We start from the raw sequence: 57671 nt of genomic DNA on the forward strand, positions 1-57671 counted from the left end.
TACACCACGTGTCTTTACTAATGGTGCAAAGTCATTTGCAATATAACCACGAGCATATGCATCACGTAAGGATGTTTTAATTTTAAGCAGCACTTCATGTGTTGTCTTACGAGAGTGTGTTTTTGCATATTCATCAATTTTCTTCTGAACAACAATATCATTCAAATCTTTTAATTGGATATCCTGAAATAAATTTCGAATTATGCCTAACGTACGAACGTAATTCTGAAATGTCGTTTCTTTAACGTCATTGACCTTTACAAGATAAATCCAATTCTCGAAGAAATCTGCAAAAGTTGTTGTTCTGTAAGCAAGCTCTTTACCTTCTCCCTTCGCTAATTCCATTTCCAAAGCCCAAAGTTTCGCTTCCTTCTTTGTTGTAAAAGTTTTAGTTAGTCTCTTATGTTCTCCATATTTGTATAAAGAAACTTGTGCTCGGTATGACTTCCCTCTTTTTACAATACTAGCCATGCTATCAATCCCTTTCAAAAATAAAGTTGATAGATGCTAGTTGAATACATCTGTATTGTATTCTGAAACTAACATCTTATCAACTGTCGACATTTTAAACGGAGTGTTTTTCGATAAAGTGTATTAAAGACTTCATTGTGTAGCGCTCGCGCTTACCAATCATGAAACGATCAAGCTCATCATGTGGTCGGATATATTTATCAAAAGACTTTGGGTCAATACCTAAAAAATCTGATGCTTGTTCCCTTGTTAAAAGATATGGATAATCCTTTGTAGCCGTGTTAATGCTCATGTGGCATCATCTCCTTTATGCCGTGATTTATCTTAATAATTTATTCATTTCTTTTAGTGCTTGCTCAGCATCATATTTTACTTGTCCTAAAATATCTTCTGGTGTATAGTAGCTATTTTGGTAATCTGAATGATTATCCGTTTTATTAATCGTTCCTTTACCGTTCTGGAAAAAGTCTACTAGTTCGACAATGTGTTGTATATGTTCTTTTAATTTTGGAAAACTCATGTAAATATCATCCTTCCCATGGCTTACCTTCTAATTGGTAAAGTGCCTTGTATTTATTCAACCAAGATATATGGTCATCATTGGGTTCGAATTCTTCATAGTACTGTTTATATAAATAATCAATTAATTCTTTTGCTGTGTTGCCTCCCCATATTTGTTGAACTTTCCACAATGTGGGGAGTAGACCAGACCCCTTAATTAAATGGTCTATTGATTGTTGTAACAAATTGTTTCGTGGAGAAGGTGACTCAAAGTGAAAGTCCTTCTCATCTAATAGTTCAAGCATTAATCTAGTTATCTTATGGGGTCGATTAGAATGAACATAAAAGAACATGTAGCGATCGATTAGAGAACTAATAATGACATTTTTAAGCTGTTCATCTGTACTACATTCTTTAATTGCATCTGTTAATTGGTGGGCGTAATCACCTGAAAACTCTGCCTCAACCCGTGTCCAGTCATCCACTTCTTTAGCGATATGGCGCATGTGTTTCATGAAAGTTGTTCCTCTTTTTTATCATAAATGCGTAAATGCACTTTTGTATTTCTGCTTTTTGCCCCGATATACAATGTTTGTGCTTGAAAGTCTTTCGATACGTCCGACACTTTCGAGTTGTTTCTTTTGTAAGGTTTTTCTTTGTTGTCATCAATAACCTTTTGTAGATAACTTTTATTAGTACTTGCCATAGCGTATTTCAGTCCTTTTTTCTTCAATTGAGCGTTTTAATTTAGCGATATTAATGCCTTCATTAAAAAAGTCGCAACACATGTCAATTCGTGAAAGTCTAAAGGAATACTCATCATCATCAATCAACTTAAAAAAGGTGTGTAAATGCATCGGTTCGTTGAATTCTTCTTCATATCGCTTCCTATATTCATGCCATGCGTATGCACTAAATTTAACAATTACGCCCATTTTCGTGAATGCTTCATGATAGGCAATACAAAAGTAAAATGGTGCATTGATGAATGAATAACCAATTGTATAGCCTTCTGGCAGTTTAACGTCAGCTTCTCCAAAGTTGTCGAATAGCTTATGCAACTTAGATTTAATTAAGAATGTACTTATTAAGCTTTTTGCTATCCGGTCACGCCATTCGTCAAAATCAAACACGCCTGTTGTTTGCAATACGAGTGTAAATTGGTCAATATCTGGTTTAATCATGTTCTATTCACTCCTTTTGCTAAGAAAACTTTAGGTAAAGTTTTCTTAGTGTAAAAGCCTATAAGAATAGGCTTTGGTGTGGGTTTTGCTCCTGACTGGAGCTGGGGTGATTACCTGCACCCCAGCTCTCCTAAAGGTGTAAAGCACGGAGCGGAACCTTCCCCGCCTGAACGGCGGGTCCCCTTCCACTCTTTGTGCCGTCGCTCCTTAAGGAAAAGCTAGGTGCTTCCATTCAAAAAGCTAGCGTAAGGAATGGTCAACAAGCGTGGCTTGTCTGCACTTGCTAGCCCTGGATAGCTGTAAATCCCTTGACCAGCAGTAAATTGAACTGGAGGTATATCCACACCAGAAGAAAATAGAGTTCTGTAAGTTTGCTCATCACTATCGCCTAAAGCAATCTTCAAAACGAGCTGTTCTCTAATCGCTGTTGGCATCGTCTGTGCGTTCATTTGTTGTGTTGCGACCCATAGAATGCAACCTAGTTGACGACCCATGAAAGCAACGTCAGATAGTATGCTATCGACTTCATCACGTTCTTTTTTTGCTAATGTCTTCCATGACTCTCTCAATGCCCCAAACTCATCTATGAGCAGGATTAAAGCAGGTAAACCAGCATCCTTATACGTTTTATTACGATTTGATATGAAATAATCTTGTAATTCATCTTGTCGTTTTTTCATACGCTCATGAAATTGTTTAATCAATTCAATCGCATTTGTTTTGTCGGCTGTTCGCTCATCGCCAAGAGTACGTTTAGCCATTTGGTACACGTCAGTACGCTTTGGATCAATTATGAATAACTCATGACTGACCTTTTTTGATAATACTTGTTCAACTAGCATTTGAATAAAAAACGATTTACCACTACCTGTTTGGCCGACTAAACCCATATGATGAAACGGTACTGTTGCACGCTCATCTAGACGTAGGGCGTAATCGTCTGCTGTCTTATTTGACCATTCGATCAAGTCACTTGCTGATTTAATCTTTAGTTGTTTATGTGAATCAACTGAATAAAATTCGTAAATATACCAGTCACGATCTTTAGATAAGTACTTGCGCTCGCTTACATAACCTTTTAAAGCTGAATCAATCCGCATATCTTCAAGTTTCTTGTCGAACTTTATTGTATTATTAATAAAAACTTTTCCAGACTGTCTTGTTCGATTATCATCAAATGTTATCTTGATTTTTGGTAAAGTAACTAAACGATTGTCAAACTCCCTTTCATCTTCAAATCTCGCGTCTTTAATATGTCTTCTGATTCGCTTAGTCATCAAGTAATAATGTAGAGAAAAAAATAGACCAGACCAAAGTTTGTTGCGAATCGACCAATTAACAAACAAAGTAAATACCATCAGACCAACAGGAATCAAGAAGATTTTTGATTCGATTTGTGGAAGCTGTATTATCGTTATTTGTTCAACAATCAATGGATACAGTTTATAAAAGAAAAACCATAAGATAAGAAAAAATCCAATGAATAAAAATGAAATAAAACCACGTTGCATTCTATATGTTTTCTTCATGCAAACCACATCCTACTATCGTGGTTCCGCCCCTTGTCAGGGGCGGTCGCAGGTATAATAATGTATTTGTTGATAGGAAGGGAACTTACTACCCTTCATTCATTATTTTGGTGGAATAATGTCTACATCTTCTGCTTTGACGGAAAGTTCACTCATGAATGTTCCATACACAGAAGCTGTTGGATTCACAAATGTGATTTTACTGAACTTTTTATACTCTTTTGGAGGTTTAGGCACCTTTACAACAACTTGCTCGCCTGCATTAAGGTCAGGTGCTACATCCTCGCCTTTGTATTCTGTTCGGTCGGTTGCAATTACTGTTTTATACTTAGTGCCTACGACTTTAGGATTCTTTCCGTCCGCATCGTATTCAAGCCAGTCCTCATGTGACATCACTCGTACGTCCTTGTCTTTGAAAAATGCCTCACAGTCAAAGCGATTGAACTCTCGTAGTTTCTTCATCTGAAACTTTCATCCTCTCGATATCTTTTTGAAAGCATTGCGCAATTAACTTTCTAATTCAATTGTAAGGCATCTGATTTTCTATAACTAATGAAGAAAAATGCTATAATGGCTGATATAATAGCGTTATTTATTGTGAGGTGTGAATTTAAATGTGGATATTTACTAAAGAGGAAGAATTAAATTCTGAACAGATAAAAGAATTGAAGAATCAATGGTTCACTATGGAAGAGGCAATTGAGGAATTATCATTTGACGGAAAAAATTATTCAGAATCATCTTTTCGTAGAGATGCAGCTAAAGTTAATACTAATAAAGAGTTTGCTCAAATTGGAAAGCCTATGGTAAAAGAGGAGAAATTGGGAGGTAAAGGGCGACCAAGAAAAGTGTATAATCGTGCATTTGTTGAGGCACTTCGAACATTTGCAATAAGCGATTCTTATAAACAAGTCGAGGAGGAACCTATTGAATTCTTTATAAACAATGAATGGAAAGACATGATTAAAGGTAAATTCCAAAAAACATTGAAAGACTATAAAGTTGAACAAAAGTACATCAATATCATTGTTGAAGAACTTTTAAGTATAGTTAATGATGATATTATACAAAATTGCAATACCTTAGTTGGACAAAATAAATTATTGGTACATCAAAATAAAAAATTAGAAGATACCAAGGAATATTATATTTCTCTACACCGAGGTGTTGAAGAGAACGCAAATATATTAAATAACATTGCCAATCATATAAAAAACGATATTTCTGAATCCTCTTCAGCATTAAGTAGAAAAGAGGTTTATCACTTGGATCAAACACTTAAAGTAAATAACAAGTTAGATGAAATACTGAAATTATTGAAGGAAACTAAAAGCGATAGGCCTTAAAATAGATGTCTCTATTAATTATCCTTTTCAGCCCCCCTAATTATAATCTTCTAATTCGTCTGTAGGGCAGAGACGAATTATCGATTAAGTAAAGGGTCTTCGTTCTTCGGATGTTATGAGTCAGCCAAGTAGGATAAGGGTGCGTAATAAAGCAATTAACGCTTTTAACGCACCCTAATTCATTAGGCTTCCCCAAAAAATATACGAATCACTTGATAGCTTTGCTACTTACGCCACTTGACATTAATCGATGCGAAGATTGTCTCTCTGGTGACCAAAAAGGTCAAAAAACAATAGAGAGGTTGATCGAGATGGAGACCATTTTAGAAGTAGTTCGCATTGAACAAATTATTAGAGAGGCAGACGAGGGAGTCAATTACATTATTAAAAGCCCAGAAGACGGAGCAAAGATAGCGTCGCGCTTCATTGGTCGTGATGATCGTGAAGTGTTTTTTGTTATGTGTTTAAATACGAAAAATAATGTTGTTGCAGTTCACCGTTGTCATGTTGGTTCATTGAATGCCTCACTCGTTCATCCACGCGAGGTGTTTAAATCAGCAATACTTAATAACGCAGCAAGTGTCATTGTTGCCCATCAGCATCCAAGTGGTGATATTTTAAACATAGTATCCTAAACTAGAGTACTCTAAGTACTCTAAGTTTAGGTTTTTTTAATTTTACTGCTTTAACTATTGAATATATAAAGGTATTATTCATAGTAGTTAAAGTGTTTAAAGGTGGTGGAGAAATGAAAGTTCAAAAAGTAATTGTGGAGGAAAAACCATATCCGTTATTTACCATTCAAGTGAGTGCGTTTTTTGCTTTTAATGTAATTAACTTTTTGCGTTTGAATCCGTCAAAGGCTTAATATTAATCTGATAATCAATCTTAATGTCCATCTTCTCGAAAAGTTCAATCCATTTTTTTTCATCCATTGGTTTAGAGAATGGTTTTAATGTATGACTGCCTAGCTGTAATGGATCCACATTCAATTCTTGCATCTTTTTTACTAGTTCTTGTGTTTGTTTTTCAAAATTGGATTGGATATCTTTTTTCAAATCTTCTAAATCCTTTGGGTCAAATAATCGCTTTTCTCCCCGGTATTCTTCAATTCTTGAGTCTATCTTCACTGTATAGGTCATTGTAGACAAGCTTTTATTGATATCCACTTTCGTTTTAGACCTAACATGACCTAGAACAACTTTTAATTCTGGGATCGGTAAAACTGCTAAGTAGTGATTGTTGTGTAACAGCTGGAAGATACGATCATCAAAAGTTGTTATTGTTTCAACTATTTTATCATTTTGAAACAGGGCTGTACCTTCATAGCTGATAGCGTCATTTTCTATTTTGAATACAGGTAAGAAAGGATCTGAATAAGGAGTATATAACATTTTTTTAAATTCATATAGATTAACGACACTAAATTCTCCCTGATGTTCTTCCTCATAGTGCTTCAGCATTCGGTAAAAAGAGTAATCAAGATTGTCTTGTTTGTCCAATTGATTTTCCAAATATTCTTCAAAATTTCCTTTTACGATAACTAAATAGATTCTCAAAGAAATATCCGGATCAGTCAATAATACATTAATAATGGACATAATCCCTTCGTTTCTTCCGAGGTCTTCATTAATTATCAGCATTCGCATTTGCCCAGTTTTTGTTTCCTGGTAGAAGTTTATATTAAAATTCCTTAATCCCTCCTTTATTAAGCCTACTTCTTGCGTCATTACACTCTTTTTTTCTTTGCTTAGAGAAGGCAAAATCGTACTGATTTTTATTTTACCTTCATCCCCTTTACTAAGTGATAAAAATGTGACTGGAGTAAGCTCTTCAATAATATTATTTTCAGTAAAAGGGGCACATCCAGTTAACCATAATGCCATAAATATGATTGACAATTTTTTAGCCATCTTCTTTCGTAGTCTCATGTTTATTAACCCCCTTTATCTTCATCACTACGATAATAGTAATTGGAACCATGAAGTAACTTAAGCTTCCTGCTAAAATTTGAAGATTAAGTAAAATAACCTGCTTTTCATCTGACTTCCAAATCCATTCATTCACAAGAATCATTCCAATTAAAATAATGAATACACTGAATAAAAAGCCTACTCGACTGGATGGTCTCTTCACTTTCCCAGTAGCTATTTTAGATGCTCCATAAAACAACAGTAGAAAAATTGAAACCGCAAAGACGATGTTAAATAATTCCAAAGAAAGCATGACCATATCAATACGTTCAATTACTGGATTTTGAAAATAATGGGCCATAGTGACAATTGGAAATTGACTTTTGCTTAAATAATTGGAACCGAAATAGAATAAGGACGCCGTATATAAGAATACATACTCTATAACGGTTAGAGCATTGCCATAAGACAAATAGCGAAATGTCTTATTATTTGTTTTAAACCACGGTCCCAAAAATACCAGAAATTCAGGCCCTGAAAATGAAGATAAAATTAAAAATATTCCTTTCCAGGAATCCCCACTTAATTCCATTGGAATAATCGGATACAAATCACTGAGTTGAGCTATTGGAGGAAAGAAGAAAAAAGCAAAGAATAAGATCATCCAAAATGTACAAAAAAATGAAATCACGACAAACCGTATAGTTTTTTCAACGCCCTTCCATGCTACATACAAACAAGACAAAAGAATAAAAAAGATAAGCCAATTTGAATCTGTAGCTGGAAACATAAATACTTGAACCATTTCCGAGAAACCTAACATAATCACGAAAATTTTAAGCAGGATAAAGAACAACCCGATGAATGAGAGGAGACGTACAAGTTTTTTTCCGAATAATTGGACAAACCCGTTGTATCCTTCGCTAGAAATCCGGGTTAAAAACCATTTGGATATAAGAAGAATGTTTAGTTGAGACAATATGCCGACCGCTATAATCACCCAAATCATATATGGATGGATCAAAAACCTTGGCATAATCAAAAAAAAGTAAAGCATTTGGAGGCGATTTACCATCAACATGACATAGAACCCATTATAGGTTTCATTCTTATTAAATAATTGAAGGGCTTCCATCAGTTCATCTCCTAGTTTCAGTTCATCATCTCCTAGTTTGATATCTCTTCATCTTCAGCGGTTTAAGATGTTCTGGACGCTCCTTCATTTTGGTTAAAGGCCCTCGAATGAATAGATCAAGCCAATCTTTTCCGTAGAAAGGGGCAACAGGGGATAAATATGGCTGCTTGAGTGAAGACAAGCCATTAAGGTGGGCTAAAACGATAATCATTGCCAGAACAATTCCTACTATCCCAAGAAACGAAGAAAATACAAGAAGAATGAGTTGAATCAATGAATTCGCCTTTGTCACAAGGTAATTAGGAATAAGAAAGGATCCGATAGTTGAAATCCCTACCATGACAATTAACACCTAACTTGCCATACCAGCCTCAACTGCAGCTTGACCAATTACGATGCCCCCAATAACCCCAAGCGTTTGACCAGTCTTTGTTGGCATTCTTAAACTTGCTTCTTTTATAATTTCAATAAAAATCAACATGATAAATGCTTCCCAAAAAGGAGTGAACGGAAGCTTGCTCCTTGACTCCACCAAGACGAAAAGTGTTTGTAAAGGAATCATTTGATAGTGATGCGTTGTTAATGCCACGTAGAATGGGATCAATGTGATAGACAGAATAAAACTTACATATCGGATGATGCGCAAAAAACTGGCAACTACCCATCGATTAATATAATCCTCTGGTGATTGGAACAAATGAAAAATAGTAATTGGGGCAACGAGAGCAAAAGGTGTATTGTCTACTAGAATCGTAATTTTTCCTAATCCCAGAGAATTAGCAACATCATCAGGTCGGTCAGTTTGCTGAAACTGAGGAAAAATACTGTTTTGATGTTCCTCGATGAATGTCGCTACTTGAGAAGAATCAACGAAGAGATCATAATTAATTTCCGAAATCTTCTTTTTGGCGGTTGAAACAAATTCTGGATTGGTCAGCCCTTCTATGTACAATAAGACCACATTTGTCTCACTTAAAGAGCCAACGGTGAACTTCTCTGTTTTCAGATCATGTGTTGGAAGACGTCTACGAATGAGCGTAATATTTTGTTCTAGCTGTTCACTAAAGCTGTCTTTTGCTCCTAAAAGGATGGTTTCAGTATCGGATGTTTCAATTGCACGTCCAAGTGGATTTTCTAAAGGGATAGCGAACCAAAGGTTTGACGAAGAGTCAAATAACAAAACAGATCCTTTAAACAGCTGCTTTTTTGCCTCATTAAAAGTGGAAATGGAGTTTATTGTTGAGTGAACATTGCATTCCTGAATGGATTGTTTGGAACAGTTTGATAAAGGTTTTACAATGCTTTCATTTAATCTTTCTTGGTCAATCAGAGTTCTTACGTAAATAAGATTAACATTTTGATTTTCAGGAATGTTGATTTCCACAAACTCCGCATCATCCATTTGAACGAGGGCTTTTTTTAGAGCCTCTACTGATAATTCTGATTCTGCGTTTGATTGAGGAACAGGCTTATTTTCATCTGATTGTTTTTTCCAAAACATGTACATGCCTCACTTCTATATGTTAAAAAGCATTTTTGGAAGAACGGTAAAATTCGATATTAATACCATTGTTGGCTTTTTAAGTTTAAAATATACGAAAATAAATTAATACGATGCAGAGGCACACCCTTACCTTCTTAATAGGTGGGATTATATGTTAAAAAGGATATTGATTATTAATGGAATACTTATAGTGGGAATAGCATCATTTAGCATGTTAAATAAGCATTCAGAAGTTGATACTCCCGTTGCGAATAAGGATGAACCAGAACCGTTATCTACTAAAGAACGAGAATTACAATTTTCTACATTGATTACGGTAACTGAAAAAAATACGAGAAATTTGGGAATTTGGAATTTACAGTAAGTTTGAACTTGGAGATAGAATTGAAGGTAAAAGTTTAAGAGAATAAAGAATATTTTAATTCAGTAAAAAAGGATATTGAGTCCATTGCGAAAAAATGTAATTAAATCCGTTGTCGACATAGATATAAACACGTATTCGGAAATATAATACTGAGTATCAAAAACCCATTATCATTCAAACTTCAATAAAAGGTTCAGATAAAGATGCACATAGTTAGCAATGGAAATTGAAGAGACAGTGAATGAAACCCTACATTCTAAGGAACTAAATTCTGTATCTACTATTGACTCTTATGAAATTAAAGTATTAAAAGCCAAAAGGAAATTAGTAAATTAGTCAATATATTGGCACCCCTGTTCAACGGGTGCGTTAGAGAAACTTGATTTAAATGTGTTAAATACATGTAGTTAAAGTGAATGGTTTGATTTTATTATGTTTTGACACATTACTATTGATAATCGTTAACACCATCAATGGAAGATATTAACGTTACAAAGAGGTTAGTCGAAGCTGGAAAGTTACTAGGCATCGAAGTGCTTGATCACTTAGTAGTAAACAATAATAACAGTTTTACCAGCCTGAAAGAAAGAGGATATATCTAAAAGGGAGAAATAGCTCCCTTTTTTCTTCAAGATATATATTGTATTTAATGTAGGTTTTGGTAGTATGGCTATTAAAGGTAATGTATTATTGGAATATAGAATCATTGTACATTGAAGGATTTTATTCAGCAAGATTCTCAAAGCTTGTTCAACGGGGCGGTTTAGTTGAAAAAGGATTATTAATTATGAGTAACTCGAAGTATAAAGGCATTCCTTTGTGAAGAAGGAATGCTTTTAATTTTGCTAGAAATTGAAGGTATTAAATATAACAATAAATAAATAACAAAATATGATAAATGTTTATTGCAATTCGATAAAAAATGTATTAAGGTGTAATTATCAGTTAATAAGTGAGGTGCTTTTTAATGAAACGAGGTTCAACAATTTTCTTAAAGATTGCTGTTTTTCTTATTGGAGTTATCGTACTTTCTTTGTGTATTTTTTTCCTGCCGTGGTTGGCAAATGATACGGCAGAAATGTTTCCAGAGTTTGCTTTTTTACAGTATCCTGTTTTATTAGGTTTGTATGTAACTACTATCCCATTTTTTGTTGCTCTGTATCAGGCTATAAGACTTCTGAAATTAATTGATAATGAAGATGCCTTTTCGGAGTCATCTGTAAACTCTTTAAACCTAATTAAGTATTGTGCAATTACTATAAGTATCTTGTATGTAATAGGGTCCATCTTACTTATGTCACAAAGTGCTTTGCATCCAGGAATAGCAATTATCGGCTTTATAATAATTTTTGCCTCGGTTGTTATAGCAGTATTTGCTGGAGTTCTTCAAAAATTATTAAGAAATGCACTAGATATAAAGTCAGAGAATGATCTAACAGTTTGAGGTGAAAACAATGGCAATTATAATCAATATTGATGTGATGTTAGCAAAAAGGAAAATGAGTGTAACTGAGCTCTCAAATAGGGTTGGGATAACGATGGCTAATATCTCCATTCTAAAAAATGGAAAAGCGAAGGCTATTAGGTTCTCAACATTAGAAGCTATTTGCGAGGCTTTGGAATGCCAGCCTGGTGATATTCTTGAATACCAGAGTGAATCGACTTCAAACACCAAAGAACAGATTTAATTTTTTAGGGGGAGAGATATGGATATTTTAAAACGTATCTTACTAATAGGTAATTTAGCTTACTCCATGTCAACTTTAAGGAGTAGTTTATGAAATATTCTTTATTTAGATTTTTCGACGTTTTTGAGGCGGTTGCTATCTACCTATTCTGTTTTGCTTCAAACTTACTATTTATTTATGTACAAACTTTGAATTTAGAAGGTTCTTCTATTTTAAAGTCTTTTTTAGAAAGTATTGTAGATTATCAACTTATAATAAATATTTTTCTTACATTTATTATCATAGTATTTCACTATCAATTTTTAAATCGCAGGAAAACAGAAATATCCTGCCGAATACTTGTAGGAGATACAATGGTGAATATTATCATCCGGTATATCTTGAATAGTCTAGCTATTTTAGTGTTTAGTTTTTTACTCTCACTTTCATTGAACTTCTATTTAGGGCTGAATGTAACAAGCAATCTATACTTAGTTTTTATTTTTATTATATATATATTAATTAGTGCAGGTCAGGTGAAAAAAGAATGAGAATTTTACATTTTTTTATAACTAGAATATTTTTGAAAAGATGGATACTTGTTTTGGGTATGATAATATTACTTTTTTTAGCTAATTATCTTTCTTTTACTACTGCTCGTTCAATTATTTCAACTTATCAAGGTTATCAAGAAATAGAAACTTTGAATCAAGAAGGAACTTTTATTGCTAATCTAGACCCAAATAGTGAAGCTGATTTTGATAGAATTGAAATAGATGATACACAAAAAGTGTATGAATATTTAAACAACAATTATACTTATGCTCTACAAGCCGATGGTTTTGTCACTTCATTATATAATAAATATAAGATGGAAGTTTCTTTCAATTATATCAATGAAGAGGCTTATAAGATAAATCAATTTAGATTATCTCAAGGAAACCACTTAGACTTCAACTATAAATTTAATAAAGGAGAAATACCTGTTTTAGTAGGTGCAGGTCTGGCCACAACATATCCTGTAGGGTCAACTATTGAGATTACAGATCCTGTCACCAAACAATTAGTCAATTTAAAAGTTCAAGGGGTCTTGGAGAAGAATACTCATCGTTCTAATTTTTATGCTCCTAATTCAAAAAATTATTTCAATTTTTCAATCTTTCTACCTGTTAATGAAGAATTTATTCAAAGTGCGGGTCTTGACCTGCACGTTAATGGTCTGATGGACATTGCGCTTCTTGATTCGACAAAAGAGAAAGCAGCGGATTTAAATGAACTTATCCAGGAAAATCTAGGTTTAGAATTTAATTTTTTTAATCAACAAGAAAACTTCAATTACTTTGAAGATTATTATGTTAATTCATTAAAAATCATCTGTATTATCACGTTTATTTTGCTACTAATCATTGTTTGTCTAGCTACCTGGAATACTTTGATAAGCATTCGTTTAATGATAAAAGATTTTACAATCAATTTATTAGTCGGATTGAGTCATTCAAAACTAAGAGCAATTTTTTATAGTTATTTTGGAATATTGTTTTCTATTACTCTAGCCATACTATTTGTGATAACCGCTTTCAATAGATTCGGCTTTTGGTTAAGGAAAGAATCAACTTTTGCTACTTACGGAATATTTGGTTTAATAAGCATGGATTGGATTGCTTTACTAATTGTCCTGTTTATAGATTTGATTATTGGGTTTGCGATTGTTGAACTTACGATAAGAAAAATTAAAAGGATTCCGATCTCCGTGGGGGTATTACAATGAATAGTATAATTAAACTAAAAATCCGGAAAAAAACATTCAAAAAGAAAGGTTTTTCTATCTTAAATGACTTTGAATTGGAAGTTAAATCTGGGGAAAGACTTTCTATTATAGGGGAGTCTGGAGTTGGAAAAACTTCTTTGCTTAATATTATTGGTCTACTTGATACTCAATATCAAGGGAGCTATAAACTTTTTGATTCATCTGTTAAGGATTTATCACGAAATAAACTAGCTGAGTGGCGTAATCAAAAAATTGGTTTTGTTCTTCAGGAATCCGCACTAATTAATTCTTTGACCATAGAGGATAATATTAAATTGCCGCTTATGTATGCTAACATTGAAAAAGACCTAACTGTGCAAGATCGCTTTAAACGAATTGTTACTAAAATTGGGATTGAGCCCATTTTGAAAAAAAAACCACTTGAGTGTTCTGGTGGCCAACGATCTAGAGCTGTTTTTGCTAGGGCTGTAATTATGAAACCCCAAATAATTTTAGCAGATGAACCAACTGCGTCTTTAGATTCGAAAAATAAAGAAAAAATTATCAATCTACTTTTTGATATGAATAAAGAATTTAATACTACTATTATTACAGTGACTCATGATTTAGATGTAGCCAATCGTCATGAACGAATAATTACTCTCGAAAGGAATGAATAAAATGGGATTCTATATAATGCTCGTGTCATTCATACTTGGCATATTCTTCACTATTGTTGGTGTTGCTCGTAGGAAAAGGAATTTTTTATACAAGTCTTTCATAGTTCTAGGAATCATTCTCATTCTTTTTGCTGTTTATCTAGCAAGGCCACATTAAGAATCGTAGTTAGATACATAGATCACAAATGAGTTATATTTGGTAGCATAGGTAATAGTATATTATTAGAGAAAATGGCTTTAAATACTGGAGGATAATTATGAAAACTTATATATATATGGTGAGACATGGTGATTCACCAAAAGTCGGAAGTGAAAGAACAAGAGGGTTAACTATTAAAGGAAAAATAGATGCTCATCGAATAACTAATTTATTAAAAGAAGAAGGTATTAACACTGTTATCTCCAGTCCATACAAGCGTTCAATCCTAACACTTCAGGAATTAGCTGATCAATTAGGGCAAAAAGTTCTAATATTCTAGGACCTTAAAGAAAGAATATTTACCTTAGAGGATAGACGAATATCTGATAAGGAATTAATCCCGTTATTAAACAAGTCATTCTATGAATCAACCTATGCTTTACCTGGAGGGGAGTCTAATCAGGACTGCCAGACAAGAGCTATAAAAACCTTAAAAGAAATATTACATACTTATCAAGGACAGAAAGTAGTTGTAGGTACTCATGGAGCTGTAATGACTATAATGATGGGTTATTATGATAGTAAATATGATATAGAATTTTTACTCCACACATCAAAACCAGATGTATACAGAATGGAATTTAATGGAGAAGAGTTGGTGGAAGTTAGTAGAATGTGGGAGTATACATAGCGGCATATAGATAAGTAAAAGGGTTGGTAAAATAGGTGATCTGACAACCTGTTAGATTATGCTATTTGTGAAAAAACAAACTTAAACTATCGGGTGCTTTACTTTAATAAGCACCCATCATTTAAATGTACACATAGCAGTGGAATATTAACAAAATGTATTCAACTAACATTTATCGCGTTGGTTCAATTTGGTTCAAGTAATGTCAATTTCAATCCTTTTTAATACATCTTTATCCATATAACAATTCCCAAAACGTTGATATAAATGGATTAAGATGTATTCAATAGACTTAGAATTTATCTGTATATTTCTCAAAACGTTAATATCATTGTTATATCAATGTTTAAGGCACTTCTCATTTATTTGGGAAGTGCTTTTTTGTTTGCAATAAGTACAGAAACAGGTGTACTATTTACTGCTTCTAAAGGTAATAAGAAGACAATAACGATTAGTCGGCTTTTATAAAAAGTCAAAAGAGTTTTAACCTAATTGTATTTTCACAATAAAATCATATTGGAAAGATTCTCTAAATTAGGTATAATTAGATTGTTCACTAATAAAAAATCTCTACCTATTTTCGGATTGTATTGGCTTATTTATTATTCTATTATCTCAACCATATTCTCATTAAATATGGATTTTTTATGAATGAACAGTTAGTTAATTTCCACAGCTTAGGGATTAGATATGCATTTATTCCATTTCCAGAATTTTTAAATCTGTATTTCTTTCCAATGCTTTCTTATGGGATTATATTGCAGGTAAACTTGAAAAGAATAGGGTGAAACTAAAGTGAGAAAAATAATAATGATATTGATAACAATGATTATTCAATTATTATTTATCTTAGCAATAACTGTGTTATACCATTTCTCTTTTATTGATACGCTCTTTGTTGCATGTTTTTTAATACTATGCCTGACTTGGATTGTTTCCTATTTTGGTAATTACAATGGAAATAATCAGCAAGTCTCAGATAGGTATCAAGGTGGAACAGATTATAAAGTCAAAGTTTTTAGGTTAAGACTTAATCCGGTTTTAATAGGAATTTATTTATTTTCTACTCTTGGAATATTATTTAGTTTTTTATACTATATTCCTTATTTTATTTGATAACTTGATTTGGTTGTATTCTAATTAGAATAGGAATTCTAATTACTTTAGGAGTTACCAATGGTACGTTTAACCATTTGATATACGTCTGTATGCTTCGGATCAACAATGAATAAAAAACTAAACAATATTTAAGGAGATAAAAAATGAAGAGCCTTTTAATAGAGTCACATTGTATATTTCCAACAAAGGATATCATAAAAACTGCAAATTTTTATGAACAGAAATTAAGATTTAAGGCTGTTCATTATTTGAATGTGGATGAACCCCATATCTGTTTGTATCGTGATACAACAGAGATAATTCTAATCAAAACTAATGGACAAAAGACAATTCCGAATAGAGACTTATATGGTTATGGATACGATGCTTACTTTATTACAAAAAATCAAGAAGAGCTTCAAGAAGAAATGATCAGCTCAGGTGTAAAGATAGTCCGTTCCTTAAATGATACAGATTACAATAATAAAGAATTTGTAATTGAAGATATAGATGGCAGATGGATTGCTTTTGGGATTAAAGTTGGCTGAGGGGTGTGCTGAAATAACAAAACCAAGTAAATTAATATAATATTATCTAAAACAAGTTATAACTAAAGTGTACACGATTTTTAATTTATTAACAGATTATTGCCAAAATAATTGTGTTATGATACACTCACAATAATTATACAGGTGATATAAGTGAGATAACTTATGTTGGTGTCCTTAATGGTTAAAAACAGTAATGTTGCGCAGTGCCTCCAATCATATTGGGGGCACTTTCTTTATTTTTAAAGGAGAGTGGATAAAATGCTATTAAAAAATGAATGCGCAAGCTTGTTTGAAGATGTACATACTCATGTAAAAGAAAGTGCTAAAAAGCTGGGTTCCAGTGGTGGTGCTCTATTTATTATCCATAACGAAAAAATTGTAACAGAGTCTTATTTTGGTAAACAATCGAGTACGAAACATGCTCGGGATGTTAAAGCAGACACGCAATTTCATATTGCATCTGTAAGAAAGACTTATATTGGATTTGCAGCTGCTTATGCGATATATCATGGCTATTTTTCCATTGATGACTCGATTCAAAAATTTGTTGAAGATTCCCATGTATCCCCATCCCCGTCCCCATATGAGGGTGTAACCATTCGTCATTTATTAACCCATACACATGGACTTAAAATAGAGGATGGTAAATTAGTAAGTGAATATAAACCTGGTTCATCATGGGCATACAGAGGTCCAAGTATCGAATTGCTGGCAACGATTATCAAAAAAACAACAGGGAAATCCGTAACTGATATTGTAAAAGAGCAGGTGATTAATCCGGCCGGCTTCCAATCGACAGAATGGATTAAGATGAGCCAGCCTCATTCAAAAATTTCTGATACTATTCGAGATACTGATAACGTCTTTTGGACGGAGACGGATATGGTAGATGGTTCCGGAATGAATATGTATGTGTCTGCAAAAGAGCTGGCCTTATGGGGATACCTTCATTTAAAAGAAGGGAAATGGGGAGGAAAACAAATTATTCCTAAAGAAATTATTCAAATGGCAACATCCATTCAGACTCCGAATACCAATCTTCCTATTCATAAGAATGGATTTTTATGGTTTATAAAAGACACGAACCATCCTTTTAACCAAATAGGTGATAGTGTTCCTAAAGGTTCTTATCAATTACTTGGTTATACAAATGTAACGCTGCTCGTCATTCCTGAGGAAAATGTAGTTGCAGTAAGAATGTTCAACCGTTATGGTTCGTCGGAAGGATACGATTATCTCAACGATGTGAGGGCTTTTGGAGACACTGTTTATGAATGTTCTATAAAGACAAAGTAATAATCGTATACATAATCAAGTGGCCAAACCGCCGTATGATTTGGTTACTATCTTTCTTGATAGTTGATATTGAAAGGGAAAGGTATAATAATCCTTGAAACTAGCTGTATAGCATCAATAGTTACCTATAAGTAACCTGCGCTCCCAAAAGTGCGTTCTTCACAGGCCCGGGAATATTTGATACCATAAATATAAACTAATGAAGGAGGAATATGAAATGGCAAAACACATTGCAGCAATTGTTACAGATATGGTAGAAGAGATAGAATTAACAGGTCCTGTAAAAGCTTATAAGGATGCAGGTCATACAGTAGACGTCATTAGTGATGAAGCAGGTAAGATAATTAAAGGTAAAAATGGAGAGGAATTAAAAGCTGATAAAGGAATTGAAGAAGTAAGTGCTAGCGACTATGATGCGTTATTAGTTCCTGGCGGATTTTCTCCCGACTTACTTCGTATTAACCCGAAAAACGGTGACTTCGCAAGAGCATTTATGGAAGCTGATAAGCCCGTATTTGCAATTTGTCACGGTCCTCAGTTTTTAGTGGAAACGGATTTATTAAAAGGCAGGGAATTAACAAGCTTTGTTTCTGTCAGAAAAGACTTAAAAAATGCAGGAGCAAGTGTAAAAGATGAAGAAGTTGTTGTTGACAAGAATTTGGTTACAAGCCGTACTCCTGACGATTTGCCAGCCTTTAACAGAGAGGCACTAAAGCTATTAAATAATTAATTTAAAAATAACGGTCAGATCGAGAATCTGGCCGTTATGTTATTTTTCAATTAATTCTAACTGATAAGCCCTTCATTTTTTAGTTGCTCAATCCGCATTTTCCCCCAGTCATACATCATCTCAATGATAGGTAATAATGTATACCCCAGTTCTGTCATGGAATACTCTACCCTAGGCGGGCTCTCTGGATAAACTTTGCGGCTAATCACACCGTCCTCCATTAATTCTTTTAATTGATTGGAAAGCGTCTTATGAGAAATATTTTTAAAAAGCCGTTGCATGTCATTAAAACGATGAGGTCCCTCGACTCCCAAGTGCCATAAAATAACTACCTTCCATTTACCGCTGAAGATAGAAAGTGTCATTTCCTTCTCACAATGGTAATCCCCATTCTGCAATTTTACTTGTATTTCTTCTCGTAATGTATTGCACACAAGTGTCAACTCCTCTCCCTTATCAATTTAATACTTTTAGGATAATCCTGAATCAATTCAACGTTTCTGTCCAGTAATATGATTTTGAAGCTAAGTATACCGAAATTCATTTTCTGTTGTATTTATTATTGGTCACGAATCGCTGAAGAAAGAATACAATAATCAGAACCAATATGAGCGAGGATGGCTTACATATGAACAACCATTGGAAAGAAATACTTGGTAATTCTCTCTCAACAATTGGCACAATACAAGCAGCTATTGGCAGTACACCACAATTTCATTTAAATCAAAATCAAAGCTATCAATGGAGATTGATAGGAAATGTACTACAGGCATTGGGAAGCGCCTTATCAGCTGATGGGCAGGGTGGGCCTTCTCTGGAAAGACTTGGAGATAATATTCAAGCTATCGGTAATTCAACGGTTATTACCGGACTGCTGCTTTATGGCACATCTGATACAGAAACAGAACAAAAAATAATTATTTCAGGAAATTGGATTCAGGCATTAGGAAGCTTTACCGCACTTACAGATGAATTTTTTGATAATACAGAGGAGGGCAGAGCAGAGAATATCATTGGGAATTTGTTACAAGGTATTGGAAATGCTCTGCAGGCCTTAAGCGGTGTTCAAGTGCTGTATGGAAACAGCATAAATCAAGGACAGCTTGGAGTGGCGGGAAGCTGGATACAAACTGCCGGCTCGGTAATAACTCTGATTGGTGAATTTTTAGAGGAGTCTGAGGAAATACGTTTAGATATAGATGAATAAAATCATAAGGTATGGAAAATTCAAGGCATCTTTTTAAGCTGAGGCTGTCATTATTATATTGCAGAGAATCGTTTATCCCCAAGGCAGTATCCTTGAGGGATTTTTAATAGTAAATAGAAAAACGACATTCAAGCCAAGAGGGAATGCCGTTTAACTTATATTTTCTTTTCTAATAATATCATCTACAACATCTTCAACCGATACATTTCCAAGAGACTTCTCCAATGCTGTTTGAGCAGCTTCAAACACTGGTACAATAGCTGCTTGAATATTCCTTCCTACTGTACAATCGGGATTTGGATTGTCATGCACGGAAAATAACTCTTTTTCCTGTACAACATTTACGGCCTTATACACATCAAACAAGGTTATATCGGATAAATTCTTTGCGAGTTCAGCTCCTGCTATTCCAGGCTGGACTTTTACTAATCCGGCTCCTTTAAGCATCCCCATAATCTTCCTGATTACAGCAGGATTTGTATTTACGCTTCCTGCTAAAAATTCAGAGGTGCTTGCTCCATTTTTATTTATCTCAATAAGAGCTAATATGTGAATACCTACAGAAAATCGACTGCTAATGGACATGCTTCTCACCTTTCATATTATAAATCGCTGTATTCCAATCATACACCTGTAACCAATATTATTACAAGCGTATTCCTATTTTAATAGCCGTGAATAATGGATAGTATTAAAGTGTTGACAAAGACCTCGGTTGTAACTATGATGGTTACATGTAATTTGTTTGGTTACAAATGATATTTCTTAAAGGAGATAATAAAATGAAGATTGCTATTATTGGAGCAAGTGGTAAAGCAGGAAATTTTATTTTAAAAGAAGCGGTAAGTCGTGGACATGAAGTGACTGCCATCGTAAGAAATGCTTCAAAGCTTGAAGAGAAAAATGTTGCAGTTATAGAGAAAAGTATATTTGATCTAACATCTGAGGATTTGAAGGAGTTTGAAGCAGTTGTTAACGCCTTTGGTGCACCTCTTGGTGAAGAACAGGCTCATGTTGATGCTGGACATGCATTCATTGATGCATTAAAAGGAACGAATGCCAGAGCAATTATTGTAGGTGGAGCTGGAAGCCTTTATGTCGATGAAGACCAGACAGTTACGTTGGTGGAAACTCCTGATTTTCCAGATGCATTTGTCCCGACTGCTAAAGGACAGGGACGAAACTTACAGGAATTACAAAAGACTTCTGATATTACGTGGACATTTATCAGCCCTTCTGCAGTATTTGATGCGGAAGGAAAAAGAACCGGCTCTTATCAAACTGGAAAAGATAATCTTCTAGTTAATTCAAAAGGTGACAGCTACATCAGCTATGCAGACTATGCTATTGCGGTATTAGACGAAATTGAAAATTCAAAGCATATAAATGAGCGCTTTACAGTTGTCGGCGAAGCGGAATAAGTATTTGCGAATTTATAAAAATAACCTCAAAGGCTAAGGCACCTTTGAGGTTATTTTTATAACAGCAGTTATGATTTACCCGGTTCATCTCTTAATATCCGGTTTATATGGATAATTAAATAAATTTTTTCCTGCCGGCTTAAATCAATACTATATTTTTGTTTTATAAAATGCGTAATGCTTTCAATAATCTTATTCTCCAGCTGCATCGATTGACTTAATTGATCAAACAGTATGTCTGTATCTGTGTCTTTAAAAATTTGATTTTTTATGATTCTTTCAGCAAAAAACTTTAGATGTGTAATAAATCTTGTGTAGGAAAGACTTGCTTTATCGAAATTGGCACTGGATTTTCTTTGAACAATTGCTTCAATATGATCAATTAATCTGGTGATTTGCGTTTCTTCATTATAGGATTCTGAATTTAAACGTGCATTGACAAAATGCATCCCAATGGCAGAGGCTTCACTTTCAGGAAGCTTAATTTCCATTGTTTGATTAATCAGGTTTACTGCGAATTTACCAATTGAATATTCCTTTGGATAATATTTCACAATCTCGACATAGTTAAATTTCTCTCCAAGGTTTCCTTCATGAAATCGGCGGACAACAAAAGAGATATGATCGGACAGCGACAGGTATAAGTAATCCATTACTTCCATATCGTATTCTTTTGTTGCAAATTCAATGATTTCTTTCACAAGATTAAAATACGTATCATCCAGCTCACTTGCAAGCTGTATAAAGTTCTTCAAAATCGTTTTGTCTTTTAGGATAAATGTTTTCTCTATTTCAGAATCTTGGATGTTGCAGCCAATTGATTTCTTATATCCGATTCCCTTGCCCATTAAAATGTATTCATTTCCAGAATCATTGATTGCCAATACTAAGGAATTGTTCATCACTTTTACGATCTGCATGGCCACGTTCCTATTCCTTTGCTGATTAATTTAATCCATTATTTTTAATAACATCCTGATACCAGTAAAAACTATCCTTCTTAATTCGGCGTAATTCTTTGAGATCAAAATCTTCTCTGTCTATATAAACCAGACCATAGCGTTTCATAAAGCCTTGGCGGGAGCTTAGCAGGTCCATAACAGACCATGGGCAATACCCAAACAGCTCGACACCATCTGAAATGGCATCATTACAAGCAGCAATATGATCTCTCAGGTAGTCAATACGGTAGTCATCATGTATTTTACCATCTTCTGTTAACTGATCGCCAGTTCCTAAGCCATTTTCGGTGATAATCATTGGCAAACGGTACTTTTCATAGTAGTCGTTGAGTAGTAGTCTTAGTCCTGTCGGATCTACTTGAATTCCGTAATCTGTTACTTCGAGATTCGGGTTTTTCTCAATTTTAAAGTATCCATATAAGTCGAAATCAATATCATTTACTTTCGTTCCGAATGGATGAGCTTCATCTGCAGGAAGATAGCTGGCTACTAAAGTACGGTAATAGTTTACGGCAATATAATCCGGCTTCGAAGCTTTTAAAATTTCTTCATCCTCTGGTTTTGTTTCCGGATAAATATCACATTTCTTAAGATATTCTTTATAGTATCCCGGATACTCACCGAAACAATACATTTCCAGGGCATAATTTGTTTTAAAATTATCATTCATTCTGGCTGCCCATACATCTTCAGGACGATTCGAGCTTGGATATGTCATCGTAGAAGATACTGCCGGTCCAATTTGTACGTCTGGAAGCATTTCACGACAAGCATTAGTAGCGAGTGCATGTGCTAAAAACATATGATAATCCATTTGTGCTCTTACTTTTTCAGCCTGTTCACTTGGCACATCGTACATATTCATGCGGATATCAACACGAATCATAAGATTTTGTTCATTGTGCACCTGCCAATGCTTTACACGATCGCCGAAAGCTTCGAAGCAGGTTTTAGCAAACTTTTCAAAAGCGAAAGCACAATCACGGCTTTCCCAGCCATTGTACTTTTCAACAAGGGCAAATGGGAGGTCAAAATGATACAGCGTTACAAATGGAATAATATCATTCTCTAATAAGAAATCAATCACGTTATTATAGAAATCTATCCCCTTTTGATTCACTTCTCCGTCTCCATCTGGAATAATTCTCGCCCAGGAAATAGAGAAGCGGTAAGCTTTTAACCCAAGTTCCTTCATTAAAAGAATATCTTCTTTATAGTTATGGTAGAAATCACTGGCAACTCTGGTATCTGCTTGTACATCTGATTTTTGGAAAGCATTATAATCAGCTACCGTTTTACCTTTGCCATCCTCGTTCCATGCTCCTTCAACCTGAAAGGCGGAGGAGGAAGCTCCCCACCAGAAATCTTTGCTGAAATAGTTTGTCATTATCATCACTCCTATATATTTTTTAATAATTATTTATCAAGCAGTTCTATCCTAATTGCTTTCTACAATGGAAACACCTTGAAACTGCGAAGAATTGGTGACAACCATCGGGGTGGTGAGATCATATCCTTTTGCTTCTATTTCTTCTATATTAAATGAGACAATTTTCGTTCCTTTACTTATCTCATCACCAGCGTTTACATGGGCTTCAAAACCTTCACCATTTAATTCGACGGTATTAAAGCCTATATGAATTAATAATTCAGCACCATTTTCGAGCTGTAGCCCGATCGCGTGTAATGTTGGGTAGAGAACGGATACCTTACAGTCGGCTGGCGCTACTACCTCACCTGCAATCGGGTAAACCGCTGCTCCTTCTCCTAATGCGCCTGATGCGAAAACTTCATCCTTTACTTCAGACAATGGAATCAGCTTTCCTTGGACTGGTGAAGGAATAGTTACTTCTGTATCTGTTACTGTATTTGGAGTATCCTCATTGCTCTCATCAAAACCTTCATCTGTTGCATCCTCCTCTTCAGGAATATCTTTAAAACCAAATAACATCGTCATAGCTGCAGCTCCAAAGAAGGCAATCGCAATACCAATAATATAACATAGGAACGCTTTTGTACCTGCTTCAATATAGACGGGAATGGTTAAAAATCCCTGGTTGGCAAAGGCTGTACCATAGGATCCGCCCCAGCCCATCAGACCGCCGCCTATCGCTCCGCTGATAACCGCATAAATCATCGGCTTTTTCAAACGGAGGTTAACGCCGTAAATGGCGGGCTCGGTAATTCCGAAAAGGGCTGTTACGGTTGCTGTTGCAGATAACGTTTTTAATTTCTTATTTTTTGTTTTCAAAAAGACTCCCGCAGCAGCTCCCGCCTGTGAAAAGTTAGCAGCTCCTGCAAATGCCAATAGATTCTGCTGACCAGTTTGTGCTACATCATTAATTCCAATTGGCAGGATTGCTTTGTGAGCACCAAATATAACAAGAACACACCAGATTCCGCCAATAAAAGCACCTAATAATGTTGGGCTGATATCCATAATGATATAGTACAGCCAGTTTATGAAGTTACCTAAGTGAATTCCGATAGGACCGAAAATAATTAAGGTTGCTGGTACCATTACTAATAGAGTAAAAGTTGGCACCATAATAATTTTTAAAACTTCTGGTGTAATACGTTCGAAAAAGCGTTGTACATACGCCATGATAAATACTGCAATAATGATTGGGATAACTGTTGATGTGTAATTTGCTAATGTTACAGGAAGACCCAAAAAGGTAACAGCTGCATCTCCAGTCATTATTTCAACCAGATCAGGGTAACATAGAGTTGCTGCCAGCACCATTGCAATTAATTCATTTGCCTTAAATACCTTCGCCGCTACATAACCAATCATAATTGGGAAGAAGTAAAATAAAGCATTGGAAGTCGCATCCAGTATCTGATACGTATTATATTCTTTAATATCCACATTCCAGTAATAAGCGGCAATCATAACTGCAAGAGCCAGAATTCCTTTCAGCATTCCGGATGCAGCAATGGCCGGGATAATCGGAATAAATATGGATGTAAATGTATTTAAAATCCGGCTTCCGATAGACCCTTTACTCTCTTCTTTCTTTTCTTTCGTTTTGTTTAAATCACCTAAAAGAAGTTGAATTTGGTCATGTACTTCAGCCACTTTATTTCCAATAACAACCTGATACTGTCCGCTATTCTCTACGACCGAGATAACCTCGTCCATCTTTTCTAAATTTGCCTTGTTTGCTTTTTTTGTGTCGTATAAAGTAAAACGCAAACGTGTATAGCAGTGGGTTAATCCGGAAACATTTTCTTTTCCGCCCACATTGTTTAAAATGTCCTGCGCCACCTGTTGATAGTTCATGTCTTTTTCTCCCTCGCTATAAATTAATCCACTGGCCAACGGATAAAATGTAAAGAACACATATTGACACAAAAAAAGACCAAACGTACACATTTAACCTCATGGAAAAAAAGCATAGTTTTCCCCATGATTATTAAAGTGTACATTTGATCTTGCCTGCATTATCAGTAACACGTCAAATGTATTCCGGTATTTTGCTTTGCACATATGTTAACACGCTTTCTTTTTTGATGCAAGCGTTTTTTAAATCTTTTTTCTGTGAAGAAATAAGAAATAAATGACACTTGTGCAAATTTTAATCTTAGGATATGATACTGCATTAGAACTTTGAAAATGGAGATTGTACTGAAAAATCTTTGTTTTAAAGCGGCTGAAAAAGCAGGAAAACTACTGGTAATCCAATAAAAAACACGAGAAAAGGGGACCGGATATGCTCAGTGAACCTTGAATTTTCTTAACATTTATTTGGAAATATTTTACTGCAAAAAGAAGGAGTAATGAAAAAGATGAGTAATACACAGAAAAAGCAGGCATCATTGATTTTATGGATTGTTGTATGCTTCTGGTTCGCCCAATATGTTTACATTCCCTATCAAACTACGTATCTAATTTTGGCGAACATTTCCAGTAACCTGGTAGGAGCTATTATTGGTGCATACGGCATTTCCCAGCTTATGCTCCGGCTTCCCGCAGGTATTTTGGCAGATCTTAGCAGCAATCACAAGCTGTTTATCCTATTTGGTTCTTTATTTGCGGGCGGTGCCTCTTTAAGCAGGATTTTGCTGCCAGATGGTATCGGTTTTTTCCTCGGTAATATTTTATCCGGAACAGCAAGTGCGACCTGGATTTCTTTTATGATTCTCTATATGAGCTTTTTCTCCCAAAATGATCAGATACGGGCAACCAGCAGGATTATTATGGCTAATAATGCCGGTATGCTGCTTGGCTTTGTAACCAGTACGCTCCTCTATGATAAAGTCGGCATGATGATGATTTGTGCTTTTAGCTTAGCGGCAGGACTTATAGGCTTTGTACTCGCTTTCTTTCTTCGATCAACCAAACCATCTAATTACATGAATAAGGTTTCCTTCAAGGAATTAATCAAGGTGACAGCAAATAAAAATTTAGTTCTTTTTTCCTGTTTGGCATTAGTGCAGCAGGGTGTGCAAATGTCTACCACGATGTCTTTTACAAATCAGATTGTCCAGGAGCTTGGCGGTTCTAATCTGGTCATCGGTGTATCGTCTATTATTTATATGCTTTCAGCTGTCGTTTTTGCCAGGTTAGCTTCCACTAAATTCCTGGAAATGATATCTATTAAGCTATGGATTTGTTTTAGCTTTCTTTTCCTCGGCATTTACTGTGTATTAGTTCCCCAGACAGATTCAATCGTGATGGTTTGCCTCCTGCAGCTAATACCTGGTATAGGTACAGGGGTTTTGTTCTCACTGCTGACCTCCAGTGCCATGCAAACAATTCCTGAACAAAAGCGTTCTACAGCAATGGGCTTCTTTCAAGCAGTCTACGCGCTGGGTATGACTGTTTTTCCAATAATTAGCGGGAGTATTTATGAGCATTTATCCATGAAATATGCCTTTATTTTTTTAGCGGGAACGTGTTTCCTGGCAGGTACGGTTTCTTTTGTTCACTTTAGAAGGCAAGAAAAAAGTGGAAGGGGAGTAGATAAAAAAAGTGAGGTGTATCATCAAATTTAAGTGGCAGGGTAAACGATTAAGTACTTAGAATAGTTAATAAAATAAAAGTCTCACTACTTTTTTGTTAATGTTTGAGCAAGTAGTGAGACTACATTATTTTGGTTCTTTATACTAAAGGTTTATTCAAGTCCAATTTTGGTATTGCAATCCCGCGGCGTTGCTAACTTAAACTTTGTTTCTTGGACAAGTGAGGGACGAAAGAAACGAAACCTCCACTGATTGAGGTTTCACTTTATTTCGATAATCCTAAAATTAATTCTTTGTAGATATCAAAGAATGCAAAGTAGTAATCTTTGTAAACATATTCATCTGTTTTATGCGCCATTTTCGTTTCACCTGGTCCAAACATCATGAACGGGAAGTTATCATCTTTCCCCCGTAATAAATTTGATGCATCTGTCACCCCGGGTGAACCTTTAACTGAGATTTCTAAACCTAGATGTTTTTTACCAATCTCTTTAGCAAGGTTAACCATCTTAGAATGCTTTGAAGAGAAAACGCTAGGTAATGACATGGTTACTTCAACATCAATATGAGCGCCTTCTTTATTGAATTTATCAGCTGTTTTGTTGAATAAATCAATCACTTCATCGTTATCAAATTCCGGAATAGTACGCACATTTAATTCAGCTGCTGCCTTATCTGGAACGGAGTTTACTTGGTTTCCGGCATTAAAAATAGTTGTACTCATAACCAATTTGCCCAGGACCTCATTTTTACGGTCATCGCCATTCAATTTCTCGTCTAACTCTAATAGATATTTCATCAATGGATTAATCGCATTATAGCCTTGTTCAGGCATAGAACTGTGTGCTGCTTCACCAATAGATGTTATGTGCAAGTTAAGCGATCCTTTGTGAGAGTAAATAATTGTGTCATGAGAAGGTTCGGCTACCCATAGATAATTTACATCATCCATATAGCCTTCTTCGTATAATTTTTTAGAACCCGCACCGCCGACTTCTTCTCCAGTGGTTGCCATAAAACGGACAGTTCCATTCTTTAGTTTATTATTTTCTTTGAGTTCAATCATCACTAAAACAAGGTTTACTAAACCTGCTTTCATATCATCCGTTCCACGGCCGTATAATTTTCCGTCTCTTTCTATCAATGTGAACGGATCTGAAGTCCACTCGTTCTCATCACCAGGAGAAACGACATCCATATGACCGGAAACACCAATGACCGGACTTCCGCTGCCAATGTCAGCGACTAAGTTAACACGAGAGTCTGTTACTGGCACAATTTTAGATTCAATACCATATTCAGCGAATAAATCCTTTATGTAATTTGCTACTTCAATTTCATTTTCATTAACAGATTTAATTGCTATAATGTCAGATAAAATCTTTATCTTTTCATCCTCAGTAAAATGTTTCATGCTGCAACCCTCCCAAATTTCATTGTCTATTTTCAGTGAGAATATAACTATATATTCCCTAAAATGCTTTCGTATAAACGGGATGGGTTTAGAACAAGTGTGACCGAGAAGAAACAGATGCTTTGTTGAAAGTAATAGGAAGGTAAGCCTTCCTGGTTTATTGAAGGAAATATTCAACGTATCAGAAAAAATTCTGTCCTAAAAAGAAATTCATTTTTTTTCGTTTTATAATGTATCTATACAGCATCAAAACACACTCTGTACTAAAAACATATAAAATATCGTCCCGCCGGCAATAGACAGCAGCATACTCCGCCTCCAGCAATGTAGGATAATAATCAAACCAATGGCAAGAAGTTCTGGCAGGAAGCCTGCCAATGATGTGACAGTTACGTTCTTTAAAGAATAGACTACCAATAATCCAAATACAGCCGGAGGTAAGACATATCCTAAGTATTTAATGTATTTTGGTGTAGGCTTATCGGATTTAAATATCATAAAAGGCAGGAACCTGGTCAATAGAGTGCCTGCAACCACAGAAGCGACGATGATAATTTGCTGCGTTATTGTCATCATTAGGAAATCACCTCATGTTTTGTGATGAATTTTTTTATTAAAGTTAGAAAAATTAATATAATAAGCATGGCAGGAATAATAAAATGTTCTGTACCAAATAGGATTAAACATAAAACGGAAGCGGCTATACCTATTACAGAACTTATGTGATTACGCTCTTTCAGCCATTGGTCTAAAAAGATAACGACAAATAGTGCCGTCATAACAAATTCCAGACCTTCCGTATTAAACGTAATCATCGAGCCAAACAAGCTGCCGATTGTAGCACCACTGACCCAATAGATTTGGTTTAACAAGGTGACATAGAACATAAACCAGCCCTTATCGATATTAGAAGGTATGCGGGAGGTATTGTTAATCACAAATGACTCATCGCACATACCATAGATGAGATAAATCTTTTTCTTACCTGTTCCTTTATATTTATCTAACATAGAGATACCATAAAAAAGATGTCTGGCGTTTATCATTAAGGTTAATAGAAAAGCACTTAGCGGGTTAAATGCACCTAATAGTAAACTCCCAGCTACGAATTCCATCGAGCCGGCAAAAATGAGTATGCTCATTAAGATGGCATAGATTGGCTGAAACCCTAAGGAATGCATGTATACACCGTAGGCAATGCCTAAAAAAGCAAACCCGGCCAGTATCGGCAGCGTTTTTGGGAAGGCATACTTCAATGTTGATAGATGATTTTCTAAAGACATTTTTTATTCACTCGCTTTCAAGCAATGGAGACTATTTATTTTGCATAATAGATTAATACAAGAAGGTGAAGCACCTTGTCTCCAATATTTCTGTAGATATGAGTTTGATTCCCGTCAAAAATAATTGCTTCACCTTCATCAATTGTTTCAACAGTACCGTCAATATCCATTTCTAATTGTCCATCTTGTACAAATACATGCTCCTCAACACCTGGATTATGCGGAGATGATTTATGTTCATTTTCAGGATCCAGCTCAACCGTAAAAACTTCAAATTGCTTTTCCGGAGAAAAAGGTACAGCCGCATGTACTCTATAATGGTTTTTTTCTTCTGTAATCAGGTGCCTGTCTTGCTTTTTAATCACTCTGATAGGATTTGTCTGTTGACTGATCAGAGATGAAAAGGATACTTTTAGACCATTGGCGATTTTCCAGAGGGTTGTTACTGTCGGAACAGAGTCTCCTCTTTCTATTTGTGCAAGCATAGCTTTGCTTACTTCTGTTATTTTCGCTGTTTTATCTAAACTCAAGCCTCGTTCTTTCCGAATCGTTTGCAGGTTTTTACTGATATAATCCTCAATTTGTTTCATCTGTTTGCCCCCTTTCTTACACTATCCCAAGTATATTTAGTAAATATAACATACTTTTAAATGTTATAACATACAAAAATCAAAAAGAGTGAAAATGAGGCTGAAGGGTATTGAAGTAGCTGAGAAATCAGAAGAATTTAAGTCAAATCAAACAGTTGTTGAACTAATTGGTATTAATAAAGAGATGGAGTTTGCAATTATGTGCAGTGTAAAAGAATTACCCGTTTTTTAAATATTATTGACTAATAAAAAGCCATCTCAAATGAATGAGATGGCTAATGATTATATTTGATTAATGTATCCTGGGAAATTACTGTGATTGAATAATTTGGTCATTCACAAATGCTTGTATGAAAAACAATTCATTATCATTAGGCTCTCTTTTATTATCTGCTTTAAAATACTCTATAGCATCTTCGAGTGAGGCAGATTTTACAGCACGATTTGCTGTTGTTAACTCTTCCCAATATATATTCATTTCATTTAAATCACAGATTGATTCATGTCCAAGCAAGAACATTTCGGCATTGTATTTAGTAATGTCTTCAATCATAGTCAATAACAATGATTGTTTGTAATGAAATAAAGAATTGGTGGTTTTTCCATATGCGCAATCACCTAAAAAAATAATTTTTTCATCAGGAATATAAATGACTGTAGAGTCATCAGTATGAGTACTTTTAATCCTTTCAAGTAAACAAACTTTATTCCCTAGATCAATCGTTAGTGTATTTTCAAAGATTATGTCCGGAGATTTCAACTTAAAATTATCCCTGTCTGGCATATCGTTTTTTATAATCTCCATAAATAAATCACCCAACTCATTTATACCTTCATTTTTTTGAAGTGAATAATCATCAAAGGAGTAACTTTCCCATTCTTTTATTATTTCATTTGTTCGGCTATTAACGATAACAGCTGCATCAAATTCGTTCGTACCCAGAAAGTGATCCCAATGTCCATGGGTAATAACGACGTATTTAACCGGAGGTACATCGAGTTTTTCGATCTCTATTAAAAAGTCTTTGGCATGTTGAACAGAATTACCAGCATCTATGATTAAACTGTATTGTTCACCACACACCAATCCCAATGTTGGCCGCTCTTTATCATCCTGATTGGATAAATAATAAATTGTATCACTTAATTTATTTAACATGTTAGTTCTCCTCTATTCTCTATATTAATTTTATGAAAGAGAAAACCTACATGTTTATTCTATAGTTAATAAAATAATTTAAGATTTTCTCAGTTTATTTTTTTACCATTGGCCTGGTACCTCCTTCTTTTACTAAAGAAAATTATAACATGATTCAAAATATTTGTTAGGAGAATTCTCAATATTACTTAATTATTAAATACATTTCTCTTAAAAAGCTATACAAAAACTCTCCATTTATAATAGAACGAAGAGTTTTTGTATAACGTATTTACATGAAAAATTATCCTTTATAAGCCTGGCGATAAACGTCGGCCAATTCAGTTACTAGTGGTAATTTAGGGTTTGCCGTAGTACATTGATCCTCGAAAGCACGATCGGCAAGCTTATCTACCTGTGCCTCAAATTCTCTTTCATCAACACCATTTTCTGCAATACTCATCGGAATATGCAATTCTTCAGCAAGCTGATAGATTGCCCGCACTAAGCTTTCTACTCCCTGTTCAGTTGTGGCTGCTGGTAAACCTAGTACTCTTGCAATCTCTGCATAGCGTATGTCAGCGATAAAATGCTCGTATTTAGGAAATGACACGAATTTTGTCGGTTTCTTAGCATTATATCGAATAACATGCGGTAAAAGAATAGCATTGGCGCGACCATGTGCAATATGGAATGCTGCTCCCAATTTATGTGCCAGACTGTGGTTAATACCTAAAAATGCGTTGGCAAATGCCATGCCGGCAATGGTAGAGGCATTATGCATTTTTTCTCTTGCTAAAGCATTACTGCCATCACGATACGCTTGCGGCAGATATTCAAATACAAGCTGAATTGCTTTGATGGCAAGTCCGTCGGTATAATCATTTGCCATGTTAGAAACGTAAGCCTCGATTGCATGTGTCAGCACATCCATCCCTGTATCTGCTGTAACGGCTTTTGGTACGGTCATAACAAACTGCGGGTCAATAATCGCTACATCTGGCGTTAATTCATAATCTGCTAATGGATACTTTGTATTGGTTTCTTTATCGGTAATAACTGAGAAAGAAGTCACTTCAGATCCTGTTCCGGAAGTGGTAGGAATAGCGACAAATTGTGCCTGCTGACCCAGCTTCGGATATTTATAGACCCTTTTACGAATATCCATAAATTTTTGCTTTAAGCCATTAAATTCTGTATCCGGATGTTCATGAAACAGCCACATACCTTTAGCAGCATCCATTGCTGAACCGCCGCCGAGTGCAATAATAACATCCGGCTGGAAGGCATCTATTGCTGCTGCCCCGCGCATCACGGTGTCCTTTGATGGGTCTGCTTCTACATCTGAGAAGATTTCACAATGTACATAATCCGGGCGTCTGCGTAAATAATAGAGTACTTTGTCTACATAACCTAATTCAACCATCATTGGATCGGTTACGATAAAGGCTTTTGATATATTCGGCATCTTCGCCAGGTATTGAACAGCATTTTTTTCAAAATATATTTTAGGCGGTACCTTGAACCACTGCATATTCACATTCCTTCTCGCCATTTTTTTAACGTTTATTAAATTCATTGCTCCTACATTTGTGGAGACGGAGTTGCCGCCATATGATCCGCATCCAAGCGTCAATGAAGGCAGGTAAGCATTATAGATATCTCCAATTGCTCCATGAGAGGATGGGGCATTCAAGATTATTCGTCCTGCCTTCATTCTTTTGCCGAATGCCTCCTGTATAGATTGATTATCTGAATGAAGTACGGCTGAATGTCCCAATCCTCCAAATTCCAGCATTTCCTCAGCGCGCTTGAGACCTTCTTCGGTACTGTTTACTTTGTAAGCTGCCAGAACAGGGCTTAATTTCTCGCGGGAAAGTGGATGATTGGCTCCCACACCAGTTAATTCAGCGACAAGAATTTTTGTATCCTGAGGAACTTGAACATCAGCCATTTCGGCAATTTTCACAGCTTTCATGCCAACAATGGCAGGATTCACTGCACAGGTATTCTCATTGATGACCAGCTTTTCTACTTTTGCCTTTTCCTCCGGTTTTAGGAAATATACATTGTTATCTATCATTTCCTGTTTTACTTGATCATAGATTTCTCGATCGATGATAATGGCTTGCTCAGAGGCACAAATCATGCCATTATCAAATGATTTAGATAGAATCACATCATTTACTGCCCGCTTCACGTTCACTGATTTTTCGATATAGCAGGGAACATTGCCAGCTCCCACTCCTAACGCCGGTTTCCCCGAGCTGTATGCTGACTTCACCATACCAGAGCCGCCTGTTGCCAGGATTGTTGCTACACCATCATGCTTCATGAGTGCCTGTGTTGCTTCAATAGACGGCTTCTCAATCCACTGGATGCAATTTCTTGGTGCCCCGGCTTTTACAGCAGCTTCATGTACAATTCTTGCAGCCTCAGAACTGCATTTTTGTGCAGAAGGATGGAAGGCAAAGATAATAGGATTTCCCGTTTTAATAGATATAATTGACTTGAATAATGTGGTAGAAGTCGGGTTCGTTACAGGTGTTACGCCGGCAATCACACCAATTGGTTCGGCGATTTCCACCATACCTTCCTGCTCGTTCTCGCTGATGATACCAATCGTTTTATCATACTTGATATTATGATAGACATATTCGGTGGCAAAGATGTTTTTGATGATTTTATCCTCATACACACCGCGGCCAGTTTCCTCAACAGCTAATTTAGCGAGCTCCATATGCTGATCCAATCCTGCAAGCGCCATTTCTTTAACAATTTGGTCGATCTGCTTTTGGTTTAGCTTTCGCAGTTCTGTTAATGCCTTCTGGGCATTTTTAACCAGTTTATTAATACTTTCCTCAACGGTTATTGCTTGTTTTTTCTTCTCTTTTGTAATCATTGTAACCTCTCCTTATTATAAATTTGTGAAGTATTGAGCATGATATTCCAAAATAAATTTCTACAATGTTGACGGGTGGCGGGGGACTTTAAAGAAAGATATATCGTTTATGACACATGTATTGGGCTTGATAATAACGGTATAATGCTTCGTCCAGATATAATTTGGTATGTCGTGACCTTTTTCCATATACATGGCCTCGAAAACATCGCCGATTTGTTGTTCGAAAATTTCCTGTGAATACGATTCGGCATCCGTATTAAATTCTTTCCATTCATTTAGAATCATATATAATCACCCCTTTAATTATCTTGGCTATAGCATAGCATTATTTAACTATAAAAACTGTTACATATTTGTGAAATACTTCACAAACTTACTTTAAGCTTGATATATAGCACGATTAGAGCTGTTTGACAAAGAAATATTATTCTGAGATTGGAAATTATGGATGATTATCTTCAGGAAATCATTTAATGTTACATTTATCGACATTATTTCCCCGGAAATATTCTTTAAAGAGATATTCTTATTTCTCACACCCATTTAATTGTCGAAATTGGAAAACAAAAAATTCATCCTTAAAGCCTATTAAATTTATATAAGTAACCGTTAAAAAGAAAAACATGTATAATAGGATGCAAGTCGTATTGCCTACATAAATTGAATGATGAGGAGATGAACAAGTATGCAGGCTGTTTGGTTATACTCTAAAACAATTGTTCCTAAAGTTCCTGAAGCGATTATTAACAGGGATCGCTTATATGCATTACTGAAGAGAAACCCTCATCCAAGAGTTACTATTGTGCAAGCTGCAGCTGGTTACGGAAAAACAACAATATTAAGCCAGTGGGTTCATCAATTAGACGAGCCTGCAGCCTGGTTATCCATTGATATAATGGATAATGATCCGAGCCGCTTCTGGCAATATGTTTTGAAAGCTATCGCTCAGGCAACAAGGCAGCCAATCGATGAAAGACTGGAGCATCTATTTGATTTGCAGTATATGCCTCCTTTTGAACTGATTGTTGATTCGCTTCTGAATGAATTAATGATAATAGAATCCTCTTTGCATATTGTGTTGGATGACTATCATCACATTGAGCTTGATATCATTCATGAGATGATTTCGCGTCTTATTAATTATTTACCGGAGCATGTTCATCTATATATGGCCAGCAGAACGAAATTACCGCTCCCTGTTGCTTCGTGGCGCGTGAAAAATTGTGTGACAGAAATTGGTACCGAAGAACTGTCTTTCACTTATCAGGAAGTAGAAGCTTTCTATCAGAAAAAGCATATAATAATGGACAAAACAGATTTTTGTCGGAAAATTTTGAGTGAAACAGGCGGTTGGGCAGCCGGAGTTCAATTAGGCGGGATATCAGAGGAAAGAAGTGCAGGTTCTCTTGATAATTCCACGTCTTTTGTGACGGAGTATATGATGCAGGAGATATTTTCTACTTTGCCTGAAAGTACCCAGCAGTTTTTGTTACAAACATCGCTGTTGAAAGTGTTAGATCCTGAATTATGCAATGATTTGACAGAAAGTTCAAATAGCTACGAGCAATTAGCTGAGTTAGTTGATCAAGGTATCTTCACCATTCGTTTGTCACCGAAGAAACAGACCTTCCGTTATCATCAGCTGTTGGCGGAAGTGCTGGAACAAGAGCGGAATAACAGGTACACTGGCGAGGAGCTGGAGGCTCTCGTCAAAAAAGCCGGAGGTTTATTATATGCCAGAGGAGAGTTCAATACGGCTATTGATCTAGTGCTTGAGCAGCAGCTATATACATTAGCTGACCAATGGATTAATGAACAATTACTGGATATTTTTTATAGTGGTCAAATCAGGTTGCTGATTCAATGGGTGGATAGCCTGCGTGCAGCAGCGTGCACTGTCCATGTAGAAACACTGCTGATATATGCTATTTCACTGATGACTATTCAGGATATGGAAAAGGTAGATGTGGTCACTAAAGAATTAGATAACCGTCATGAACAGGATGGATGGAAAGACAAGGACGAGCATGCTGAGCTTGTGAGTATTCTTATTTCGCTAAAGGCATACGTTCATCTGGCTTTAGGGAACTTAGACACATTTATTGAATTAATTACAAAACAAGTAAATCGGGGACTGACCAATGGCAAATGGTACCATGCTCCCGTGCATTACAATCTATATCATGCTAAACTTACGCGTACTCCGCTTGGAACGAAGGGGAATTATTCCAGTATCAGTGATATACGGGCTTTTTTAGAGATTTTTCGGCAGACTGATTTTAAGGAACACCATGTCATGGGGTACAGCTATGGTTTGTTTGCGGAAATACTTTACGAAGCGGGTCAACTAGAAGAGGCCCTGCTGGAAATTAAAGATGGCCTTCATTATGCTCATCGCTTTAATGATCGCGGGTTATATGTGCCGCTATCCATTCTGAAAGGAAAAATATTCATGGTGCAAGGGCAATCGGCAGCAGCACATACTGTATGGGATCATACGCTAAACCAAGTGCCTGAATGGTATTGGCAACGGTCTATCCAGGCGATGAAGGCATTAGCTTATTTAAAAGAAAATAAAATAGAAGCAGCAGAGACTGAATTATTTAAGACAGATCGCCCAGAGCCTTTGCAGATAGAACTTGGTCAAGAATTGTGGCTATTAGTCTATTGCCGTCTATTAATGGCAAAGAGAGCATGGCAGGAGGCATTGAAAATTGGCTTGCAGGTACATGAATATGCTGCAAAAATAGATCAGATCGATTTAATGATTGAGGCTTCTACTTTAACAGCAATCTGCTATAAACAATTGAAGCAGGAGAGCCTTGCATATGTTGCTTTGCATACCGCTCTTATGTCCGGCTCCCAGTCCGGCTACAAACGTATATTTGTTGATGAACCCGGATTCGATCATTTACTGAAGGACTATCAGACATATAAAAGAATTAGGGGCTCCTTTCAGGAAGAAATCCCCCTGGATTATCTGGAGGAACTGGCTGCTATGGGCAAGCCTATGGAGTTCCTTGATGAGGGACTGGCTGCATTGACGTTGCGAGAAAGGGATGTCCTGCGTCTACTGGTAAGCGGTGTTTCCAACCGCGAAATGGCAAAGCTGCTATTCCTGTCAGAAGGTACGATACGGGTCTATCTGACGAGAATTTATAGCAAGCTTCAGGTGAAATCACGGGCGCAGGCGATATTACGTGCGAAAGAGTGGGATATTTAGCCTGGGTGAATGGGAGAGCTGGTTTTACAAAACGGGTGGATATAATGCTTAAGAATATTTTTCTTTTGTGTTGATTGGTGTTAGTGGATGGCGGAAACAGAGATATATTCGATAAGGAAAATGTGCATAGAGATTTTCCGGTTGAGTAGATAAAGAAAGCTTATTGCAGAAAATACGGATGTATAAGCTGTTAGGGTTAAATTATGAACTTTTATATATGAATACCAAATGAAAATAGGCCCTGATAAGAGAATGATACTAAATATATCGCTCTCTTATCAGGGCTGTTAAACGTGTTGAACTATAAATATTTTGACGCTTACTCAGGTATAAGTGTCATTTCCATTCCTTTGTACTTACAAAAAATTCGCTTTAAGAAAAATTTAAGAAATGCTTTAGAAATAGATAAGAAATATTGTGTAATTTTTTATCTGTAGAAAAGATAAAAAACAGCAGTGAATTTCAGAAAGGAAATGATGAAAATGACAAATAATCAAGCAGAGAAACAAAATATAACACTGATTTTAGGATTAGGTGCTTTAGCACTGATTAGACCACTAATGAAAATAACCGGATTAATTCATATCTTTGGCAGTGAAGCTGTTGGAAGCATAGCTATGACAATATTAATTTCTATAGCATGGATTCTGATTGTTATATGGAAAAAGGCTCAAAATCCAATCAAAACGTTAGTTCTGTCAGGCGTCAGCTATGCAGCTTTTGCTATTATACTAAGCGGTATCCTATCACCAATTCTTGATGGCACTTTACAGGGACCGCTAACAAATCCAATTGCGCTGGTCAGTGTTTTTATGACGAACATTATTTGGGGATTAATATTAGGTATTTTAGCTTCCGCGTTACCATATAAAAAGAAGCGAAGCTGATATTTACTATGAAAAGACGTTTTTCTAAAACGACAGAAAAGCGTCTTTTATAGATTCAGGATATTTCGTCAAGAATGATAAGAAAAGGCGGCTGTGCAGGGCTGTTCGGATTCTATTATAATGGTAAGTGAAGGAAGGTGCTTCAAGGTGTCTATCAAAAAACGGTTGATTTTATCCAATATAGCAATGATTATCGTCCCGGGAGCTTTACTATTGGTAACAGAGATAGTTTTAGGATACTTCCTGTTTGTCGTTTTTAACGGCAACCCAGAAGGTGAGGATCTAAAGGTTTTTGTCCAATTCCGATTTATCGCTATTACACTTATTTTAATATTGACCAATGGTTTACTGACTTATTTTATGTCCAGAAGTATTATCAAACCAATTTCTAAATTATCTACGGCAGCAAAGAAAATCAGTGAAGGCGATTTGGAATACAGTGTCCAGTCGGATAAAAAGGATGAATTAGGTGACCTTGCCAATACGTTTGAACAGATGCGTCTTAAGTTGAGAGAAGCAGATAGAGAGCAGAAACAATATGAACAGAATCGCCAGGAACTGATTGCCAGTATCTCTCATGATTTAAAAACCCCGTTAACCTCCATAAAAGGCTATGTGAAAGGAATTCAGGATGGTGTGGCGAACACCCCCGAAAAGCTGGACAGGTATATGGATACGATTTACAGAACAGCAAATGATATGGACGGACTTATTGATGAATTATTTTTATATTCAAAGCTCGATTTAAAAAGAGAAACCTTCCAATTTGAACAAGTAGATTTATATGCTTTTTTTGCTGATTTTATTGATGAATTAGCATTTAATCTGGAAAAGGAGCAGGGAACCGCTGCTTTATCAGCCAATAAAGAAAACAGCTACGTAGTGGAAGCAGACCGTGAAAAATTAAGAAGAGTAGTGATGAATATTATTCAGAACAGCTTAAAATATATGAACCAGGAACAGAAGGAAATCCAAGTAAATTTAACATCTGAATCTGACAGAATCGTTGTGGAAATGAAGGACAATGGAAATGGGATAAGGGAAGAAGACATTCCTTATATTTTCCAAAGCTTTTACCGGACAGATACTTCGAGGAACTCTGCTACAGGAGGCAGCGGACTTGGATTGTCGATTGTCAAAAAGATAATTCAAGAGCACGGTGGAATGGTTTGGGCCGAAAGTGAACCTGGCAAAGGAACGAGTATCTACTTTACACTAAAGAAGGTGATGTAAATGCAAAGTATATTGATTATTGAAGATGAGAAGGATATTGCTGAATTGGAACGGGATTATTTAGAGATAAATGGATTTCAAAGTGATATCGCTGCAACAGGAGAAGAAGGACTGAAGCAGGCAGCGGCAAATTCTTACAGCCTTATTTTATTAGATTTGATGCTGCCGGGGATAGATGGATTTGATTTATGTGAAAAGCTGCGGAGTACATTGGATGTACCTATATTGATGGTAACAGCCAGAAAGGAGGATATCGACAAGATTCGCGGATTAGGCAGGGGAGCAGATGACTATATTGTAAAGCCATTTAACCCGAATGAGCTGATTGCAAGAGTAAAAGCGCATATTGCCAGGTACGACCGTTTAACAAAACGGGACAGAAAATCAAATGAACTCCATCTGAAAAACCTGACAATTGATCATGATTCACGAAGAGTCTTTATAAATGGTCAGGAGAAGACATTTAGTGCAAAAGAGTATGATTTATTGTATTTTTTAGCGTCTAACCCGAATATTGTCTTTACAAAGGAACATTTATTTGAACAAATTTGGGGGTATGATGCAATCGGAGATAATACTACAGTTACGGTTCATATTAGAAAAATAAGGGAAAAGATTGAAGAAAATCCTTCTTTGCCGAAATTTATTGAAACGATTTGGGGTGTGGGGTACCGGTTTCAGGAGTAATGTGTGTATTTTGTTTTTCGAGTAACTTGAAATAGCTCTGCTGATGAGCTTGCTGCGACATCTATTTAAAAGTAAACTTTATTAATAGAATTTATACAATATAAAACCAAAGACGAATTGCCTGTTTTGCGATCCGTCTTTGGTTATGAAAAGATCTATTCATCATCTGGTTTATTCTCAACATCACCAGCAATATTTAAAAGCTCTTCTCTTGTTTTTTCAAGCAGCTCCTGCAGCTGTTTTTTCTTCTCTGGATTATCCATAACTTGGCGACCTGTTTTAAAAAAATCATGGAACAACCCCTGCATTTCAGATCTTAAGTTTTGCATTTCCTCGATATTTACATTTTCAAATTGATTCATTCGAGAAACAAAGTGATCTTCCTTTTGGTGCTGGTCTAAATAGGCAGTGCCTTCCTCCGTAATATGATATACCTTTTTTCTGCCTTCTTTAACGGCCTCCACAAGATCCTGATCCTCCAACATTTGAAGGGTAGGGTATACTGAGCCCGGGCTGGGCGAGTAAAACCCCTTAAATTTTTCTTCTAACACCTTGATAATGTCATAACCGTGTCTTGGCTGCTTTTGCAATATTTTTAACAAGACCATCTTAATATCTCCACGTTTGAAAAAGCGTTCGCCGCCACGACCTCCTCCCCTGGCATCGTGTCCTGCAAAGAAATGAGGACCGCCTCTCCTTTCAAAATGTTCATTTCCCATCCCGAATTTATTCCGTCTTAAGAAGTCCTTGTGAAATGTGTTATCTCCTGCGAAAGCATGGTGGTGATTAAAATGAGCCTGCTTTTGGAAAAAAGGGTGTTCATCTTGTTGAAACATAATAGATTCCTCCTGATTATTATTTTTTGCTTCGAAGTTAACGATATATCGTTAACGATAATAATAAGCGATATATCGTTAACTGTCAAGATAAAGTATTCAGGTTATGTATTTGGGGTTTACATCCAGATAAACATAATTCACAGTATGCTATACTGGAAGAAAAACAAGGCAGGTGCAGCATATGACAAAGAAGCTATTATTAACAGGATTTGAACCTTTTCTTGATTTCTCCATTAATCCAACAATGAAAATTGCAGAAGAATTAAATGAGGCAGCAATTGGAGATTACACGATTACTTCCCATATACTATCTGTAGATTTCCATAAGGCAGGAAAACAACTCCTGCAATTAATTGAAGAGACAAAGCCGGATGCAATTATCTCTCTTGGTCTTGCCGGCGGCAGATTCAAAATTAATCCCGAACGCATTGCTATTAATGTGAATGACGGACCAAAGGATAATCAGGGGCACAAACCGGATAATGAAGTCATCTGGGAGGATGGAGCAGACGGAATGTTCTCTACTTTACCAATCAGCAGAATGGTCCAACAGCTGAAAGCACAAGGACTTCCGGCGGAAATTTCCAACACGGCGGGGACTTACCTATGTAATCATGTGATGTATCAAGCATTGCATTATACGAAAACGAAAAATCTCGGTCTTCCAGCTGGTTTTATCCATATCCCTGCATCTCATGAGCTTGCGATTGAACATGGGAAGATACCGAGCTGGAGTCATGATGATTTGAAGAGAGCTATTACTATATGTATTGAGACCTTGTCTGAAGCATAGATAAGCAAATTCAATTAAATTGTGTTCTATCGCTGTAAACGATAAATCACTATAAGAAATGAGGAATAACCCTTGAAAAAAGCATTGATAAATATTGATTACACAGTTGATTTTGTAGCAGAGGACGGCGCTTTAACTTGTGGTAAGCCCGGACAGGATCTAGAAAATACCATTGTTTCGTTAACGGAGCAATTTATCAATGATGGTGATTACACAGTTTTTGCCGTTGACGTTCATGATAAAGATGATCCTTATCACCCAGAATCGAAGCTGTTTCCGCCTCATAATATCCGGGGCACAAACGGGAGAGATTTATATGGCCGGTTGCAGGAAATATATGAAATAAACAGTAATAAAGAAAACGTATATTACATGGATAAAACGAGATATTCCGCTTTTGCAGGAACAGATTTAGAAATAAAATTGAGGGAAAGAAATATTGAAGAAGTACACCTGTTAGGAGTATGCACCGATATTTGTGTGCTTCATACAGCAGTGGATGCCTATAATAAGGGGTTTCGTATTGTTGTGTACCAAGATGCAGTTGCCTCATTTAATCAGGCAGGGCATGATTGGGCACTGGGGCATTTTGAAGGTTCACTGGGAGCGGCAGTGGAAAAGTTTGAGAATAAATAAAATAGCCGTTACATTCTCGGAGAAATTGGAAAAGGTTTTTTCATAATCTCCCTAAATCCCATTAACAGAACAAACTATACTTTATAATTAAACAGTGATAATATTTTTAGCATAGATTCATATAATTGAGAATTTACTTAAATATGCAAAACATCAACGAAATTATGGAGAGGGGAAAAGTTATGTATTCCAATATTCTTAGACATCCTGGACCTACTCCAATTCCTAAAAAAGTGGAATTGGCGATGGCGCAAGATATGATTAGCCATCGTACAGAGGAATTTACCAAACTGTATCGGGAAACAACGGAACGTGTCAAAACCATTTTTGGAACGAAGCAGAATATTATGCTTCTTCCTTCAGGCGGGACGGCAGCATTAGAAGCAGCTGTAGCCAATACTGCCTCAGCTGGTGATGAAGTAGTTGTTGTTACAATAGGTGCTTTTGGAGACTATTTCGTTTCGATATGCGAGAAACATGGCCTGCATGTTCATAAACTTGAGAAGAACTGGGGCGAAGCTTGTACAAAAGAAGAGCTTGCAAACTTTTTAAAGCCCTTGTCCGGTATCAAATCTGTTTTTGCGACTTATAATGAAACTTCGACAGGAATTCTAAATCCAGTTGATCAACTGGCAGAGGCAGTACACGAGAATTCAGATGCTTTATTTATTGTTGATGGTGTGAGCTGTATCGGTGGCGCCCCTGCAGAGATGGACAAATGGGGAATCGATATTTTAGTAACAGGCTCTCAAAAAGCAATTATGCTTCCACCGGGCCTTGCCTTTGTAGCTGTAAGTGACAGGGCCTGGAAGGTGATAGAAATGAATGATACGACTGTCTATTATTTAAATCTGTTAAGCTATCGTGAGTGGGACGCAAAGTCAATGACACCTAATACACCTGCGATTTCATTGATTATGGGATTATCTGCGGTTTGTGATTTAATTGAGGAAGAAGGCGGATTTTCGAAAACAGTAGAACGTCATGAAGTCATGAAAAATATGGTTCGGGAAGCTATGAGAGCTCTTTCCATTGACTTGTTAACAAGTGATGAGCATGCCTCACCAACCTTAACGACAATCTGTGCTCCAAAGGGGTTGGATCTTTCCGACTTTTTAACACACTTAAAGAAAAAATATCATCTTGATTTTGCTGGTGGTCTTGGACAGCTTCAGGGTAAGGTTTTTAGATTTGGACATATGGGATATTGTTTCCCAAGCGATATACTTCAAGCAGTTTCCCTGATTGAAGCAGCCTTGCAGGACTTCTCTTATCAATTTGAGAGCGGTGCCGGGGTAAAGGCAGCTCAAGATGTGTTCTTATCCTCATTAAAAAAATAGCATATTAATTGCAAATGATAGAGTTGATGGCATCCCATAAGTTGAGTAAACTTGTGGAATGCCATATTTTATATCCAGCCTTAATCTGGACAGGCTTAATGGCTGGTATACCCAGTCCATTAACTACATAAAATTCACTAACTCTTTTAAATCCCTGATCATATAATCCCCAGATAAACTACTATCCGAATCGTCAGTTAAAATAATAGATTTAACTCCAGCATTTCGGGAACAATCAGCATCAATTTGCCGGTCCCCTACATAGAATACGGCATCTTTATTTAATTTGTATTTGTCGATAATATATTCTATCCCTTGCGCATGGGGTTTCCTTTCAAAGCCATATTCACTTGTGATAACCTCTTTGAAAAAATGGGTCAGATTGAGATTTTCAAGTACATGGGCAGTGGATTTTCCCTTGTGGGTGTAAATAAAGTTTTGAATATTATTTTCATATAAATAATCTAAAACATATGCTGCATGCGGTATACATTTTATTTCATCGGCTCTCTGATTATTAAGATTAGAAGCCATTGTTTTTAGTTGATTTTTATCATAAGCAGAGCTGTTAGCCATTAAATCAATAAATGCGTTAACGGATTTAGATTTAACATATTGATAGATTTCTTTTTGAGAGTATGAAAGATGACACTGATCAGCAACGATTGCCAAGTTATCTACAATAATTTCGTAAGAGTCAATGATTGTTCCATCTAAATCCCATATAAAGGTGTTTTTCATATTTTTTATTTCTCCTTCTCCTGCATTTCCCTGACATTATCCGAATGGAAAGGTGAACCTTCGACCTCATTCACCACACTAAATGGATTTCCATCTAAATCAAAAAAATCAAAGAATTTCATATCGCCAAAAAAATCTATTTCGGTAACTGCTGCTCCCTGACTTTTAAAGTGTCGGTGTGCAATCTCGATATCAGCCACCACAAAATTGTAGTAAGAATTTTTTTTATTTCTCTTCATATTAAATTCTGTGGGCTGCGGAATTTCTACTTTGACCAAGGCTAATTGTGTTGAACCAATAGGTAAATAAAATCCTGCTCCATCTTCCCAGCTGTCAATTTTCTTTGCTCCAAGATACTTCTCATACCATTCTGAAGATTTTTCAATATTAGTTACAGGGATAAAAATACTTCCAACTTTAAACATACATTATTCCTCCTTCTGATGAAATTCTTATGTATAACGTATATACTTATGTAAAAGTTACATCTAGTTTGAAAAAGGTGAAAAGAGATGATTTTTAAGGACTTAAAGCCTGAAATTAACAAGTTGTATAAATACTGTTTAAAATTATCAGCTTCCCCTTGGCGGGCGGAAGATCTGGTACAGGAAACAATGCTAAAGACTTTTCAGCTGAAAAAATTAGAACCTGAAAGAGAGTTTACATTCTCTTTTCTATGCACTGTAGCTAAAAACCTTTATATCGATGAACAAAGAAAAAATAGAAGAGAAAGCTATCTTAATGAGGATTTTCATGGTATCGAATATGATTTTATAGAATCCAGCAGTTTAATTGAAGCTTTACTTACTGCCTTACCTTTGAAGCAGGCTATGCTGATTACATTGAAGGATGTATTTGGGTATACCTCCAAAGAGATAGCAGCTATGTTAAGAGTAAGGGACGAATCGGTAAAAACAGCGCTTCACCGCTCCAGAAAAAAACTGAAATTAAACGCAGATATCGAGATGATTCAAAGCGTCTCTCTTCCAGATGATAAAATCATTCCTGCGTTATCTAAAGCAATAGCAGGGTCCCAGCCGATGCAAATATTCTTTTATTACCGGCAACTGGAGGCGCAGAATTTTCAAGTAAGAAGAACAGGTGCCGGACGTGCTGTATTTCACGTTATTGATCCTGATGGAAATATATTGGAATTACTTTCTTCATAAAATAATAGAATGAAGGGCCTCGTATGAGGGTGGGGGTTTTCATGCAGGAGGAGTTTTATGAATTCTGATAAGGAATTAATGAATCACCATATAAATGTATTATTTAAACATGATAGTAAAGATAGAATAACTGTTGTGAATGAACCACCATATGATCCCGCCCCAAAGGTTTTTATCGGGACCACCAAGGAAGGTTCTGTCGTAAAGTATGCAGACACATTGCCTGTTTCTTTTATAATAGAATTGGAAAAGATTTTGCAAAAAAGCTCTAGTATTGATCTGGCAGAAATCATCAAAATCTTTCAGCAGGGATATGAATTAAACCAGCTGTGGACTGGCCCGGCATACGTATTCCCTGATAAAATCAACAAATCATCTTATCCGCAAATTGTACAGATAACACATGAAAATAAAGATATCTTAAAATCACAATTTCCGTATACCTTCGAGGATTTCGAGTGTAAGCAGCCTTGTTTTGTAATAATGGAGGGTAACGTTATAGCCTCTATTTGCTGCAGTGCGAGACAAAGTGTAAAGGCAGATGAGGCCAGTCTATTTACAAAAGAAGCTTATCGCAGTAAAGGCTATGGAGCAGCTGTAACAAAAGCGTGGGCTCAGGAAGTGCAGAGGCAGGGCCGTATGGCATTATACAGTACATCATGGGATAATCTGGCATCTCAATCTGTGGCAGGCAGGCTGAATCTTTATTTATATGGAACGGATATTCATATAAGCTGATAATAGGCTTCTATACAAATACAAGCACAATGCCTCATCACGGACACTTTGATAAGACATTGATCTATAGCCCCATACCTAACTACTATAATACAAGCTGTAACGATCCAAAAGATCCAGCGGACCGATTTCCATTTTAAGCTGTACATTGTTTTTTAAATGCTCTTGAAGCTGTAAATTCCGCTCTTTTGAAAACTGATGGACATCCATAATAACGCGCTCATTCGCAAGCTCTTTATAATCTAAATCCGGTATAAAAGCCTTTATCTCTTCTATGACCTTCCCATTTTCTCTTGAACTGAATTTTAGAAACACAGCATCATCTGGAGCTTTTTCCCGGTAATCTCTTGTATAGATGAATTCGCCGCCTTTTAGAAAGAGAATACGATCTGCATATTTCTCAAGGTTTTCTAAAAGGTGAGAGGCAATAATAATAATTTTTCCTTCTTTCTTTTTTTCCTCCAGCAGCTTGGAAATAAGCTCTACATTATCGGGATCAAGTCCATTCATCACTTCGTCCATTAACATATAAGGCGTATTGGCTACAATCAGCATAGCAAAGCACAGCCTCTGCCGCATCCCTAAGGAATATTGGTAGGTTTTATCTTTAATGTAATGAGACATGTTCAACCTCTGTATGACCTGGCCTGGATCAATGGAGGAGTGGTGCCACATTTGACGGTAAATATTTAAATGATCAACACCATTCAAATGGTTATACAAATCACTTTGATCAGGCATCATTGTAATCAGCGAGTGGATATAAGCTTCTTTTTTCTTATTAGCATACCGATAGCTTTCCTTGAAGGTTACCTCTCCCTTTGTCGGTGTAACGTAATTCATTAATACATTAAGAAGAGTAGATTTACCGGTTCCATTAGGCGCAACCAGCCCTATTATTTCACCGGGCTGAAATGTGGTGGTAATCCCGTTCAGTACTTTTTTATCTCCAAATTGTACAACAATATTATTTAATTGAATCATTGTATACCTCCTAGCTTTTCATCAAATTGCTAATCTTTTAATTCTGCTTATAAACCAGATAAGTAAAATGATAAGCAGAGCTGCAGCAAGAAGCACGAGCTGTCCTTTTATTATGGTTACAGAATCTATTGCCAGGATATACTGTCTGTAGCCGCTGACGATATTCCCTATTTGTATATAGGAGGTCGGCAGATAGCTTAACCAGGCATCAATAATTGCTCCTCTTTGATAATAAGTTGCTTCAATAAAGAAAATGATACCGATGGTCAGGTTAATAAACTCATTTTTCAAGACAATACTCATCAATAATACAAGACTGATAATAATCGTAAACCACAGTAACATCATGACAAAGCTTTGTACTAAAAATAAACCCATGGATATGCTTTCGTATGTTCCCAGGTTTAAAAATTCAAAGTGATATCTCACCACCGGGAGAGACAGTGTTCCAAATCCTTCCCGGAAACCGATAATCAGAAATGAAGGAATTAAAACGACAAGTGATGTGAGACTGCCTAATAAGGCCACCACTCCTTTTAGCATCAGCCGTTTAAAGGGCGTGAGCGGAAATCCATTTACAATACTCAGATGATGCCTGTCCTTCATCACAATATCGGTACTTAAAAACAGACATACGATCAGAATAATATAAGGGAGACTGGACGCTAGGAGTCTCTGAAGCGTTTGAAGTGCTGTACGTTCTTCAAAAATCTGTATACTCACATCATAGGATGCATTTGCATACTCTCTGTATCTCTCAGCAGAAGACAGATAGGCATAATGTCCATCTGAATGGGAAAATCGATTTCCATACGTATAATAACCTGTAGTATAACGTAAGAAAGAGTCCTGACCAGATGGATAAATAATCTCATCAGAATACGAATACCAATGTTGTGTTGCTTCAGCATAGGTGTGTAAGTCTCCTGTTGCTAAAGCATCTAAGCGTGCTCCATCATATTCATTCCATTCTGGGAAAATCTGATAGGCGAATACCGTTAATGGGTGGGATCCTTCCCGGATTACAACATTATCAAGGAATTCTTGCCGGTCTTCATATCTTGCTTCGATTTCGTTTTTATTAATAGATTCAATCGGCTGATAATTCGGTGCCAGATAAAGTGCATAGTAAAGACTAGCCAATAATAATAAGATAAATAATATGATATTTTTCCGGTTGCTGAAAAAAACTTTCAACTCCCAATGGACATATCCAGTCATGACATCCTCCCTCCTTTATCATCCTTCAATCGGCTCTCCTTCGTTTGGCTCCGGTGAAACTGCCAATAGATGAAGAGAAATATAACGAGAAGGCTGAGGAGCAAAGTAAGAAATCCATTGGATAATGTGATTGCTGCATTACCTGTTATTTCTGCAACGCTTCCATCAGCGACAGTTTGGAAATTAAGATAATTAAAAGGTAAAAAACTCATCCATTTTCCCAAATCTGGCAGCAGATACACGATAAAAAAGACAAAAAAGTGCACAAAGATAATGATATACAGGTTTTTAAAGCAGTAATTTAATAAAATAGAAATGGCGATTGCCACAAGTGACAAGCATAATAAATAAAGGAAGGCGATACCTATATATTGCCAGACAGGTATTGCTGGATAATTCCCGTTAAATAAGGCTACAGGATAACTTAAATCCATATTGTAAATTATAGCAGCTGAAGTGATAGCAATGGTGAAGGTCAAAACTAAACAGAAAAAAATAAATAGAAAATAGCTTAATAGCTTTGCAAATAGTTTAGAAGCAGTAGAGAGAGGATAACCATTTACAAGAGATTTGTGATTTGTTTCATCCAACAGGATATCAGATGAGAATATGCCAACTAATAAGTACCAGCCATATCCTAGCGCAAATAGAAACAGGATAATATAAGTCGGGAAGTTAGAATTATCAACAAGCAGCCTTTCTTCCTGAGTCTGAATTTCTGTGAAAAGTGCAGCATCCAGCTGGTTTTGCCGATAGGCAGGGATAAATTGGGCAACCTCCTCAAAACCGTCCAGAGCATAAGCCTCATTCCGTACTTCTGTGAGGTCAATGGCACCTTGTATGTATGTGTCTTCATCTTCCATCACTAATCCCAGCGTTCTGTTAGCCAGATTACTCGATTGACTAATCAGATTCCGATAGAGCGGAGATGCTACATCAGAATCGGTTGCATCTACATTTCTAAACTGGTCTAAAGCGGAATTTAATGCAACAACTTCTGCAGCAGTACCTGGTTCAAGCTCTCTAAATTGACTGTTTTCCAAGTAAACGAAGGAACCGATGATGAAAAGAATTAAAATGAAAATAATAGATTTGAATTTCAGGTTCTTCCGTTCAACTAGAAAAATGGTCTTCATTAACCTGAACATGTCTATTCCCCTTTATCAACAATGTATGTCAGAAAAGTTCTAATTTTCCACATCTGTTTTATTGTAACATAAAAATGTAAGCGTTATTTTATCTTAGGGAGATTTAATGTATTATTAGAGCATATTAGGAGGTTTTTTAGGAGTTTTAACCGAACACAGAGAATAAAACCGTAAGAAAATAGTTATATTGTTAATAAAGAAATTTAAACTATTGCATTATAATTTCCTATGTGATATGCTAATTTTCAGTTATATAACTAAATATTACACGGATTATGATGGCGTGTTACTGATAATGCAGGCAAAACCAGAATAATTTATACTTTATCTCTTTTAGGGATAGGTGTAAGTTGTTTTGGTATTTTTTTTGCCTTTTATAAGTAATACAGGCATCTTATAAAGGAGCAAAGGAAGATGAACTACAAACAATTAGGTAAGGAAGTATTGGCCCGTGTTGGCGGTAAAGATAATGTAGCTATGCTTACACATTGTGCAACAAGGCTTCGATTTGAATTTCATGATTATTCTAAAGTGGAAAAAGAGCAAATCGAAAAGCTGCCGGGTGTTATTTCTGTAGTAAATAAAGGAGGACAATTTCAAATTATTGTGGGCAATGAAGTGCAGCAAGTTTATCGTGCCATTCACGAAGAAATTGGCCCAGAGGGAGATCAAAAAAATAATTCCAACAATAATAAAGAAAAGAAAAGTGTTATTTCCCGTTTGATTAGTGTTATTTCGACTACCTTCACCCCTTTTATTCCAGCTATTATTGGTGCGGGTATGATTAAAGCAGTTTTAGCAATATTGGTATTAGTTGGGCTGTTGACAGAGGAAAGCCAAACTTTCTTCATATTGAATACGGTTGCAGATGCGGCTTTCTTCTTTATGCCTGTATTACTGGCCTACGGTGCTTCTATTAAGTTTGGAACGTCACCAATTCTTTCAATGACGATTGCTGGAGTCTTGCTTCACCCGAATTGGGCAGGCGTACTGGAGGCTGGTGATACACTTCACTTTATTGGTGTACCAGTTCAATTAACAGATTATGCAGGATCTGTATTACCTATTATTATCACTGTATGGATTATGTCTTATGTGGAACGCTTTGCAGAATGGGTATCACCTTCCATTATCAAATTCTTTTTGAAGCCGATGTTAATTATGTTGATTACAGCGCCGCTAGCGCTTGTAGTCATTGGCCCAATTGGAACCTATTTAAATGATTTAGTAGCATTTGGAGCTGATACTATTAACAGTCATGCCAGCTGGCTAATTCCAATGTTAATGGGAACATTACAGCCGTTCCTGCTTATTACTGGAACTGCCTGGGCTATGACACCAATTGCTACAACACAGCTATCCAATAATGGCTACGAAACGATGAATGGACCTGGTATGCTTGCATCTAATATTGCACAGGGGGCGGCTACATTAGCGGTTGCTGTTAAATCAAAAAACAGAGAACTTAAACAGATGGCAGGCTCAGCTGGTTTTACCGCTCTAGTAGGTATTACAGAACCTTCTCTGTATGGGGTTACTCTAAAATTGAAAAAACCATTAATTGCTGCCATGATTGGTGGGGGATGTGCAGGGATATATGCAGGTCTTTCCGGGCTTGTACGCTACGCATTTGTTTCACCCGGGCTAGCAGGGATCCCAGCATTTATCGGTGAAAATCCAATGAATATCGTTCATGCTTTAATGACGATTGTTATTGCTTTTGTCGTTGCTTTTGCAGTTACTTGGATTCTTGGATTTGAGGATCCAGTTGATGAAACAATTACGACAGAAGTAAGTGAAACGAAAGAAAATCAAAAGGAAATAAATAAAGTAATTGCTACAACACAAACTTCTATCGCCAGCCCACTTTCCGGGATCGTAGTACCTTTGGAAGAGGTTAATGATGATGTGTTTTCAAGTGGATTGCTTGGAAAAGGTACAGCGATTGTTCCTGATCAGAATGAGGTAAGGGCTCCATTTTCAGGTGAGGTTGTTACACTGCTTCCTTCTAAACACGCAATAGGATTAAAGCGTGATGACGGCTTGGAATTACTAATCCATATTGGCATTGATACCGTTAATCTTAATGGAGAATTCTTTACTGTACATGTACAACAAGGTGATCGTATTGAGACTGGAGATTTGTTAGTTAACTTTGACCGTGAGGCAATTAAAGATAAAGGTTATGATATAGTTACACCTATTATTATTACGAATACTGATGAATTTCAGGACATGACAGTTGTTTCAGTGGAACAAATTGGTTATGGCCAAAAGCTTTTAGATAAGAAGTAAGGAGGATTTAATATGTTATATAATGAATTAAAGCCTTTCCCAAAGGATTTCCTTTGGGGGGCTTCTACTTCAGCCTATCAGGTAGAAGGAGCTTCTGAGGAAGATGGGAAAGGAAAATCTGTCATCGATATGATGGATCATCCGGAAGATACTGCTGGATTTACTGTTGCGAGTGATCATTACCATCGATTTAAAGAGGATATTCGGCTTTTTCATGAATTAGGGCTGAAGGGATACCGCTTTTCCATTGCATGGACTCGTATTTTTCCTGAAGGAACAGGAGAAATAAATGAAAAAGGCTTACAGCATTATGAGGAATTAATAGACGAACTGATAAAGTATGGGATAGAACCAATTGTTACTCTTTATCATTTCGATTTGCCATATGCATTGGAAGAAAAAGGCGGCTGGGGAAATCGTGAGGTTATTGATGCTTTTGTAGAGTATGCAAGGATATTATTTAATCGATTTGGAAAAAAAGTTAATTATTGGCTTACCATTAATGAACAGAACACATTGATTCTGCATCCAGGTGCAGTTGGGGTACCAAAAGGCGGAAAACTTCCAACGAAAACTTCTTTATATCAACAAAACCATCATATGCTGGTGGCTCAAGGAAAAGTAATGGAATTATGCCATGAGATGTGTCCACATTCACAGATTGGTCCAGCACTGAATATGACCTCGATGTACCAGGCTACAAGTAAACCGGAGGATGCTATTGCAGCGCACAATTGGGAAACAATTCGCGGCTGGAGCTTCCTTGACCTGGCAGTGCATGGAAAATACAATAATTTGTTGTGGAGTTATTTGGAAAATAGAGGTTGGCAGCCAGAGATTCTTGAAGGAGATTTAGAAGCTATTGGCAAGGGACATCCTGATTTTATTGCAATAAATTATTATTCCACTGCCACTATTTCTGAAAGTACGGGGGACGCCAGTGACGTAAGCCCGAGAGCTGGAGATCAGCAAATTATGCTTGGAGAACCAGGTGTATACCGGGCAGAGGAAAACCCTTATGTAGATAAAACTAAATATGGATGGGTAATCGATCCTGTGGGGTTACGGCTTACCCTGCGTAAAGTATATGAAAGATATAATTTACCGATAATGATTACCGAAAATGGCATTGGTGCGCCGGATGTACTCAATGATGATGGTTCAGTGCGCGATGATTATCGGATTGATTTTATCCAGGCACATCTGAAACAAATTCAATGGGCGTTAACAGACGGTGTAGAAGTGTTTGGATATTTCCCATGGGCAGCATTGGATGTAGTCAGTACGCATCAAGGCTATGCTAAACGATATGGTTTTATTTATGTAAATAGAGGAGAATTCGATGTGAAGGATTTGAAACGCATCAAGAAAGACAGCTTTTATTGGTATCAAAAGGTGATTGAGTCCAACGGCAAGGACGGATTAGATAAGAATAATTAAACTTCACAAGTATAGTTGGTGATCTGATGAAGGTGGACAAAGTATTGAATAACAACCTTGTGTTTTCTAAGAATGAAGAAGACCATATTGTTATTGTGATGGGGAGAGGACTGGGCTTTAAATACAAAAAAGGTGACCTTATTGATGAGGAAACCATTGAAAAGGTTTTTGTCCCTAATGATCAACATGCAAGGCAAGAATATGTGCGTATATTAGAGAGTGCTCCGAAACAGCATTTTGAAGCAATTAATGATGCTTTAGGTCATCTGAAAGATCATTGGAAAGGTGAACTGGATGATCGTTATTTTCTTATATTATTTGACCATATTGCATTTGCCATTGAACGCGCAGAAAAAGGACTGGTCTTCCAGAACAAACTTTTAAATGAGGTTCGTAATCATTATCCTGAAGAGTTTGAAGCAGCACTTACGGTGGTTAAAGAGATTAACAGCAGATTGGCTGTCCATTTGCCGGAGGAAGAAGCGGGAAATATCGCTTTTCACCTTGTAAATGCTAAAACTAAAGATCAAAATTTTGAAAAGACGATGTTACGGATGAAGATGGTAAAGGATATGCTGAACTTAATTCAATATAAGTTAAATATCCAGCTGGACATTCATTCTATGCGCTACAACCGATTTGTCACACATCTTGAATACTTCATCCAGCGTATATTAGAGAATAAACAGCTAGATAATAAAGATCTTTTCTTATATGAGCAATTTATAGAAAAATATCCAGAAGAGTATAAAGCTACGCAAGCGATTGCTGAATATAGTAAGAATGTAGCTGGGTATGAGGTCACTGATGAAGAAAAACTTTATTTTATGATACATTTAGCACGTTTTACCAATCAACAGTAGAAATAAAGAAACAGAAACGGATATTTTAAGCCGGTTCTGTTTTTTTGTCGTCAATATGAATACTGATTTTGCGAAAAAAATTTAGAAATTGCTGTGTGATGAAGGGCTTTTGGATTTTTGGAACTTTCCAGACAATAAAAAATCTGTTGTTTATTTTTGTTGTACTTACAACAAAAATAAATTAAAATTTATATATAATAAAAAAGCCGGGGGTGAAAGAATGGCAGAAATCCTGCGCGAAATAGGGATGATTGCGAGAGCACTTGACTCTATCAGCAATATCGAATTTAAAGAATATGATCTTACAAAAGGCCAATATCTATATTTGGTCCGTATCTGTGAAAACCCGGGTATTATTCAAGAAAAGCTTGCTGAAATGATAAAAGTAGACAGAACCACAGCTGCACGAGCTATCAAAAAGCTGGAGGAAAACAATTTTATTCAAAAGACAGCTGATGCAGATAACAGAAAGATAAAGAGGCTGCTGCCAACGGAAAAAGGAGAGTACATCTACCCAATGATTAAAAAGGAAAATGATTACTCCAATCAGGTAGCCTTAAAAGGGCTGACAGAAAAAGAAGCAGAAAAGCTTGTATATTTACTTGAAAAGGTCCGGAAAAATATTGAGGTGGACTGGGAGTTTGTGAAGAAAGGAAATAAGCGGCAGTATTAAATGGAACGAAGGGAAGACAAAAACATGGTGATAAAGATAGAAGCTTGCAATCAAAACGATTTGCAGATGCTGCAAGAAATCAGTATAGAAACATTTATGGAAACATTTCAAGAGCAGAATACACCGGAGAATATGCAAGCTTATTTGGAAAGTGCATATACATTGGGTAAGCTCCGAAAGGAAATGATGAAGGAAAATTCATTTTTCTTTTTCATTTACTATAATAACCAGCTGGCTGGATATATGAAGGTGAATACAGATGACGCCCAGTCAGAGGAAATGGACGCGGATGCGCTTGAAATAGAACGAATTTATATTCGAGGCGGCTTTCAGCGGAAGGGATTGGGAAAATATTTGATGAACAAAGCAATTGAAATAGCAGAGAATAAAAAGAAGCAGAAAGTATGGCTGGGTGTTTGGGAATATAATGAGCAGGCACTGGTCTTTTACAGGAAAAATGGTTTTGTACAGACCGGATCGCATTCCTTTTTTATGGGGGATGATGAGCAGACAGATTATATTATGACGAAAACACTGTAGATATCCATAAAGGAGAGTAGCTATGTATATACCTAAGTGTTTTAAAGTCACGGATACGAAAGAAATTTGGGGATTTGTCAAGCAGTATTCCTTTGCAACACTGGTTACGACAGAGAATAATGCACCTGTTGCAACACATCTGCCGGTAACAATAACCAGAAAAGATGATGATTATATCATTACAGGCCATGTAGCCTACGCAAACCCGCAATGGAAAACATTGGAGAATGTAGAGAATGCACTGGTGATATTTCAAGGACCGCATGCGTATATTTCCCCGACCTGGTATTCGCATGAGAATGTTCCAACCTGGAATTATCAGGCTGTCCATATGTATGGAGTTCCACGAATACTGGAGAAGGATGAACTTAGGGAGTCGCTAAAAATTCTTTCAGATAAGTATGAAAAGCATAGAGACCCTTCTTTTTCAGTAGAGAAGTTTACACCCAAGCTGTTAGAGGCACAGCTGAAAGCAATTGTTGGATTTGAAGTTAGAGTGACAGAAGTTCAGGCGGCCTACAAATTAAGTCAAAATCGAAAAGAAGCTGATTATAAAAGTGTTATGAATCATTTGCAGGAGGAAGGGGATCCTGATTCCCGTCAAGTCGCAGAGCAGATGAAAAAGAATATGCCATTGCCATGAGATAGCAGTTCAAATTATGAGAGGAAAGAGGTTGGATGAAGCCATTTTTAAATTTATGAATTATTGAAACTGGACAGTATTAATACTATCGCTGGAAGGTAGAGCAGTTCGCTCCACTATATATTAATGTGTCCGGTTTCAATCCATTTGAATGCGCTGTATACCTTTGATATAAATTCTCTAATAATGAATCAACTGTCTTCTGTGTTTTCAAGAGGGTGTCTGCTCATTTTGTACCCTTGCAGTATAAAACATATAAGTGTTAGCACAAGCAGTGCACCTACAGGATACAAAACGGCAGTACTATCAATGAATGTACTGGAACCTGGATCAATTACAAACCCAAGCAGCTTCGTAAAGAAAATACCAAAAGTTAAGCCGAATACTACCCCATAACAAACAAAGATGAATGCCTGCCAAACAATAACGCACATCATACCGTTCTGTGTTAAGCCTGATAGACGTGTAATCCGGTAGCTGGTTTGCTGCGTTAATATGTCGTTCATCAGTGTTTGCAAGATGCCGAATGCTGCACTTGCGATTAAAATAATCAATGTTCCGATAACCAGGACATATCGCTGCTGAAACATCTGGTCACCTTCTTTTAGCTCTGCTGTTTTTGTAGTGAAATGTAATGCAGGTATTTTACTGATAATGGGCTGCAAAACGTCCACATCGTCGGTATCAACAAAAATTTCACTTACATTCAAAACATCGGCTATTTCTTCGGACCAATCGACAACAATACTGTTAAATGGAAATAAGGATGATTCATTAGAAATTGCACTGACAATAAGTGGATCATAGCCTGAGTAATTATAAAGATCAGTTATTGGCAGCTCGTCTCCCACTTTAATATGATGCTCTTCTGCAAAGCTTTCTTCCACAATTGCCCCCAGTTAAGGGATATTGCTTATCTTGATGGGAAAGATTTGTTGCGCGTATATCTGTATCAATGATTTTATCAGGTAATTGAAGGCTGAAGCTTGCAATTCCACATTTAACTATTGTTTAATGAGAGATTTTTTTATCCTCTTTTTTAGATGTATACATTAGAATTCCCATTACAGTAATATTAACGGCAATAAGTATAATACCGGAAATGATTAAATAGGATTCACCTTCTAGAATGCTGCCACCAGTA

General features: G+C 36.3%; 57 protein-coding genes and 3 pseudogenes (2 of these 60 cut by a window edge). 31 read left to right on the top strand and 29 right to left on the bottom strand.

From position 1 onward, the window contains the following. The 7 genes from MKY30_RS07030 to MKY30_RS07060 all read right to left on the bottom strand — a co-directional run. On the bottom strand, positions 1-471 hold the beginning of the coding sequence (locus tag MKY30_RS07030) for a tyrosine-type recombinase/integrase (RefSeq protein WP_144519943.1). The gene continues 570 nt to the left of window position 1, outside the view; only the first 471 of its 1041 coding nucleotides appear in the window; the start codon lies at positions 469-471; its stop codon lies beyond the left edge, outside the window. A 94-nt stretch (positions 472-565) separates the two neighbouring features. Next, a complete protein-coding gene (locus MKY30_RS07035) occupies positions 566-763 on the bottom strand; it encodes a helix-turn-helix domain-containing protein (RefSeq protein ID WP_144519941.1) in 198 nt (65 codons plus the stop codon). 27 nt (positions 764-790) lie between these two features. Further along, the gene (locus MKY30_RS07040) at positions 791-991 is read right to left on the bottom strand and encodes a hypothetical protein (RefSeq protein ID WP_144519938.1); all 201 of its coding nucleotides are present in this window, start codon (positions 989-991) and stop codon (positions 791-793) included. A gap of 7 nt (positions 992-998) precedes the next feature. Beyond that, positions 999-1487 (bottom strand): hypothetical protein, encoded by a 489-nt coding sequence (locus tag MKY30_RS07045; protein ID WP_144519935.1) that lies wholly within the window; start codon positions 1485-1487, stop codon positions 999-1001. Between the two features lie 177 nt (positions 1488-1664). Then, on the bottom strand, positions 1665-2156 hold the full coding sequence (locus tag MKY30_RS07050) for a hypothetical protein (protein WP_341083247.1): 492 nt from the start codon (positions 2154-2156) through the stop codon (positions 1665-1667). A 218-nt stretch (positions 2157-2374) separates the two neighbouring features. Then, on the bottom strand, positions 2375-3685 hold the full coding sequence (locus MKY30_RS07055) for an FtsK/SpoIIIE domain-containing protein (RefSeq protein ID WP_341083249.1): 1311 nt from the start codon (positions 3683-3685) through the stop codon (positions 2375-2377). A 102-nt stretch (positions 3686-3787) separates the two neighbouring features. Then, on the bottom strand, positions 3788-4147 hold the full coding sequence (locus tag MKY30_RS07060; protein WP_341083250.1) for a hypothetical protein: 360 nt from the start codon (positions 4145-4147) through the stop codon (positions 3788-3790). A gap of 152 nt (positions 4148-4299) precedes the next feature. On the opposite strand from MKY30_RS07060, the gene MKY30_RS07065 reads away from it, so the two are divergent. Then, the gene (locus MKY30_RS07065) at positions 4300-5031 is read left to right on the top strand and encodes a hypothetical protein (protein ID WP_341083251.1); all 732 of its coding nucleotides are present in this window, start codon (positions 4300-4302) and stop codon (positions 5029-5031) included. Between the two features lie 311 nt (positions 5032-5342). After that, positions 5343-5648: pseudogene (locus tag MKY30_RS07070) on the top strand (JAB domain-containing protein); the annotation flags it as partial. Between the two features lie 216 nt (positions 5649-5864). Here MKY30_RS07070 and MKY30_RS07075 read toward each other — a convergent pair. From MKY30_RS07075 to MKY30_RS07085, 3 genes and pseudogenes are all read right to left on the bottom strand, one after another. Beyond that, positions 5865-6944 carry a Ger(x)C family spore germination protein gene (locus MKY30_RS07075; protein WP_341083252.1) on the bottom strand — a complete coding sequence of 360 codons (1080 nt, stop codon included), beginning with the start codon at positions 6942-6944 and terminating at the stop codon, positions 5865-5867. Beyond that, positions 6937-8079, bottom strand: a complete 1143-nt coding sequence (locus tag MKY30_RS07080) for a GerAB/ArcD/ProY family transporter (protein ID WP_341083253.1) — start codon at positions 8077-8079, stop codon at positions 6937-6939. Before MKY30_RS07080 ends, MKY30_RS07075 begins: the two co-directional genes overlap by 8 nt. A gap of 25 nt (positions 8080-8104) precedes the next feature. Further along, positions 8105-9580, bottom strand: a pseudogene (locus tag MKY30_RS07085) (spore germination protein). Positions 9581-9734: 154 nt separating this feature from the next. Here MKY30_RS07085 and MKY30_RS07090 point away from each other — a divergent pair. The 10 genes and pseudogenes from MKY30_RS07090 to MKY30_RS07135 all read left to right on the top strand — a co-directional run bounded on the left by MKY30_RS07090 (position 9735) and on the right by MKY30_RS07135 (position 18546). After that, positions 9735-9947 carry a hypothetical protein gene (locus MKY30_RS07090; RefSeq protein ID WP_341083254.1) on the top strand — a complete coding sequence of 71 codons (213 nt, stop codon included), beginning with the start codon at positions 9735-9737 and terminating at the stop codon, positions 9945-9947. Between the two features lie 473 nt (positions 9948-10420). Next, the gene (locus MKY30_RS07095) at positions 10421-10549 is read left to right on the top strand and encodes a JAB domain-containing protein (protein ID WP_341083255.1); all 129 of its coding nucleotides are present in this window, start codon (positions 10421-10423) and stop codon (positions 10547-10549) included. Positions 10550-10914: 365 nt separating this feature from the next. Then, complete coding sequence (locus MKY30_RS07100; RefSeq protein WP_341083256.1) at positions 10915-11391, top strand: DUF2975 domain-containing protein; 477 nt, start codon at positions 10915-10917, stop codon at positions 11389-11391. Between the two features lie 10 nt (positions 11392-11401). Continuing rightward, complete coding sequence (locus MKY30_RS07105; protein WP_303447973.1) at positions 11402-11635, top strand: helix-turn-helix domain-containing protein; 234 nt, start codon at positions 11402-11404, stop codon at positions 11633-11635. A 526-nt stretch (positions 11636-12161) separates the two neighbouring features. Further along, positions 12162-13382: a peptide ABC transporter permease gene (locus MKY30_RS07110; RefSeq protein WP_341083260.1), complete on the top strand. Its 1221-nt coding sequence runs from the start codon at positions 12162-12164 to the stop codon at positions 13380-13382. Continuing rightward, the gene (locus MKY30_RS07115; RefSeq protein WP_341083261.1) at positions 13379-14041 is read left to right on the top strand and encodes an ABC transporter ATP-binding protein; all 663 of its coding nucleotides are present in this window, start codon (positions 13379-13381) and stop codon (positions 14039-14041) included. The genes MKY30_RS07110 and MKY30_RS07115 overlap by 4 nt, the downstream gene beginning before the upstream one ends. A gap of 257 nt (positions 14042-14298) precedes the next feature. Next, positions 14299-14871 (top strand): annotated as a pseudogene (locus tag MKY30_RS07120) (histidine phosphatase family protein). Between the two features lie 1262 nt (positions 14872-16133). After that, positions 16134-16517: a VOC family protein gene (locus MKY30_RS07125; RefSeq protein WP_341083262.1), complete on the top strand. Its 384-nt coding sequence runs from the start codon at positions 16134-16136 to the stop codon at positions 16515-16517. A 261-nt stretch (positions 16518-16778) separates the two neighbouring features. After that, a complete protein-coding gene (locus MKY30_RS07130; RefSeq protein WP_341083263.1) occupies positions 16779-17816 on the top strand; it encodes a serine hydrolase domain-containing protein in 1038 nt (345 codons plus the stop codon). Positions 17817-18033: 217 nt separating this feature from the next. Beyond that, entirely contained in the window at positions 18034-18546 is a 513-nt protein-coding gene (locus MKY30_RS07135; protein ID WP_339284026.1) for a type 1 glutamine amidotransferase domain-containing protein, read from the top strand. A 56-nt stretch (positions 18547-18602) separates the two neighbouring features. Here MKY30_RS07135 and MKY30_RS07140 read toward each other — a convergent pair whose 3' ends face one another. Further along, positions 18603-18980: a winged helix-turn-helix transcriptional regulator gene (locus MKY30_RS07140; protein ID WP_147211516.1), complete on the bottom strand. Its 378-nt coding sequence runs from the start codon at positions 18978-18980 to the stop codon at positions 18603-18605. Between the two features lie 194 nt (positions 18981-19174). On the opposite strand from MKY30_RS07140, the gene MKY30_RS07145 reads away from it, so the two are divergent. Further along, complete coding sequence (locus tag MKY30_RS07145; protein ID WP_341083265.1) at positions 19175-19753, top strand: DUF6944 family repetitive protein; 579 nt, start codon at positions 19175-19177, stop codon at positions 19751-19753. A gap of 150 nt (positions 19754-19903) precedes the next feature. Here MKY30_RS07145 and MKY30_RS07150 read toward each other — a convergent pair whose 3' ends face one another. Next, positions 19904-20338, bottom strand: coding sequence for an Rrf2 family transcriptional regulator (locus MKY30_RS07150; RefSeq protein ID WP_341083266.1), 435 nt, complete (start codon positions 20336-20338; stop codon positions 19904-19906). Positions 20339-20535: 197 nt separating this feature from the next. Here MKY30_RS07150 and MKY30_RS07155 point away from each other — a divergent pair, with 197 nt between their 5' ends. Further along, positions 20536-21174, top strand: coding sequence for an NAD(P)-dependent oxidoreductase (locus MKY30_RS07155; protein ID WP_147211513.1), 639 nt, complete (start codon positions 20536-20538; stop codon positions 21172-21174). A 68-nt stretch (positions 21175-21242) separates the two neighbouring features. Here the strand turns inward: MKY30_RS07155 and MKY30_RS07160 are convergent, their stop codons facing one another. Genes MKY30_RS07160 through MKY30_RS07170 form a run of 3 tightly spaced genes read right to left on the bottom strand, consistent with a single transcriptional unit; the run spans position 21243 to position 25422 of the window. Continuing rightward, positions 21243-22094 (bottom strand): PRD domain-containing protein, encoded by an 852-nt coding sequence (locus MKY30_RS07160; protein ID WP_341083267.1) that lies wholly within the window; start codon positions 22092-22094, stop codon positions 21243-21245. Positions 22095-22119: 25 nt separating this feature from the next. After that, positions 22120-23523, bottom strand: a complete 1404-nt coding sequence (locus MKY30_RS07165; RefSeq protein ID WP_156988012.1) for a family 1 glycosylhydrolase — start codon at positions 23521-23523, stop codon at positions 22120-22122. 51 nt (positions 23524-23574) lie between these two features. After that, the gene (locus tag MKY30_RS07170; protein ID WP_339284031.1) at positions 23575-25422 is read right to left on the bottom strand and encodes a beta-glucoside-specific PTS transporter subunit IIABC; all 1848 of its coding nucleotides are present in this window, start codon (positions 25420-25422) and stop codon (positions 23575-23577) included. Positions 25423-25928: 506 nt separating this feature from the next. On the opposite strand from MKY30_RS07170, the gene MKY30_RS07175 reads away from it, so the two are divergent. Further along, positions 25929-27137, top strand: a complete 1209-nt coding sequence (locus MKY30_RS07175; RefSeq protein ID WP_341083269.1) for an MFS transporter — start codon at positions 25929-25931, stop codon at positions 27135-27137. Between the two features lie 232 nt (positions 27138-27369). Here MKY30_RS07175 and MKY30_RS07180 read toward each other — a convergent pair whose 3' ends face one another. From MKY30_RS07180 to MKY30_RS07195, 4 genes are all read right to left on the bottom strand, one after another. After that, positions 27370-28518, bottom strand: a complete 1149-nt coding sequence (locus tag MKY30_RS07180; RefSeq protein ID WP_339284034.1) for an ArgE/DapE family deacylase — start codon at positions 28516-28518, stop codon at positions 27370-27372. Between the two features lie 246 nt (positions 28519-28764). Next, entirely contained in the window at positions 28765-29091 is a 327-nt protein-coding gene (locus MKY30_RS07185) for a branched-chain amino acid transporter permease (protein WP_147211563.1), read from the bottom strand. A 2-nt stretch (positions 29092-29093) separates the two neighbouring features. Then, positions 29094-29801, bottom strand: coding sequence for an AzlC family ABC transporter permease (locus MKY30_RS07190; RefSeq protein ID WP_147211508.1), 708 nt, complete (start codon positions 29799-29801; stop codon positions 29094-29096). Positions 29802-29836: 35 nt separating this feature from the next. Then, positions 29837-30391 (bottom strand): helix-turn-helix domain-containing protein, encoded by a 555-nt coding sequence (locus tag MKY30_RS07195; protein ID WP_147211507.1) that lies wholly within the window; start codon positions 30389-30391, stop codon positions 29837-29839. 94 nt (positions 30392-30485) lie between these two features. Between MKY30_RS07195 and MKY30_RS07200 the strand changes: the two genes are divergently transcribed. Continuing rightward, complete coding sequence (locus MKY30_RS07200) at positions 30486-30623, top strand: hypothetical protein (RefSeq protein ID WP_156988018.1); 138 nt, start codon at positions 30486-30488, stop codon at positions 30621-30623. Between the two features lie 78 nt (positions 30624-30701). Here MKY30_RS07200 and MKY30_RS07205 read toward each other — a convergent pair whose 3' ends face one another. After that, positions 30702-31550 (bottom strand): MBL fold metallo-hydrolase, encoded by an 849-nt coding sequence (locus tag MKY30_RS07205; protein WP_156988021.1) that lies wholly within the window; start codon positions 31548-31550, stop codon positions 30702-30704. A gap of 283 nt (positions 31551-31833) precedes the next feature. Continuing rightward, the gene (gene adhE / locus MKY30_RS07210) at positions 31834-34431 is read right to left on the bottom strand and encodes a bifunctional acetaldehyde-CoA/alcohol dehydrogenase (protein WP_341083270.1); all 2598 of its coding nucleotides are present in this window, start codon (positions 34429-34431) and stop codon (positions 31834-31836) included. Between the two features lie 688 nt (positions 34432-35119). Here adhE and MKY30_RS07215 point away from each other — a divergent pair. The 4 genes from MKY30_RS07215 to MKY30_RS07230 all read left to right on the top strand — a co-directional run bounded on the left by MKY30_RS07215 (position 35120) and on the right by MKY30_RS07230 (position 40464). Continuing rightward, complete coding sequence (locus MKY30_RS07215) at positions 35120-37657, top strand: LuxR C-terminal-related transcriptional regulator (RefSeq protein WP_341083271.1); 2538 nt, start codon at positions 35120-35122, stop codon at positions 37655-37657. Between the two features lie 482 nt (positions 37658-38139). Beyond that, entirely contained in the window at positions 38140-38544 is a 405-nt protein-coding gene (locus MKY30_RS07220; RefSeq protein ID WP_147211503.1) for a hypothetical protein, read from the top strand. A gap of 147 nt (positions 38545-38691) precedes the next feature. Continuing rightward, positions 38692-39777 carry a sensor histidine kinase gene (locus MKY30_RS07225; protein ID WP_147211502.1) on the top strand — a complete coding sequence of 362 codons (1086 nt, stop codon included), beginning with the start codon at positions 38692-38694 and terminating at the stop codon, positions 39775-39777. Next, positions 39778-40464, top strand: coding sequence for a response regulator transcription factor (locus MKY30_RS07230; RefSeq protein WP_339284041.1), 687 nt, complete (start codon positions 39778-39780; stop codon positions 40462-40464). A gap of 155 nt (positions 40465-40619) precedes the next feature. On the opposite strand, the gene MKY30_RS07235 is transcribed toward MKY30_RS07230, so the two are convergent. Beyond that, the gene (locus tag MKY30_RS07235) at positions 40620-41300 is read right to left on the bottom strand and encodes a helix-turn-helix transcriptional regulator (RefSeq protein ID WP_156988030.1); all 681 of its coding nucleotides are present in this window, start codon (positions 41298-41300) and stop codon (positions 40620-40622) included. A gap of 184 nt (positions 41301-41484) precedes the next feature. Here MKY30_RS07235 and MKY30_RS07240 point away from each other — a divergent pair, with 184 nt between their 5' ends. The 3 genes from MKY30_RS07240 (at position 41485) to MKY30_RS07250 (ending at position 44072) form a co-directional block, all read left to right on the top strand. Next, positions 41485-42096: a pyroglutamyl-peptidase I gene (locus tag MKY30_RS07240; protein ID WP_339284043.1), complete on the top strand. Its 612-nt coding sequence runs from the start codon at positions 41485-41487 to the stop codon at positions 42094-42096. Positions 42097-42168: 72 nt separating this feature from the next. Beyond that, positions 42169-42732 (top strand): cysteine hydrolase family protein, encoded by a 564-nt coding sequence (locus MKY30_RS07245; protein ID WP_147211498.1) that lies wholly within the window; start codon positions 42169-42171, stop codon positions 42730-42732. 182 nt (positions 42733-42914) lie between these two features. Then, positions 42915-44072: a pyridoxal-phosphate-dependent aminotransferase family protein gene (locus MKY30_RS07250; RefSeq protein ID WP_147211497.1), complete on the top strand. Its 1158-nt coding sequence runs from the start codon at positions 42915-42917 to the stop codon at positions 44070-44072. 123 nt (positions 44073-44195) lie between these two features. On the opposite strand, the gene MKY30_RS07255 is transcribed toward MKY30_RS07250, so the two are convergent. Further along, positions 44196-44813, bottom strand: a complete 618-nt coding sequence (locus MKY30_RS07255; protein ID WP_339284046.1) for an HAD-IA family hydrolase — start codon at positions 44811-44813, stop codon at positions 44196-44198. Positions 44814-44818: 5 nt separating this feature from the next. Beyond that, positions 44819-45238, bottom strand: coding sequence for a VOC family protein (locus tag MKY30_RS07260; protein ID WP_147211495.1), 420 nt, complete (start codon positions 45236-45238; stop codon positions 44819-44821). Between the two features lie 87 nt (positions 45239-45325). On the opposite strand from MKY30_RS07260, the gene MKY30_RS07265 reads away from it, so the two are divergent. Both MKY30_RS07265 and MKY30_RS07270 read left to right on the top strand, forming a co-directional pair. Then, positions 45326-45982, top strand: a complete 657-nt coding sequence (locus tag MKY30_RS07265) for an RNA polymerase sigma factor (protein ID WP_341083274.1) — start codon at positions 45326-45328, stop codon at positions 45980-45982. A gap of 57 nt (positions 45983-46039) precedes the next feature. After that, positions 46040-46720, top strand: coding sequence for a GNAT family N-acetyltransferase (locus MKY30_RS07270; RefSeq protein ID WP_156988034.1), 681 nt, complete (start codon positions 46040-46042; stop codon positions 46718-46720). 78 nt (positions 46721-46798) lie between these two features. On the opposite strand, the gene MKY30_RS07275 is transcribed toward MKY30_RS07270, so the two are convergent. From MKY30_RS07275 to MKY30_RS07285, 3 genes are read right to left on the bottom strand one after another with little or no spacing between them, the layout of a single operon-like run. Next, on the bottom strand, positions 46799-47704 hold the full coding sequence (locus MKY30_RS07275) for an ATP-binding cassette domain-containing protein (RefSeq protein WP_339284049.1): 906 nt from the start codon (positions 47702-47704) through the stop codon (positions 46799-46801). 21 nt (positions 47705-47725) lie between these two features. Continuing rightward, on the bottom strand, positions 47726-48925 hold the full coding sequence (locus tag MKY30_RS07280; protein ID WP_339284051.1) for an ABC transporter permease: 1200 nt from the start codon (positions 48923-48925) through the stop codon (positions 47726-47728). Next, on the bottom strand, positions 48922-50073 hold the full coding sequence (locus tag MKY30_RS07285; RefSeq protein ID WP_156988036.1) for a hypothetical protein: 1152 nt from the start codon (positions 50071-50073) through the stop codon (positions 48922-48924). The genes MKY30_RS07280 and MKY30_RS07285 overlap by 4 nt, the downstream gene beginning before the upstream one ends. 414 nt (positions 50074-50487) lie before the next feature. Between MKY30_RS07285 and MKY30_RS07290 the strand changes: the two genes are divergently transcribed. The 6 genes from MKY30_RS07290 to MKY30_RS07315 all read left to right on the top strand — a co-directional run bounded on the left by MKY30_RS07290 (position 50488) and on the right by MKY30_RS07315 (position 56527). Next, positions 50488-52368, top strand: coding sequence for a beta-glucoside-specific PTS transporter subunit IIABC (locus tag MKY30_RS07290; RefSeq protein WP_341083276.1), 1881 nt, complete (start codon positions 50488-50490; stop codon positions 52366-52368). 12 nt (positions 52369-52380) lie between these two features. Further along, positions 52381-53808: a glycoside hydrolase family 1 protein gene (locus tag MKY30_RS07295; RefSeq protein WP_147211488.1), complete on the top strand. Its 1428-nt coding sequence runs from the start codon at positions 52381-52383 to the stop codon at positions 53806-53808. A gap of 26 nt (positions 53809-53834) precedes the next feature. Next, positions 53835-54671: a BglG family transcription antiterminator gene (locus MKY30_RS07300; protein WP_147211487.1), complete on the top strand. Its 837-nt coding sequence runs from the start codon at positions 53835-53837 to the stop codon at positions 54669-54671. 220 nt (positions 54672-54891) lie between these two features. Further along, entirely contained in the window at positions 54892-55344 is a 453-nt protein-coding gene (locus MKY30_RS07305; protein WP_147211486.1) for a MarR family winged helix-turn-helix transcriptional regulator, read from the top strand. 24 nt (positions 55345-55368) lie between these two features. Continuing rightward, the gene (locus MKY30_RS07310; protein ID WP_341083278.1) at positions 55369-55884 is read left to right on the top strand and encodes a GNAT family N-acetyltransferase; all 516 of its coding nucleotides are present in this window, start codon (positions 55369-55371) and stop codon (positions 55882-55884) included. 22 nt (positions 55885-55906) lie between these two features. Continuing rightward, complete coding sequence (locus MKY30_RS07315) at positions 55907-56527, top strand: FMN-binding negative transcriptional regulator (RefSeq protein WP_341083280.1); 621 nt, start codon at positions 55907-55909, stop codon at positions 56525-56527. 191 nt (positions 56528-56718) lie between these two features. Here MKY30_RS07315 and MKY30_RS07320 read toward each other — a convergent pair whose 3' ends face one another. After that, positions 56719-57414 carry an ABC transporter permease gene (locus MKY30_RS07320; protein ID WP_339284064.1) on the bottom strand — a complete coding sequence of 232 codons (696 nt, stop codon included), beginning with the start codon at positions 57412-57414 and terminating at the stop codon, positions 56719-56721. 124 nt (positions 57415-57538) lie between these two features. Beyond that, on the bottom strand, positions 57539-57671 hold the end of the coding sequence (locus MKY30_RS07325) for a hypothetical protein (protein ID WP_341083283.1). 650 nt of this gene lie beyond the right edge of the window; only the last 133 of its 783 coding nucleotides appear in the window; the start codon falls outside the window, past its right edge; the stop codon is at positions 57539-57541.

The organism is Oceanobacillus sp. FSL W8-0428, assembly GCF_038004405.1.
GTDB classification, from domain to species: Bacteria; Bacillota; Bacilli; order Bacillales; family Amphibacillaceae; genus Oceanobacillus; species Oceanobacillus sojae.

What these genes read in the sequence shown, in the direction of transcription:
- MKY30_RS07055 (WP_341083249.1), bottom strand. Translation starts at nt 3,685, where the DNA reads ATGAAGAAAACATATAGAATGCAACGTGGTTTTATTTCATTTTTATTC.
- MKY30_RS07295 (WP_147211488.1), top strand. Translation starts at nt 52,381, where the DNA reads ATGTTATATAATGAATTAAAGCCTTTCCCAAAGGATTTCCTTTGGGGG.
- MKY30_RS07150 (WP_341083266.1), bottom strand. Translation starts at nt 20,338, where the DNA reads ATGTCCATTAGCAGTCGATTTTCTGTAGGTATTCACATATTAGCTCTT.
- MKY30_RS07255 (WP_339284046.1), bottom strand. Translation starts at nt 44,813, where the DNA reads ATGAAAAACACCTTTATATGGGATTTAGATGGAACAATCATTGACTCT.
- MKY30_RS07035 (WP_144519941.1), bottom strand. Translation starts at nt 763, where the DNA reads ATGAGCATTAACACGGCTACAAAGGATTATCCATATCTTTTAACAAGG.
- MKY30_RS07100 (WP_341083256.1), top strand. Translation starts at nt 10,915, where the DNA reads ATGAAACGAGGTTCAACAATTTTCTTAAAGATTGCTGTTTTTCTTATT.
- MKY30_RS07290 (WP_341083276.1), top strand. Translation starts at nt 50,488, where the DNA reads ATGAACTACAAACAATTAGGTAAGGAAGTATTGGCCCGTGTTGGCGGT.
- MKY30_RS07145 (WP_341083265.1), top strand. Translation starts at nt 19,175, where the DNA reads ATGAACAACCATTGGAAAGAAATACTTGGTAATTCTCTCTCAACAATT.
- MKY30_RS07270 (WP_156988034.1), top strand. Translation starts at nt 46,040, where the DNA reads ATGAATTCTGATAAGGAATTAATGAATCACCATATAAATGTATTATTT.
- MKY30_RS07095 (WP_341083255.1), top strand. Translation starts at nt 10,421, where the DNA reads ATGGAAGATATTAACGTTACAAAGAGGTTAGTCGAAGCTGGAAAGTTA.
- MKY30_RS07215 (WP_341083271.1), top strand. Translation starts at nt 35,120, where the DNA reads ATGCAGGCTGTTTGGTTATACTCTAAAACAATTGTTCCTAAAGTTCCT.
- MKY30_RS07090 (WP_341083254.1), top strand. Translation starts at nt 9,735, where the DNA reads ATGTTAAAAAGGATATTGATTATTAATGGAATACTTATAGTGGGAATA.
- MKY30_RS07280 (WP_339284051.1), bottom strand. Translation starts at nt 48,925, where the DNA reads ATGACTGGATATGTCCATTGGGAGTTGAAAGTTTTTTTCAGCAACCGG.
- MKY30_RS07040 (WP_144519938.1), bottom strand. Translation starts at nt 991, where the DNA reads ATGAGTTTTCCAAAATTAAAAGAACATATACAACACATTGTCGAACTA.
- MKY30_RS07300 (WP_147211487.1), top strand. Translation starts at nt 53,835, where the DNA reads ATGAAGGTGGACAAAGTATTGAATAACAACCTTGTGTTTTCTAAGAAT.
- MKY30_RS07190 (WP_147211508.1), bottom strand. Translation starts at nt 29,801, where the DNA reads ATGTCTTTAGAAAATCATCTATCAACATTGAAGTATGCCTTCCCAAAA.
- MKY30_RS07195 (WP_147211507.1), bottom strand. Translation starts at nt 30,391, where the DNA reads ATGAAACAAATTGAGGATTATATCAGTAAAAACCTGCAAACGATTCGG.
- MKY30_RS07155 (WP_147211513.1), top strand. Translation starts at nt 20,536, where the DNA reads ATGAAGATTGCTATTATTGGAGCAAGTGGTAAAGCAGGAAATTTTATT.
- MKY30_RS07205 (WP_156988021.1), bottom strand. Translation starts at nt 31,550, where the DNA reads ATGTTAAATAAATTAAGTGATACAATTTATTATTTATCCAATCAGGAT.
- MKY30_RS07275 (WP_339284049.1), bottom strand. Translation starts at nt 47,704, where the DNA reads ATGATTCAATTAAATAATATTGTTGTACAATTTGGAGATAAAAAAGTA.
- MKY30_RS07185 (WP_147211563.1), bottom strand. Translation starts at nt 29,091, where the DNA reads ATGACAATAACGCAGCAAATTATCATCGTCGCTTCTGTGGTTGCAGGC.
- MKY30_RS07050 (WP_341083247.1), bottom strand. Translation starts at nt 2,156, where the DNA reads ATGATTAAACCAGATATTGACCAATTTACACTCGTATTGCAAACAACA.
- MKY30_RS07315 (WP_341083280.1), top strand. Translation starts at nt 55,907, where the DNA reads ATGTATATACCTAAGTGTTTTAAAGTCACGGATACGAAAGAAATTTGG.
- MKY30_RS07045 (WP_144519935.1), bottom strand. Translation starts at nt 1,487, where the DNA reads ATGAAACACATGCGCCATATCGCTAAAGAAGTGGATGACTGGACACGG.
- MKY30_RS07240 (WP_339284043.1), top strand. Translation starts at nt 41,485, where the DNA reads ATGACAAAGAAGCTATTATTAACAGGATTTGAACCTTTTCTTGATTTC.
- MKY30_RS07130 (WP_341083263.1), top strand. Translation starts at nt 16,779, where the DNA reads ATGCTATTAAAAAATGAATGCGCAAGCTTGTTTGAAGATGTACATACT.
- MKY30_RS07220 (WP_147211503.1), top strand. Translation starts at nt 38,140, where the DNA reads ATGACAAATAATCAAGCAGAGAAACAAAATATAACACTGATTTTAGGA.
- MKY30_RS07160 (WP_341083267.1), bottom strand. Translation starts at nt 22,094, where the DNA reads ATGCAGATCGTAAAAGTGATGAACAATTCCTTAGTATTGGCAATCAAT.
- MKY30_RS07285 (WP_156988036.1), bottom strand. Translation starts at nt 50,073, where the DNA reads ATGTTCAGGTTAATGAAGACCATTTTTCTAGTTGAACGGAAGAACCTG.
- adhE (WP_341083270.1), bottom strand. Translation starts at nt 34,431, where the DNA reads ATGATTACAAAAGAGAAGAAAAAACAAGCAATAACCGTTGAGGAAAGT.
- MKY30_RS07230 (WP_339284041.1), top strand. Translation starts at nt 39,778, where the DNA reads ATGCAAAGTATATTGATTATTGAAGATGAGAAGGATATTGCTGAATTG.
- MKY30_RS07065 (WP_341083251.1), top strand. Translation starts at nt 4,300, where the DNA reads ATGTGGATATTTACTAAAGAGGAAGAATTAAATTCTGAACAGATAAAA.
- MKY30_RS07235 (WP_156988030.1), bottom strand. Translation starts at nt 41,300, where the DNA reads ATGTTTCAACAAGATGAACACCCTTTTTTCCAAAAGCAGGCTCATTTT.
- MKY30_RS07060 (WP_341083250.1), bottom strand. Translation starts at nt 4,147, where the DNA reads ATGAAGAAACTACGAGAGTTCAATCGCTTTGACTGTGAGGCATTTTTC.
- MKY30_RS07170 (WP_339284031.1), bottom strand. Translation starts at nt 25,422, where the DNA reads ATGAACTATCAACAGGTGGCGCAGGACATTTTAAACAATGTGGGCGGA.
- MKY30_RS07110 (WP_341083260.1), top strand. Translation starts at nt 12,162, where the DNA reads ATGAGAATTTTACATTTTTTTATAACTAGAATATTTTTGAAAAGATGG.
- MKY30_RS07260 (WP_147211495.1), bottom strand. Translation starts at nt 45,238, where the DNA reads ATGTTTAAAGTTGGAAGTATTTTTATCCCTGTAACTAATATTGAAAAA.
- MKY30_RS07080 (WP_341083253.1), bottom strand. Translation starts at nt 8,079, where the DNA reads ATGGAAGCCCTTCAATTATTTAATAAGAATGAAACCTATAATGGGTTC.
- MKY30_RS07200 (WP_156988018.1), top strand. Translation starts at nt 30,486, where the DNA reads ATGAGGCTGAAGGGTATTGAAGTAGCTGAGAAATCAGAAGAATTTAAG.
- MKY30_RS07125 (WP_341083262.1), top strand. Translation starts at nt 16,134, where the DNA reads ATGAAGAGCCTTTTAATAGAGTCACATTGTATATTTCCAACAAAGGAT.
- MKY30_RS07115 (WP_341083261.1), top strand. Translation starts at nt 13,379, where the DNA reads ATGAATAGTATAATTAAACTAAAAATCCGGAAAAAAACATTCAAAAAG.
- MKY30_RS07105 (WP_303447973.1), top strand. Translation starts at nt 11,402, where the DNA reads ATGGCAATTATAATCAATATTGATGTGATGTTAGCAAAAAGGAAAATG.
- MKY30_RS07180 (WP_339284034.1), bottom strand. Translation starts at nt 28,518, where the DNA reads ATGAAACATTTTACTGAGGATGAAAAGATAAAGATTTTATCTGACATT.
- MKY30_RS07075 (WP_341083252.1), bottom strand. Translation starts at nt 6,944, where the DNA reads ATGGCTAAAAAATTGTCAATCATATTTATGGCATTATGGTTAACTGGA.
- MKY30_RS07165 (WP_156988012.1), bottom strand. Translation starts at nt 23,523, where the DNA reads ATGACAAACTATTTCAGCAAAGATTTCTGGTGGGGAGCTTCCTCCTCC.
- MKY30_RS07175 (WP_341083269.1), top strand. Translation starts at nt 25,929, where the DNA reads ATGAGTAATACACAGAAAAAGCAGGCATCATTGATTTTATGGATTGTT.
- MKY30_RS07305 (WP_147211486.1), top strand. Translation starts at nt 54,892, where the DNA reads ATGGCAGAAATCCTGCGCGAAATAGGGATGATTGCGAGAGCACTTGAC.
- MKY30_RS07250 (WP_147211497.1), top strand. Translation starts at nt 42,915, where the DNA reads ATGTATTCCAATATTCTTAGACATCCTGGACCTACTCCAATTCCTAAA.
- MKY30_RS07135 (WP_339284026.1), top strand. Translation starts at nt 18,034, where the DNA reads ATGGCAAAACACATTGCAGCAATTGTTACAGATATGGTAGAAGAGATA.
- MKY30_RS07310 (WP_341083278.1), top strand. Translation starts at nt 55,369, where the DNA reads ATGGTGATAAAGATAGAAGCTTGCAATCAAAACGATTTGCAGATGCTG.
- MKY30_RS07265 (WP_341083274.1), top strand. Translation starts at nt 45,326, where the DNA reads ATGATTTTTAAGGACTTAAAGCCTGAAATTAACAAGTTGTATAAATAC.